The sequence below is a fragment of the Rhodococcus sp. KRD175 genome (assembly GCF_017168275.1).
Classification (GTDB): domain Bacteria; phylum Actinomycetota; class Actinomycetes; order Mycobacteriales; family Mycobacteriaceae; genus Rhodococcoides; species Rhodococcoides fascians.
Map to the genome: position 1 here is coordinate 317,513 of NZ_JABFAQ010000015.1, position 57,671 is coordinate 375,183.

Here is a 57,671-nt window from a genome sequence, read left to right on the forward strand (position 1 = left end):
GGCCGGGTGGGCGGTCCGCCGAGGGTCTGGCCGAGTCAGCTCTCGGGTCGTAGTGTTGGTTCATGCCCAAGCCTCCGTTGCCCGTTGATGCTGTCGAGTTGCTGAAGAAGGCGAATCCCGCTGTCATGGCGGTGGTTCGTACCGATGGAACTCCGATCACCGCGCCCACGTGGTATTTGTGGGAGGACGGGAAGATCGTGCTCAATTTCGATGCCTCGCGTAAGCGGCTGGAGCACATTCGGGCGAATCCGAAGGTCTCGATTTCGGTGATGGACGAGGCCAGTTGGTATACGCATGTGACGGTGCACGGTTCGATCGAGTTGCAGGACGACCCGGATCTGGTGGATATCGATCGCATCGCGACGCATTACACCGGCGAGCGGTATCCGGTTCGCGATCAGCCGCGCGTGACCGGCTACGTGACCGTCGACGCGTATGTGGGCTGGGGCAAGGTCGGTTCGTAGACCTCGCCTTGCCGCTTGCGACGGCCCAATTCAGGTGCAAGACTCCCGCAATGGTCAATCCGCAGGGTGAAGGTAGCGACGCGTTCGAGAAGGACGAGCCGTACGGGGGTCAGCAGTACCCGCCGTATCAGGACCCGAACACGAGCTACCAGAACCCGCAGCACGGACAACCTCAATACCAAAATCCTCAATACCCGAACCCTCAGTACGGACAACCCCAATACGGACAGCCCCAATACGGTCAGGCCCCGTATGTCGGAGCGGGTTTTCGGCCGGCACCCGCGACGAACACGTTGGCGATCGTGTCGCTCGTGTTGGCGGTGTTGGGTCTGACGTTCATCCCGCTGATCGCGTCGGTGTGTGCGGTGGTGTGTGGCCACGTTGCGAAGGGCCAGATCAAGCGCACCGGCGAGGGCGGGTCAGGATTCGCGACGGCAGGTCTGATCGTCGGCTACGTGTCGATCGCCCTGTTCGTCCTCGTCGTGGCTGCTATTTTCATCTTCGCGATAGCCGCCTCGAATTCATCCACGTATTGAGTTCGGTTGCTGCGCCAGTCGGCCGTTCATCGCTGCGGCCCACAGGCCGGCGATGACTGCCAACGCAATGACGAACAGCGCCAAGGCATTCCATCCGAGTGACTGAAAGACCACTCCGCCGAGCCAGCCCACGACGGACGATCCTCCGTAGTAGAACAGGTTGTACAGCGATGTCGCCTGGGCCCGTCCGTGGACGGCTCGCTGGCCGGTCCATCCCGACGCGATGGCGTGGGCGGCGAAGAATCCCATCGTGAAGATCACCAGCCCGGTGAGGATCACGGCCAGGTTCGACGCCATCGTCAGTGCGACTCCGGCGATCATGGTGGCGGTCGATCCGGCGAGGACGATCGACCGGCCGTGCTTCGTCGCCAACTTCCCCGCCACTCGCGAGGACACCGTGCCACTGAGGTAGGCCACGAAGATCAAGCTGATCAGAGACTGTGGAAGACCGAAAGGTGCTGCCTCGAGCCGGAATCCGAGGAAGTTGTAGACCGCGACGAATCCGCCCATCAGCAGGAAACCCTGGCCGTACAGTGCCAGCATCCCCGGCTCTCGGAGATTCACCCACAACCGACCGGGTAGGTCACCGATCTTGCTGTGCACGAGGGTGGTTCGCGGCCGCGGTGCCAACCACACGAACAGTCCCGCTGCCAGCGCCGCGATGACCGACACGGTCAGGGTTCCGATTCGCCAATTGGTCTGTTCTGCAACGGGTCCTGAAACTATCCGCCCCAGTAGCCCACCGAGCGTCGTACCGGACACGTAGGTCGCCGCTGCCAGCGCGGTGTGATTGCGGTGCACCTCCTCGCTGAGATAGGCGATCGCGATGGCCGGGAGTCCGCCCAGCGCAGCACCTTCGAAGAATCGCAGGACCAGCAGCACCTCGAGAGAAGGCGACAGAGGCACCAGCAAACCCAGTGCCGTCGCGACGAGTATCGAGGCGGTCATCGCTCGAACGCGTCCGATTCGGTCGGCCGCTACCGACCACGGAATGACCGACACCGCGACGCCGACGGTCGCCAGGCCGACGGCGAGCGAGGACTGCGACGGGGTGATGTCGAGACTGGACGCGATGAGCGGCAGAATCCCCTGTACCGAGTAGAGCTGCGCGAACGTCGCCACTCCGGCGAACAGCAGCGCCAACACCAGACGCCGGTACTCGGTCGATCCCTTGGGATGCCCCTCCCACTGCAGGACCTCGGGCTGCGTCGTAGTCATGTCAAAGACGTTAGAAGCGCTCACGGTATACGTCCAATGCATGAGACTCCAGCAATCGATACGTCAGCGATATGCTTCGTTCATGCGCCGCGAGACCACCGAGCTGCTGCCGCTTCTGCCGACACTGGTCGCGGTGGCGGACACCGAGCACATCACCGACGCCGCCCACGTCCTGGGAGTCCCGCAACCCACCGTCAGTCGGCAGGTCGCCCGCGCATCGGCGATCCTCGGCGTCGACATCGTGGAACGACGGGGTCGCGGCATCGTGCTGACCAATACCGGCCGCGTCCTCATCCCGTATCTTCAACGAGCCCTGAGCGACATCGACGCCGGTATCGACGCCATGACCGAGCACGACGCCCGAGCGCGTGGCCGAATCGCCGTCGCGTTCCAGAACACACTCGGTGAGGACGTCGTGCCGGCACTGATCCGGCACTTTCGCGTCGACCATCCCGCGGTGACGTTCGATCTCGACCAAGGCGCACGTGCACGCTGTCTGGATCGCCTCGCAGATCGCGCGTCCGACCTGGCGTTCGTGTCTTTGAGCGCCGAACACACCGACACGAATTCCTTCCAGCTGTACGACGAGCGGCTGATGCTGGTGGTCCCCGAACATCACCGTCTCGCGTCGCGGAAGACGGTCGATCTCGCCGATACCGCCGACGAGAACTACATCGCCATGGGCCACGGATACGGAATGCGCTCGATCTGTGACGAGCTGTGGGCCGATGCCGGATTCAGCCCGCGCATCGCGTTCGAGGGACAGGACACCCATACCGTGCGCGGACTCGTCGGCGCCGGCCTCGGCATTGCCATCCTGCCGCGGATCCGTGCACACGGCGCCGAGGGTGGAACGGTCGACGTGGGACTCACCCAACCAGCTGCGCGCAGGCGAATCGGCATGGTGTGGGAGCCGGGGACGGACATGCCCCGCCAGGTGGCGGCCTTCCGCTCGATGGTGGAACGCAGTGGACGCACACTCGTGATTAGGTGAGTCGATGCAACTGGTTCTGGTACGGCACGCCCTTCCGCGACGATCGGAGTCCTCGGCCGATCCCGATCTCGACGAACTGGGCGTCGAGCAATCCTGCCGAGTGCCGGATGCGCTGGCACGCTTCACGGTGTCGCGAGTCGTGTCGAGTTCGCAGCAACGCGCGATCCGGACCGCGCAGCCACTCGCCGAACGGCTCGGTCTCGAGATCACGACCGACGACCGTCTGACCGAGTACGACCGGGACTTCGGCGGCTACGTCCCGATCGAGGCCGCGAAGACCGAATTTCGCGACGCCTACGACCGCATCAAGGCCGGTCACCTACCCGAGCAGGTCGACGAGCAGGCCTTCCGCCGGCGAGTTCTCGACGGAGTGGACGATATCGTCTCGGCCGCCGCGCACTCCGATACCGTCGTCCTCTTCGCTCACGGCGGCGTCGTCAACATGCTGTTGCAAGACATTCTCCAGACCCCGAAAGTGCTCGGATTTCCCATCGACTACTGCTCGGTGACGCGTGTGCTCTTCTCCCGCAGCGGTGCCCGATCGGTCTCGTCGGTCAACGAGACCGCCCATGTGTGGGACCTGTTGCCGCGCAACCGACAATCCACAGAGACCTCTTAAAGTCCCTGGTAGAGGTGCAGAACGGCCGCTGTGGATCGCTCCGAGTGGTCGGTGCGGCCGGCGGTGGCAGTTAGCCTCGAAGTCATCATGGGTGAAATGCGTATCTTCCGACGTCCTGCCGTTGCTCTCGTCGCACTGGCGTTCCCTCTGGTGGCTGTGGGTGCGTTCGCACTCGGCACCGGCTACGACCTGGGCGGAGAATCGACCACGACGACCGCCGTTGTCGCAGACACTCAGCAGGCCCCGGCCGAGGCACAGCAGACGGCCGATCCGCTGTCCAAGGCCAGGAGCAGCCTCAACAGCGCCTCGCTCCCGATCACCTTTCTCTCCAGCGGCATCGGTCAGCTGACCGAAGGCGGAACGCATCTCAACGACGGCGTCGGCCAACTTGCCGACGGCATCACCCAGGCTCACGACGGAACCATCCAGCTCGCCGACGGGTTCGGCCAGTACCGCGACGGCATCGGCCAGCTCGGTGACGGCGCATCGCAGATCAGCGGGGGTGTCGACCAGGTCGTCGACCAGCTCGCCGGATTCGGAGCTCTGCAGGCCGACTTCACGGCAAAGCTCGCCGCCACGGCAGACACGGTCGATCGCTTCCCGCATCCGGGATCCGACGCGATTTCCGGCGAGATCCGCGGAGTGATCGACAACCTCAACACTCAGGCGTTCGGTCCCGATACGCTCGCTCAACTGCAGACCCTCAAGGGTGGTGCTCAGCAGCTGTCGACCGAACTGAACGACCCCAACAGTCAGTTCCTCGGTGCCACCGCGCAGCTCGGCGACGCAACCGTGCAGTTGCGTGACGGACTCGGCCAGCTCGACGACGGCGGGCAGCAACTCAAGGCCGGCACCGATCAGCTCGTGACGTCGGTGAAACCCGTCGAGGGGATCGTCAACGGCATCGCCACCAATGTGCGCGACGCCTCCGCCGCCCTCCCGACAAAGGCGGCCGCCACGACCGATGACGCCACCTCCGACCAGAACATTGCAGCGACGGCGACGAGCACCGGTACCGGTGCCACCCCGTATCTGATCGCCGCCCTCGTGGCACTCGGAGCTCTCGGCTGCGTCAGCCTCGTGCGGGTCCTGGGCAGGGACACCAAGCCGCGGTGGCTCGCCGTCGGAGCGGCCGTCGCCGCAGTGGGTGTCAGCGCGGCCGTCGCATTCGCCTTCGCCACCGACGCCGCCCTCGGACCGGTGATCGGAGCCGGCGCGTTCCTCATCGTGTCGGCCGCGGCTTATCTCGCCACCGCAGGTGCCATTCAACGAGTGCTCGGTGCTGTGGCGGGCCAGATCGTCAACGTCGTCGCCCTCGTGGTGCAGGTCGTCGTCTGCGGCTTCGCGTACGCATCGACGGCACCGATCTGGGGAGACGTCGCAGCCTTCATGCCGATGAGCTACACCGCCGCCGGTGCCCGCATCATCGCGTCGGGAGAGATGAGCGGGACCGGGTGGCTGGCGATCGGTGCCACGGTGGCGCTGCTTGCCGTCTCGGCACTCGTGTACGTCAGCGCGCGGGCAGGCTCAACCGACGGGCCGGAGCGGGTGGATGGCGGGCGGGGCCGCGAGATGGGCACCGAATTCGCTTAGCGCCTGCTGCAGGTGCGGGGTTTGCATGTGGCCGTCGAGGTCCTCCTGCGATTTCCATACCTCGATGGTGATGAAGGTGCCGGGCTCGACCGCCGACTCGAACAACTTGTAGGAGACGTTGCCGCTCTCCTTGCGTGACTCGGCGACCAGAGCCACGAGCCCGTCGCGCACGGTGTCGATTGCGTCCGGCTTGGCGGTGATCGTCGCGACTACCTCGAGATCGTTGATCATGCGGAATCGGTTCCTTCGTTCGGCGAGACACACTCTTCCTCACCGAACGTACTCCCGACCCACCTAAGGTGAGGTGTCCACGCGGGAAGGGAAGAAGCAGTGAATCAGACGGCAACCGAGGATCGCGCCACGAAGAAGGAATGGCTCGGCCTCGCGGTACTGGTGGTGCCGATCCTCGTGGTCTCCATGGACATGTCGGTGCTGTATCTCGCACTGCCCTTCATGACGGCCGATCTCGAACCCACCAGCAACCAGACCCTGTGGATCCTCGACATCTACGGATTTCTGCTGGCCGGTCTGCTGATCACCATGGGCTCGCTCGGCGACCGTATCGGACGGCGGACCCTGCTGATGGTCGGCGCGGTGGTCTTCGGCGCGGCATCGCTCGCCGCGACGTTCTCCACGTCCCCCGAGATGCTGCTCGTCGCACGTGCTCTGCTCGGAGTGGGCGGAGCCACCATCGCGCCGAGCACACTGTCGTTGATCCGCAACATGTTTCACGACCCTGCGCAGCGCAAGGAAGCGATCGGCCTGTGGACCGCCGGTTTCGCAGGCGGCGCAGCCGTGGGCCCGGTTGTCGGAGGCGTTTTGCTGGAACACTTCTGGTGGGGTTCGGTCTTCCTGATCAACATCCCCATCATGGTCGTGCTCTTCGTTGCGGCCCCGCTACTGGTCCCCGAGTTCAAGGACAGCGACCCCGGAAAGTTCGACCCGATCAGCGTGATCCTCGCGATCTCGTCGATGCTCTCGATCGTGTTCGCCATCAAGCACGGGGCCCAGGACGGTATCGACGCCACGACGTTCACCACCGCGATCCTCGGCCTGGCACTCGGCTTCGTGTTCGTCATCCGGCAACGCAAGGCATCGAACCCGCTCATCGACGTGACGCTCTTCGCCGAACGTGCTTTCAGCGCTGCAGTCGTCGTGCAATTTCTGGTCATCTTCTCCATGACCGGCTTCAGCCTGTTCGCCTCCCAGTACCTGCAGCTGGTTCTCGGACTCGGACCACTCCGCGCCGGACTGTGGTTGCTGATTCCCGCTGCCGCAGCGGCGGCCGGTGCCGTCACCGCACCGACGATGAGCAAGGTGATCCCCACCGGCACCATCATTTCGGCGGGCCTGCTGTCCATCGTCTTCGGCTGCGTCGCACTGATATTCGTGCAATCCGACTCCGGCCTGCCGCTGCTGCTGACCGGAATGGCCCTGGTCACGTTCGGGATCGGAGCAGCATCGACTCTGAACTCCGACATCGTGCTGACCGCTGCGGCCCCCGAAAAGGCCGGGGCTGCATCGGCATTGTCGGAAACCGGGGCCGAGCTCGGCGGTGCCGTCGGCATCGCGATTCTCGGCACCATCGGCAGCACCGTCTATCGACACCGCATGGAGGACGCCATCCCGGCGGGCACACCGGCCGAGATCGCCGATCCGGCCCGCGAAACCATCGGCGGCGCAATAGCCGTGGCCGACTATCTGCCGGAGCCGTTCGCATCGCAGTTGACCGATGTCGCGCACTCGTCCTTCATCGACGGCTTCAACCTCGCCGCCGGTACGAGCGCCGTGCTGATGTTCGTCAGTGCCGTGGTCGTGTTCCTGCTGCTCCGTCGGGTTCCTGCTAGTACGTCGTAGTCAGACCGCGTCGGCGAGGTAACGCGCCAACCACCGCGTCGCCGACACTCCGTCTCCGACGTCGTAGGTCTGATATTCCTGGTGGATGCCCGAGCGGTAGAAGGCCTCGATCTCTCGCTGACGCTGGGCATTGGCCTGATCCGACAGCTGCCCCTGCAGTACGGGTAATCCACCGGACGCAGCAAGGTCGGCGATCAACGATTGTGCTTCCTGGGTGTACTGATCTGCGACGTCGGGCGCAGGGTTGGACGACACGGCGAGGAAGCCCGCGAGTCGCGCCACGTAGTCGTCCTTGGGCGTCGAGCAATACAGATCGCCGACGGCGCAGAACGTGCGCACCACCGGACTGACGTAGCCGAATCCGCCGACCCTGGGTCCACCGACGCCGGTACCCACAACAGGGGGACCGACCAGGGCGTCGGTATCCGACCGCTTCGGGTCGGAGACGAGCCCGACCGCCACCACCTTGTCGGCCGGAACCACCCCGAGACCGGTTCCGATGGACGCGGCGAGATCACCGGCCGCGTCCGCTCCCTGGCTGTAGCCGATGATGCCCAGTTTCGTTGCGCCGCAGCGATCCGCCATCGCCTTCAGCATGCCGCCTGCGTTGGTGACGGCAGCAGCACGAGACTGCCCGTACACCTCGCCCTCCCACGGGAACGCGGTGGCGGGATACGAGACGTACTCGGTGCGGATGTCCCCGCCGAGACGATCGGTGACGTCGGTCAGCATCCCCGGCTTCGGCGCAGCACCGGAGCTGGTCTCCCACGTTCCCGGAATCGCGACGACGTACATCGAGGGACAACCGCCGGGATCGGCGACGGCGGGTGACGCCCCGACGATTAGACCGGACGCAACAGCTGCAGCGACGCCGACACCGGCGCAGAATTTCTTGACACTCATGGGGAGGGGGCCTCACTGGGTGATCGAACGCTTCTTGTGTTCGATCACCACAATGACAGCGGCCTGTGACCATCCGATGCCCACATGGTTAACGGACGTAACCGTGCGTCACACAGTTCGCCGCCACCCGTCGGGATCGGTCGCCGCCCGTCGGGATCAATGCGGCTTTCAGTCGCTCAGAGTGCAACAAAGGGACATTGATCCCGACGGGACGGGCGGAAAACTACCTACCGCTGCGGCGCCTGGGTGGGCACGATCGGCGACGGCAGCGCGGTTGCTCCCTGCAGGAAGGTGTCGACGGCGGCCGCGCAGGAGCGGCCCTCGGCAATGGCCCACACGATGAGCGACTGGCCGCGGCCCATGTCTCCGGCGACGAAGACGCCGGGGACGTTGGTGACCCACTCGTTGGTGCGCTCGACGTTTCCGCGCTGGTTGAAGTCGACGCCCAGGTCGGTCAGCAGACCGCCCTTGTCGGGTCCGACGAAGCCCATGGCGAGGAGCACCAGATCGGCTTCGAGGGTGAACTCGCTGCCCTCGATCTTCTCGAACTTGCCGGCCTTGAATTCGACCTCGCAGGCTTCGAGTGCGGTGACCTTGCCGTTCTCACCGACGAAACGCTCGGTGTTGACGGAGAAGACGCGCTCGCCGCCTTCCTCGTGTGCGGACGCGACGCGGTACATCAGCGGGTACGTCGGCCACGGGGTGGAGGTGGCACGCTCCTCGGGCGGACGGGCCATGATCTCGAACTGGTGGACGCTCGCCGCGCCCTGACGGTGCGAGGTGCCCAGGCAGTCTGCCCCGGTGTCACCGCCGCCGATGATGACGACCTTCTTGCCCTCGGCACTGACCGGCGGCTGCTCGAAGTCGCCCTGCTGGACGCGGTTGGCGTGCGGCAGGAACTCCATGGCCTGGTAGATGCCGTCGAGTTCGCGGCCCTCGATGGGCAGGTCGCGCCAGGCGGTGGCACCGCCGGAGAGGACGACGGCGTCGAACTGCTCACGCAGTTCGTCGGCCGAGATGTCCACGCCCACATCGACACCCGTGCGGAAGACGGTGCCCTCGGCCTCCATCTGCGCGAGCCGACGATCGATGTGGCGCTTCTCCATCTTGAACTCGGGAATGCCGTAGCGCAGCAATCCGCCGATGCGATCGGCACGCTCGAACACCGTGACGGTGTGGCCGGCGCGGGTGAGCTGCTGCGCTGCAGCAAGTCCCGCCGGTCCGGAGCCGACGACGGCGACGGTCTTGCCGGTCAGGTGCGTCGGGTAGACCGGCGTGACCCAGCCTTCCTCGAAGGCCTTGTCGATGATCTCGACCTCGACCTGCTTGATGGTCACCGGATCCTGGTTGATACCCAGGACACACGCCGCCTCGCACGGAGCGGGGCACAACCGTCCGGTGAATTCCGGAAAGTTGTTGGTGGCGTGCAGGCGATCGATGCTGTCGCGCCAGCGATCCTTGAACACCAGGTCGTTCCACTCGGGAATCAAGTTCCCGAGGGGACAACCGTTGTGGCAGAACGGAATGCCGCAGTCCATGCATCGGCTGGCCTGGGTGCGCAGAGTGTCCTTCGAGAAGTCCTCGTAGACCTCTTTCCAGTCCATCAGGCGCAGATCGACGGGCCGCCGCTTGGGTACCTCGCGAACCGTGTTCTTCAAAAATCCCTGTGGGTCACCCACGAGCTGCCTCCATGATCGCTTCGTCCACGTCCGCGCCGTTCTTCTCGGCTTCGGAAATGGCCAGCAGTACCTTCTTGTAGTCGCGAGGCATGACCTTCACGAAATGGTTCACCTGCTGTGACCAATCCGCGAGGATCCGCTCGGCCACCTCGGAGCCGGTCTGCTCCTGGTGACGAGTGACGATGTCCTTCAACCAGGTGAATTCGTCGCCCTCGAGCTCGTCGATGTCGACCAGCTCGGTGTTGAGGTTGGCCTCGAACGTCTTGTTCGGATCGAAGATGAACGCGACGCCGCCGGACATGCCGGCACCGAAGTTTCGTCCCGTCGTGCCGAGGATGACGACCTTGCCGCCGGTCATGTACTCGCAGCCGTGATCGCCGACGCCTTCGACGACAGCAACGGCACCGGAGTTACGAACCGCGAACCGTTCGCCGACGACGCCGCGGATCAGGGCTTCACCGCTGGTGGCACCGAACAGGAATACGTTGCCGCCGATGATGTTGTCCTCGGCCACGAATCCCTTCGGAGCGTTCAGCGACGGCCGCAGCACGAGATGTCCACCGGACAGGCCCTTGCCGACGAAGTCGTTGGCGTCTCCGTTGAGGCGCAACGTCATACCGGAGGGCACGAACGCACCGAAACTGTTGCCGGCCGAGCCGGTGAACGTGATCTCGATGGTGTCGTCCGGCAGGCCGACGCCGCCGTAGGCCTTGGTCACCTCGTGTCCGAGCATCGTGCCGACGGTGCGGTTGACGTTGGTGATCTTGGACTCGAACGCGACCTTCTCGCCCTTGTCCAACGCATTGCGGCTGGCCGAGATGAGCTGCTGATCGAGGGCCTTGTCGAGACCGTGATCCTGAACGCCTGTGTTGTACAGGTTCTGGTTCATGAACGCCGACTCGACCTCTTCGAGGATCGGCGACAGATCGAGCTTCGACGCCTTCCAGTGCTCCTTGGCCGCGGTCGTGTCGAGCAGACCGACCTGGCCGACGGCTTCGTCGAGCGTGCGGAAGCCGAGCTCGGCCATGAGCTCACGCACCTCTTCGGCGATGAACATGAAGAAGTTCTCGACGAACTCGGGCTTGCCCGTAAAACGCTTGCGCAGCAACGGGTTCTGTGTCGCAACACCGACGGGGCAGGTATCGAGGTGGCAGACGCGCATCATGATGCAGCCCGAGACGACGAGCGGAGCGGTGGCGAAACCGAACTCCTCGCCGCCGAGCAGAGCAGCGACCATGACGTCGCGGCCGGTCTTGAGCTGGCCGTCCACCTGCACGACGATGCGATCGCGAAGACCGTTGAGCAGCAACGTCTGCTGGGTTTCGGCCAAGCCGAGCTCCCACGGTCCACCTGCGTGCTTGACCGACGTCAACGGCGTCGCGCCGGTGCCGCCGTCATGGCCCGAGATGAGCACCACGTCGGCGTGTGCCTTGGACACACCCGCCGCAACGGTGCCGACTCCGACCTCGGAGACGAGCTTGACGTGGATACGAGCCGACGGGTTCGCGTTCTTCAGGTCGTGGATCAGCTGCGCGAGATCCTCGATCGAGTAGATGTCGTGGTGCGGCGGCGGCGAGATCAGACCGACACCCGGCGTGGAGTGCCGAACCTCGGCGACCCACGGGTACACCTTGTGAGCCGGAAGCTGGCCGCCCTCACCGGGCTTGGCTCCCTGCGCCATCTTGATCTGGATGTCGGTGCAGTTCGTCAGGTAGTGCGAGGTGACGCCGAAACGTCCCGACGCGACCTGCTTGATGGCACTGCGCCGCCAATCGCCGTTCTCGTCCGGCTCGAAGCGCGAGACGTCCTCGCCGCCCTCACCGGAGTTCGACCGCCCGCCGAGACGGTTCATGGCAATGGCGAGGGTCTCGTGCGCCTCGGCCGAGATGGAGCCGTAGCTCATCGCACCCGTGGAGAAACGCTTGACGATCTCGCTGGCCGGCTCGACCTCGTCGATCGAAATCGCCTGTCGCTCTTCGGTCTTGAAGCGGAACAGACCGCGCAGCGACGCGAGCCGCTCGGACTGGTCGTCGACCATCTTGGTGTATTCCTTGAAGATGTCGTACTGACCGGTGCGGGTGGAGTGCTGCAGCTTGAAGACGGTGTCAGGGTTGAAGAGGTGGTACTCCCCTTCCCGACGCCACTGGTACTCGCCGCCCGTCTCGAGCTCACGGTGTGCGCGTTCCTGACGGTTGTCGAGGTACGCCACGCCATGTCGCGCTGCGACGTCGTCGGCGACCTGATCGAGGTCGATGCCACCGAGATGGCTGTTGAGCCCGGTGAAGTACTCGTCGACCAGTTCCTGCGACAGGCCGATGACCTGGAACAGCTGGGCTCCGGTGTACGACGCGAGGGTCGAGATGCCCATCTTGGACATCACCTTCAGCACGCCCTTGCCTGCAGCCTTGATGTAGTTGCCGACGGCCTTGTCGAAGTCGATGCCGGTGAGGGCACCGCGCTCGATCATGTCCTCGATCGACTCGAAGGCCATGTACGGATTGACCGCTGCTGCACCGAATCCGATGAGCAGTGCCATGTGATGCACCTCGCGGGCGTCACCGGCCTCGATGATCAGACCGACCTTGGTGCGGGTCTTCTCCCGAACGAGGTGGTGGTGCACTGCGGAGGTGAGCAGCAGCGACGGGATCGGGGCGAGCTTCTCACTGGACTCTCGATCCGAGAGAACGATGATGCGCGCGCCGCCCGAGATCGCAGCCGAAACCTGAGCGCGGATGGCCTCCAACGACTTTCGCAGGCCCTCACCGCCCTCGGCAACGGGGTACAGGCCACGAACGACCACCGAGCGAAGCTCTTCCTGCGTGCCCTCGTCGTTGATGTGCACGAGCTTGGAGAGATCGTCGTTGTGCAGAATCGGCTGCGGCAACACGATCTGCTTGCAGCCGTCCGCACCCGGGTTGAGCAGGTCGCCCTCGGGTCCGATGGTGCCACCCAGGCTGGTGACGATCTCTTCGCGGATCGCGTCCAGCGGCGGGTTGGTGACCTGAGCGAACAGCTGCGAGAAGTAGTCGAACAGCATCCGCGGACGGGCCGACAGGATCGCGATCGGAGTGTCGGTTCCCATCGAACCGATTGCCTCGGCACCGGACTTCGCCATCGGCGAGACGAGCACGTTCAGTTCTTCGGTGGTGTATCCGAAGATCTGCTGGCGGATGAGCACGCGATCGTGCGGCATGTGCACGTGCGGCCGATCGGGAAGATCGTCGATGGACGTCAGACCCTCGTCCAGCCACTGCTGGTACGGATGCTCGGCGGCGAGCTCGTCCTTGATCTCGTCGTCGGAGACGATTCGGCCCTGCGCGGTGTCCACGAGGAACATGCGGCCCGGCTGCAGACGCACCTTGCGCACGACCTTCGACGGGTCGATGTCCAGTACGCCGACCTCGGAAGCCATGACGACCAAGCCGTCGTCGGTGACCCACAGGCGGCTCGGGCGAAGTCCGTTGCGGTCCAGCACTGCGCCGATGACGGTGCCGTCGGTGAAGCACACCGAGGCAGGTCCGTCCCAGGGCTCCATCAGCGAGGAGTGGTACTTGTAGAACGCCCGACGCGCGGGGTCCATGGATTCGTGCCGCTCCCAGGCCTCGGGAATCATCATCAGCACGGCATGCGGCAGGCTGCGGCCGCCGAGGTGCAGCAGTTCGAGCACCTCGTCGAAACGTGCTGTGTCACTGGCTCCGTGGGTGACGACGGGGAAGATCTTCTCGAGCGCTTCCGAGCCACCGAATACGTCGGAGGTGATGAGGGCCTCGCGGGCGCGCATCCAGTTCTCGTTGCCGGTCGCGGTGTTGATCTCACCGTTGTGTGCGACCCGGCGGAACGGGTGGGCCAACGGCCACGACGGGAACGTGTTGGTCGAGAAACGCGAATGCACAAGGCCGAGTGCACTTTCGACGCGCTCGTCCTGTAGGTCGAGGTAGAAGCCCTTGAGCTGGGGCGTGGTCAGCATGCCCTTGTAGACGAACGTCTGCGAGGACAGTGACGGGAAGTACACGGTCTCGCGACCGGGGCCGTCCTTGCCTGCGCCCTCTTCACCCAACTCGTGTTCGACGCGCTTGCGAATGACGAAGGCACGACGCTCGAGTTCGAGGTCGGTGATCGCCGCGTCGGGAGCGGAGAAGAACAATTGACGGAACGTCGGCATCGCGTCGCGCGCCAACGCGCCCAAGGAGGAGTCGTCGGTGGGGACCTCACGCCATCCGAGGACGGTCATGCCTTCGCTCTCGACGATGCGCTCGACACCCTCGCACGCGCGTGCTGCGTCGCTGCGGCCCTGCGGCAGGAATGCGACACCGGTTGCGTAGGCACCGGGTGCGGGGAGCTCGAAATCTACGACGGCGCGGAAGAACGCGTCCGGTACCTGGATCAGAATGCCCGCACCGTCGCCGGTGTTCGGTTCGGAGCCCGCGGCACCGCGGTGCTCGAGGTTGACCAGTGCGGTGATCGCCTTCTCGACGATGTCGCGACTGCGGCGACCGTGCATGTCCACCACGAATGCGACACCACAGGAGTCGTGTTCGTTGACGGGATCGTAGAGGCCTTGCGGGCCCGGAGTGTGCTTCATACCTAGCCTTCGGATAAGTCCAGCCTTGAAACTCGTCGGCGACGGTGTGGTGTAACCGGCTGCTCGAACGGCCTGCGGTGCGTCCTCGCCGTTGAAGCAGCACCTGTCGATCTTCCACGCTTTCCTCTGCACGGGCGGGTGGGCTCGTGGTAGAAAAGTGAAGGTCTCGACGGATCAGGCCGTGGTGAGGCCGATCCAATTACGAACGATAAGTCAGTACCAGGGTGCTCTCGCAAATAAGGTAAGCCTACTTCGGGCTCTCACCTGCGATTTACCACCGAATCGACGGGGTCCGGAATCCGGCTCTGCATCGACACGTCGACATCGTTGTCGAACTACACGAATGTAAGGCATCACCCGCGCTCACACGCCGGGGTTCGAAGAAACTACTGGCCGCAGCGATCGAGATCAGCTGCGGCCAGTGTGGTGGGCGGAGGGGGACTTGAACCCCCACGTCCCGAAGGACACTGGCACCTGAAGCCAGCGCGTCTGCCATTCCGCCACCCGCCCGGGTGACGGCGAGAACACTAACACGCACCCCGCCGTGCTCGAAAATCGCCGTCTCGAGCTGCCCCGAGCAACCGGCGGCACAGCGTTGCTGTCGGCCGCACCGTATATCATGCTTGCAGCGCGACTTCGTGATGACACGCGGCCGTCGCACCGTTATAGGCAACAGGCACCACAGGGTGGAAGAACACAGTGAGAGGAGGGGTCACGATGGGCATCGTTCAGCGTTTCGAACGCAAGCTGCAGAGCGCTGTCGGCGACGTCTTCGCCCGCGTGTTCGGCGGCGGCGTCGTACCGGCCGAAGTCGAGGCGGCGTTGCAACAGGAGGCGTCCGATCTCGTTCGCCCCTTGGACGGCGGTCATTACCTGGCACCCAACAACTACGTGATCACGATCAACAGCGCGGATCACGAGGAACTTGCCGGTGATCGCGATCTCACGGTCAAGGCTTTCTCGCGTCACCTGGACGATTACATCCGTGATCAGGGGTGGCAGACCTACGGTGACGTGGTGGTTCGCTTCGAACCGTCGCCCACCCTTCACACCGGACAGTTCCGGGCCAGTGGCTCGGTCGATCCCGATGTGGGACGATCGGCGATTGCTGCGCAGAACAGCTCTGTTCAGCAGAACGCGTCGGCACAGCCAGCCCGTCCCGTCCCTTCAGCCACGCAGCGACCGACTGCCCCACCGATGTCGATACCAGGAGCCGGCCACATGACGCAGAACCCAGGCTACGACCCGCAGCGCGACCCCGCGGACGGACATCGTCCGGATCCGCGCGCGCGCAACGGATACGCCGGTGGCCAGGATCCCCGCTACGCGGCGCGTGAGCAGAACGGATACGACGCGCAGGGTTACGCGCCCGCCGATCGAGATCAGCGCTACGACCAGCAGCCGTACAACGCCCAGGGCTACGAGAACCAGGGCTACGACGAGCAGCCGTACGCCCAGCACGGCCAGGCCTACAGCGCCGCCGGCGGCCCGGAGCAGGGATACGACCAGGCCTACGGAGCACCCAACGGTCAGGAGCAGGGTTACGACGCCCAGGGCTACGACCGAGCGGGCTACAACGCGCAGGGTTACGACGCTCAGGGCTACAACGGTGCCGGTTACGACTACAACGGTGGCGAGCAGGGCGGTGCCTACAGCGAGGCTCCCTATCAGGAGCAGGCGTACGGCGAGCCCGCCGGCCGCTATGCCGAGCCGCAGGGTGCCGGTTACCCACAGCAGGGCTACCAGCAGCCCGCCTACGACTACCCGCCTGCCCAAGCGCCCTACGGCCGCGGCTACCCCCAGGGTGCCGGTGATCGCGGGGACGGCTACGGCTACGACCAGCCGGCGTCCTACGCAGGTCAGTCCCAGGCGCTCGCCGCGACCCTTCAGCTCGAGGACGGCAGCGGCCGCTACTTCCAGCTCCGGGACGGACAGAACATCATCGGGCGCGGCCAGGACGCCCAGTTCCGCCTCCCCGACACCGGAGTGTCACGCCGACACATCGAGATTCGCTGGGACGGCCGAGTGGCCATGCTGTCCGATCTGGGATCCACCAACGGAACCACCGTCAACGGTGCACCCGTCCAGGATTGGCAACTGGCCGACGGCGACGTGATCCGCGCCGGTCACTCCGAGATTCTGGTCCGGATCGTCTGATCACCGGAGTGGCCCGGCCGACCGAGATGTTCGTCTCCTCGACTCGCAGGTTCGCCCACCCGTATGTCGTCCACACGAGCGACTGCACCCTATGATGCTGCGAGACAACCATGTCTGTCGCGCCGCCGCGTCGGATTGTGGGGGATGCAGGTCCGATCGCGAAGGAGGAGGTGAATCGTCGTGCAGGGATTGATTCTGCAACTGACCAGGGCAGGTTTTCTGCTTCTGTTGTGGTTCTTCGTCTGGGCCGTTCTTCGGACGCTGCGCAGTGACATCTATGCCGCAGCCGGTATGCGTGTGCCCGCCCGCTACTCCGGTGGCTCGAAGGTGCTCCCGTCGTTCAACAAGCAGAAGGTGGCGAAGTACCTCGTGGTGACCCAGGGCGGCCTCGCCGGCACGCGCATCTCGCTCGGCACTCAGCCGGTTCTGATCGGACGCGCAGACGATTCGACTCTCGTTCTGACAGACGACTATTCGTCCACCAGGCACGCTCGCCTCTCGCCTCGCGGCGGAGATTGGTACGTCGAAGACTTGGGCTCGACCAACGGCACCTACCTCGATCGAGCCAAGGTCACCACCGCTGTACGCGTTCCACTGGGAACTCCGGTTCGCGTCGGCAAGACCGTGATCGAGTTGCGCCCGTGACCCTTGTTCTCCGCTACGCCGCCCGCAGCGATCGCGGTCTCGTTCGCTCCAACAACGAGGACTCCGTCTACGCAGGTGCGCGACTGTTGGCTCTGGCCGACGGCATGGGCGGTCACGCCGCAGGCGAAGTGGCCTCGCAGTTGATGATCGCCGCGCTGGCGCACCTGGACGACGACGAACCGGGCGAGGATCTGCTCGGCAAACTCGAAGCCGCCACCCGCGAGGGCAACGCCTCCATCGCCGACCAGGTGGAAGACGAGCCCGAACTCGACGGCATGGGAACCACGCTGACCGCAATCCTGTTCGCGGGCAAGCGAATGGGTCTGGTGCACATCGGTGACTCGCGGGCCTACATGCTGCGCGACGGCTCGCTCACTCAGATCACCCGCGACGATACGTTCGTCCAGTCACTGGTCGACGAAGGCCGCATCACCGCCGAACAGGCGCACACGCACCCGCAACGCTCACTGATCATGAGGGCACTGACCGGTAACGAGATCGAGCCGACGCTCACCGTCCGCGAGGTCCGTGCCGGCGACCGCTACCTGTTGTGCTCCGACGGTCTGTCGGACGTCGTGAGCGACGAAACAATCGAGAACACCCTCGCCGAGGGCGAGACGGGGCCGTGTGCCGACCGCCTCATCGAACTAGCCCTGCGCAGCGGTGGCCCGGACAACGTCACCGTCGTCGTCGCCGACGTCATCGACCTCGACTACGGCCAGAGCCACCCGATTCTCGGCGGCGCGGCCAGCACCGAGGACGAAGAAGACGCTCCGCCGCCGAACACTGCAGCGGGCCGCGCCGCCGCCATGCGTCCCCCGCGCACGACGCCCAAGCGCGTGACCGCTCCTGTGGTGACACCGGAGAAGAAGTCGCACAAGCTGCGGTGGTCGCTGATCGCGCTGACCCTGATCGTGTTGGCCGGAATCGGTGTAGTGGTTGCCAATTCGGTGATCAAGGGTAATTACTACGTCGGTGCGGACAACAGCAAGGTCACCGTGCTGCGCGGTCTCCCCGGTTCCGTTCTCGGGTACTCGTTGCAGAGCGTGGAATTGATCGGCTGCCTCGACGACAACGGTGGCGTCACATTGACTGCACCCGACGCCGCGCCGGCCGATTGCGTCCCGTTCGAGATCGACGACCTGTTGCCGGCCGCGCGCGAGCAGGTGACCGCAGGACTCCCGTCGGGCTCTCTCGACGACGCCCGCGGTCAGGTGCAACGGTTGGCCTCGGGAGACCTACTGGAGGTCTGCGAGACCGAGCCGGCAGTGACCACCACGGCCGCACCCGCCCCGACGACGCCGATCATCGCGCCACCCGGAGTGCCGTTGCCTCCGCCCGCGCCGGAGCCCGTTCCGGAAGCTGCCCCGACCACTACCGCCGTGCCGACACCGACCGTCGCGCAGATCCCAGGCCAGAACTGCAGGACCGGTACTCGATGAGTTCCAATCCGTCCGCAGGAGGCTCCTTTCCGAGTCCTCCCGGTGGGTTCGCTCCCGCACCGATCCAGTCGAATCGTCGCAATGTCGAATTGCTGCTGCTCGGTGCCGCGGTCCTGATCACCACCATCTCGTTGATCCTCGTCGAAGCCAGCCAGGAACAGACGATCACCTGGGACCTGGCCAAGTACGCGCTGGCCTACCTCGCACTGGTGACGGTGGCGCACTTGGCCGTACGACGGTTCGCCCCCTATGCGGATCCGCTGCTGCTGCCGATCGTCGCGCTGCTCAACGGTCTCGGCCTGGTGCTGATCCATCGACTGGACCTGGCCGATCAGCAACAGGCGCAGTACCTCGGCAACCCCATTCCCTCGCCCGACGCCAACCAGCAGGTGCTGTGGACGACGCTGGCCATCGCCGGCTTCGTGGCACTGCTGGTGCTGCTGCGCGACTACCGCACCCTGGCTCGCTACGGGTACACCCTCGGCCTGGCCGGCTTGATCCTTCTCGCCATTCCCGCGCTGCTGCCGTCGGCGTTCTCCGAGGTCAACGGATCCAAGATCTGGATTCGGTTGCCCGGCTTCAGTTTGCAGCCCGGTGAATTCGCCAAGATTCTGCTGCTGATCTTCTTCGCGTCACTGCTGGTGTCCAAGCGCGAACTGTTCACCACGGCAGGCAAACACTGGCTCGGCATGGACTTCCCGCGCGCTCGCGATCTCGGGCCCATCATCGTCGTGTGGATCGTCTCGGTCGCGGTGCTCGTGTTCGAGAAGGACCTGGGCACGTCGCTGCTGATCTTCAGCACCGTTCTGGTGATGATCTACATCGCCACCGAACGTGTCGGCTGGATCATCATCGGCAGCGGTCTGCTGATGGTCGGATTCTTCTTCGCCTACCAGGCGTTCAGCCACGTGCGCGTGCGGACACTGACCTGGCTGGACCCGTTCGCGGACTACAACGACACCGGCTACCAGATTTCCCAGTCGCTGTTCGGTCTGGCCACCGGTGGGCTCGCCGGCACCGGCCTCGGCAGCGGTCGCCCGTCGCAGGTTCCGTTCCCCAAGACCGACTTCATCATCGCCACCGTCGGCGAGGAACTCGGCCTCATCGGTTTGGCCGCAGTGCTGATCCTGTATCTGCTGTTCGTCATTCGCGGAATGCGTACTGCGCTCGCCGTCCGAGACAGCTTCGGCAAGTTGCTCGCCGCCGGGCTCTCGTTCACTGTCGCCGTCCAGCTGTTCGTCGTCGTCGGCGGCGTCACCAAACTCATCCCGCTGACCGGTCTGACCACCCCGTACATGTCGTACGGAGGATCCTCGTTGCTGGCGAACTACCTGTTGGTGGCCTTGCTGATCAAGATCTCCGACGCAGCGCGTGAGCCTGCGACCCCCAAGAAGAAGCCCGCTGTGGCCGCCCCGATCGCCGAGGCGCCGACCGAAATGGTGAAGCGCGCATGAACACTCCCCTACGCCGCGTCTCCATCGCCATCATGGTGATGGTGGTCGCCCTGCTCGCCAACGCGACCTACGTTCAGGTCATCAAGGCCGACGACCTGCGCACCGACCCGCGGAACTCCCGCGTTCTGCTCGACGAGTACTCACGTCAGCGCGGTCAGATCTCGGCCGGTGGCCAGGTTCTCGCATCGTCGGTTGCCACCGACGATCGCTACAAATACCTGCGCACGTACCCGCAGAACTCGATCTCCCCCGCGAGCCCGCAGGCCAACGCCCCGATCACCGGCTTCTATTCGATGCTGTACTCGAGCACCGGTCTCGAACGCGCCGAGGACCCGGTACTCAACGGATCCGACGACCGGTTGTTCGGCGGACGCCTGTTCGACCTCATCTCCGGCCGGGATCCCCGCGGCGGCAACGTCGTCACCACCATCGACCCGGTCGTCCAACAGGTGGCGTACGACCAGCTGACCGCCAAGGGATACACCGGCTCCGTCGTGGCCCTCGACCCCGCCACCGGCAACATTCTCGCCATGGCCAGCACGCCGAGCTACGACCCCAACCTGCTGGCCAGCCACGACGGCAGCACCACGTCGACCGCGTGGGAGAACCTGAGCGACGATCCGGGCAAGCCGCTGGTGAACCGCGCGATCTCGCAGACCTACCCACCGGGATCGACGTTCAAGGTGATCACGACCGCCGCTGCGCTCCAAGCAGGCGCCACCCCGGACGATCAACTCACGGCCGCGTCGAACATCACCCTTCCTGGAACGTCGACGACGCTCGAGAACTACAACGGTTCGACGTGCGGAGGCGGTCAGACCGCCTCGCTACGTGAGGCGTTCGCACGGTCGTGCAACACCGCCTTCGTCGAACTCGGCATCGACACCGGCGCCGACAAGATGCGCGAAACCGCCGCCAAGTTCGGTATCGGAGAGGACACCAGCATCCCGCTCACCGTTGCCGACAGCACCATCGGATCCATCGACGACGACGCGGCTCTAGGCCAGTCCAGCATCGGTCAGCGCGACGTGGCGCTCACCCCGCTGCAGGACGCCGTCATCGCCGCGACCGTCGCCAACGGCGGTGTACGGATGGCCCCGAACCTGGTGCAGCAGTTGCAGTCTCCCGACCTGTCGGACCTGTCCAGTTACCAACCCCAATCGATGGGTGAGGCGATCAGCCCCGATACGGCCTCGACCCTGACCGATCTGATGATCGGTTCCGAGAACAACACCAGCGGGGAAGGCAAGATCCCCGGGGTGCAGATCGCGTCGAAAACCGGTACCGCAGAGCATGGTTCGGATCCTCGCAACACCCCGCCCCACGCGTGGTACATCGGATTCGCACCGGCGAAGGACCCCAAGGTCGCCATCGCCGTCATCGTCGAGGACGGCGGAGATCGAGCCCTCGCCGCCACCGGCGGTTCGGTGGCAGCACCCATCGGCCGCGCCGTCATCGCCGCCGCATTGCAGGGGAGGTGAGCATCGGTGCCACTGAGTAACGGAGCCGTCATCGCGCAGCGCTACAGACTGCTGCGCCTCATCGCCACCGGCGGCATGGGACAGGTCTGGGAGGCGATGGACAATCGCCTCGACCGCCGTGTCGCCGTGAAGGTACTCAAAGCCGAGTTCTCCGAGGACCCGGAGTTCTTGCAGCGCTTCAGGTTCGAGGCCCGTACCACCGCTCAGCTGAACTACCCCGGAATCGCCGGGGTGTACGACTACGGCGAGACCCGCGACGGTGCAGGCGAATCGCTCGCCTACCTGGTGATGGAACTGGTCAACGGCGAACCCCTCAACGCAGTGCTGGGTCGCATGTCGCGCCTGCCGCTCGGCCATGCCCTCGACATGCTCGAACAAACCGGGCGCGCACTGCAGATCGCGCACACGGCAGGGGTCGTCCACCGCGACGTCAAGCCCGGCAACATCCTGATCACCCCCACCGGGCAGGTCAAGATCACCGACTTCGGCATCGCCAAGGCCGTCGACGCCTCCCCGGTCACCAAGACCGGAATGGTCATGGGCACCGCCCAGTACATCGCTCCCGAGCAAGCCCTCGGCGAAGAGGCAACCTCGGCATCCGACGTCTACTCACTCGGCGTCGTCGGATACGAAGTACTGGCGGGCACACGGCCTTTCGTGGGCGACGGCGCCTTGACCGTCGCCATGAAGCACGTCCGCGAAGCACCGGCACCCATGCCGGTCGACCTACCCCCTGCCGTCCGTGAGCTCATCGAGATCACGATGGTCAAGGATCCGGCCGCCCGGTACGCCAACGGCGGTGAATTCGCCGACGCCGTCGCCGCAGTTCGGGCCGGCCGCCGCCCGCCTGCACCCGGCAACTCGCGCGGTACCGGAACCGGGAGAGTCATGATGCCCGGCGTCGTGCCCAGCCCGCAGCCGCCTCCGCCGTCGAGCACCCAGATGATGCCGACCTCGCAACGGGATTACCGGGGCCCGGCTACCGGCACTGCAGCTGCAGCGGTTCCCGAGCAGACCGGCATGTCCTCGGCACAGAAGGCGTTGGCCTGGGGCGGCGGCGCGCTCCTGCTGTTGGCCATCCTGATCGGCGGTTACGTACTGCTGACCGGTGGCAGGGACGACTCGCCGACACCGTTCGTGCAGCCCACGACCACCACGCAGCCGACGACCACGACCACAACGACCACCGAGCCGACGACCACCACCGAAGAAACCACGACCACCGAAGAAACGACAACCACCACCACGACGACCACGACCACCTCGGAGGAGCCGACGACCACCGAAGAGAGCACGACGACCTCGGCGCAGCCCACCCAGACGACGACTCGCAGGCCGCTGATCGAGATTCCGTTCCCGCAAGCACCACAAGGACAACGATGACGACTCCCCGTACGCTCTCCTCTCGCTACGAGCTGGGCGAGATACTCGGTTTCGGCGGTATGTCCGAGGTTCACCTCGCTCGGGACACACGACTCGATCGTGACGTCGCCATCAAGGTTCTGCGCGCCGACCTCGCTCGCGACCCCACGTTCTACCTCAGGTTCCGACGTGAGGCACAGAACGCTGCTGCGCTCAATCACCCCGCCATCGTCGCCGTCTACGACACCGGTGAAGCGGAGACCGAAGCCGGTCCGCTCCCGTTCATCGTCATGGAATACGTCGACGGCGACACGCTGCGCGACATCGTGCGCGCCGAAGGACCCATGGAGCCGCGTCGGGCCATGGAGGTCATCGCCGACGTCTGTGCTGCGCTCGATTTCAGCCACCGCAACGGCATCGTGCACCGCGACGTCAAACCCGCCAACATCATGATCAACAACGCCGGCGCGGTGAAGGTGATGGACTTCGGCATCGCCCGTGCCATCGCCGACTCGTCCTCGCCGATGACTCAGACTGCCGCCGTCATCGGAACCGCGCAGTACCTCTCGCCCGAGCAGGCCCGCGGGGAACAGGTCGATGCGCGTTCGGACGTCTACTCGCTCGGCTGCGTGCTGTTCGAGATCCTGACCGGCGAGCCGCCGTTCAAGGGGGATTCGCCGGTCGCCGTCGCCTACCAGCACGTCCGTGAAGACCCCCAGCTGCCGTCGCTGGTCAACGACACCGTCCCGCGCGAACTCGACTCGATCATCCTCAAGGCAATGGCCAAGAACCCGGCCAATCGCTACCAGAGCGCCGCCGAGATGCGTACCGACCTGGTCCGCGTTCTGGGTGGACAGCGTCCGAGTGCGCCCATGGTGATGAACGACGAGGATCGAACCACCATCCTCGGCTCCGTCGATTCCCGTCAGGCCGATTTCTCCGGCAAGGACAAGCCCGCGGCTACCGCGGCACCTCGGTCGTCACGCCACACGGAGGACTACGACGAACCGAAGAACCGCCGCGGCCTCAAGATCGCGTTGATCTCGGCGGCCGCGATCATCGTCGTCGCTATCGTCGGCGCCTTCCTGTGGTCGCTCGGTCCCGGTGCCGACCCCAAGACCGTCGCCGTGCCCACCGTCGTCGGACTGTCCGCAGACGAGGCGCAGCGTCAACTCGAAGAAGCCGGCCTGCGAGTGAGCATCCAGGAGAAGCCCGACGCGGCGATTCCGGAAGGCTCGGCCATCGGCACCAATCCGGCGGCCGGATCACAGACCGAATCGCCGGGGAACATCCAGCTCGACGTGTCCTCCGGACCGCAGCAGGTGCAGGTTCCGCGACTGACCGGCCTCACCCAGCAGCAAGCGTCGGATGCACTGAACGAGGTGGGCCTCCAGCTCGATGCCACCGTCGCCCGTGCTCCGTCGTCACCCGAGAACCTCGACAAGGTCGTCGAGCAGAATCCGTCCTCGGGCGTGAGCATGAACGCGAACTCGCAGGTTCGCATCACGCTGGGCACCGGGCCCGCGCAGGTGCGGATGCCCGACGTCGTGGGGCAACTCGTGAACGTGGCGCAGCCGAACGTCGAGGGAGCCGGGCTGCGCGTCCAGGTGCAGAACATCGACTCGGGACAGCCGACGGGTCAGGTCGTCTCCACAGACCCCGTGGGCGGCACCAATGTCACCGAGAACACCGTCGTCACGCTGCGCGTGTCGAACGGCGACAAGATCCCCATGCCCGACCTCGCCGGTCTGACCGAGGCACAGGCGTTGGCCGCGCTGCAGTCGGCCGGCTGGACGGGCACGGCAGCGGAACTGACGGCGACAAGGGAAGCGACGCTGGATCCGTTGATGGTCGGGCGAGTGGTGAATCAGACGCAGCCGGCAGGGTCCGAGATCAGCAAGTCCGACACCGTTACGATCAGCATCGGTGCCCTGGGTATCCCCGGGCGTTAGCGATCGACGATCAGGCGAAGGCCTCGGCGACCTGCGCCTCCAGGGTTCCCACCAAACCGGAATCGGTGGGCATACCGCACACCGCGAGCCAGTTGGCGAGCATCCGGTGCCCGCCCTCGGTGAGGATGGACTCCGGATGGAACTGCACGCCGTGAATGGGTAGCTCGGTGTGCCTCATGGCCATCACCAGACCGGATTCGGTACGGCCGATGATCTCGAGCTCCGCGGGGATGGTGTCCTCGCGGACGGTCAGCGAGTGATAGCGGGTGGCCGTGAACGGCTCGGCCATCCCTTCCAGGACGCCGACACCGGTGTGATGGACGAGGCTGGTCTTGCCGTGCAGCAACTCCGGGGCCTTCTCGACCGTGGCACCGAACGCGGCTCCGATGGCCTGATGGCCCAGACAGACACCGAGCAGTGGGGTTTTGGCCCGCGCGCTCGCCGAGACCAGGTCCATCGTGGCCCCGGCGCGCTGCGGGGTTCCCGGGCCCGGGCTGAGCAGAATGCCGTCGAACTCCGCGGCGACAGCGTCGCGATCGGCGAGTCGCTCGTCGTCGTTGCGCCACACCTCGACCTCGGCGTTCAACTGGCCCAGGTACTGGACGAGGTTGAAGACGAAGCTGTCGTAGTTGTCGACGACGAGAATGCGCATGTCGACAGCGTACTCAGCGCGGCTCCGCGAAACGCATGCGCACCGATTCGGTGTACGCCGGAACCGAGAGGTTCTGATAGGCCGCGACCTCGTAGCGGAGGCCATAGCGCAGCGCATACTGCTCGTACAGCCGCACCCCGGGCTCGTTGTCCAGCGCCGCCCGCAGTCGATCCGGGTCGCCGAGAGCCGTCATCACGTACGGCGGACTGTACGTCCGGCCGCCCAGTAGCAGCGTGTTCCCGATACACCGCGGTGCCGACGACGCCACCAGACGCTGATCCTGCATCGCCATCGCCGACGCACCGCCGGCCCACAGGGCGTTGAGGACACTCTGCACGTCGACCTGATGAACCACCAGGTCGTCCGGAGACGCGTCGGACGCATAGGACCCGTCGGGACCGCGTGGAGCGTCGGCCATCGTCACCGTCAACCCCGTGCCGGACGCCTCCTCCCGACCCGCCGCGTCCGAGAGGGCGTCGACCCGGGCCAACGCGTCGGCCACCTCGGAGTCGCCCGCCGCCGTACGCTGCTGCAGGAGATCGACCTGCTGCTCCAGCGCATCTCTACTGCGCAGCGCATCGTCGCTGCTTCGCTGGGCCGAATCGACCAGATCGGCGAGCCGTGTCGTGTCACCGCCCCGCAACTCGTTGCCGTCCGAGGCATGTCGCGTGGTTCCGAGCAGCAGACCGACCACAGCGCACACCGCCACAGCGAGCACCCACCATCGGGTCTCGGAGGAATCGGTCGATCGTCGTCTCACAGAGTGCTCGCCACTGTTCGGTAGGTCGGTGCTGCGCTGATCTGAGTTAGCGTGTACTACAAACCGGGTGGATGACCGCCACGGCTCTCCGGGAGACAATAACCTGGGGATGCACGCAACTCGATCGATCCACAGGTTGTCACCGTCAGTTGTCCACAGGCACGGCGCACGCCGATGACCGTCAAGAACACGAAGAGGACGCAATGCCGAAGTCGAAGGTACGGAAGAAGAACGACTACACGATCAACCCGGCCAACCGCACGCCGGTAAAGGTCAACGCCGGCCCGTCGCCGGTCTGGTACGTGGTCCTGATGCTCGGATTCATGCTGGTAGGGCTGCTGTGGCTGATCGTGTACTACCTGGCCCAGGAAGACATCTCGTTCATCGGCAACCTCGGTGCGTACAACTTCCTCATCGGATTCGGCTTCATGGTCGTCGGCCTCGTCATGACCATGCGATGGCGCTGAGAGCCGGCCGAGTTACACCCATGTCATTCATCCCCAATGTGGATAAACCCTGTGGATAACTTTCCCAACCATCCACAGGGTGTGTACGAACACCGATGGGCGACGCCGGCCGTAGCCGTCGGCGCGCTGGTGGCAGGCGGTATCGCACTCGCCATCGGTGCCGTCCTCGCCTCCTCGGACGCCGCCGGAACCTTCCTCGTCGGACTCGCCGCCGTCGGAACCTGGGTGATGGCAGCCCTCGCGGCCGCACAACGCCCCCGACTCGCCATCACACCCGACGGCTCCCTGGTGATGAAACGACTCACCGGCACGCGCACGTACTCGCGCGCCGACATCGTCCAAATCAAAGTGGTCCGCTACCCGAGACTGGGACGACGAGTCCCGATGCTCGAAGTGGACGTCCGCTCACCCGACGAAGACGACGATCGACTCATCATCTTCGGTCGATGGGACCTGGGAGCCGACCCACGCGACGTGTTCGAGGTACTCGACACCTACGGCCTGGTGCCGCCGAACAACTGACCGCCCACCGTCCCGGACCCCCTCCGGGGTACTCAATGTGACGTTCAGTGGACTTTTGGGGGGTCAATGGCACATCTAGTGGACCAGTGAGCCGTCGCAAAGCCGCCGGGCAGCCCATGGTGATTGCCGAGCACACGTATCGGCGTCGTCGGGAGTCAATGTGACGTCCGGTGGCCTTTTCGGGGGTCAATGGCACATTTAGTGGACTTCAGAGGCCCATCTGCGCGCGCAGGTCGAGGACTCGGACCGCGATGGTGCCCAGGGCTATCAGGGCTACTGCGGCCACGGAGAGCCAGGCGAGGGATATCCCGGCACGAGGCTGCGCGCCGTTGCGGTTGGGTAGGAACACCAATCCGGCGGTGGCTGCCGCTCCGGCGACCAGTCCGCCCATGTGGCCCCACAGCGAGATGCTGGGGATCGAGATGCTGATGAAGATGTTCAACGCGATCACGATCAGGACCGGGGTCGGGGAGCGCTTGAGTCGCAGCAGAATGACGGCCTGCGCACCGAGCAATCCGAATACTGCACCCGACGCGCCGGCGGTGGCGGCGAGGGGGTTCTCGAACAGCATGACCGATGCGCTGCCGCCGAGCAGCGACAGGAAGTAGACGGCAAGGTAGCGGCTGCGGCCCAGCACCAGTTCGACGTCTCGGCCGATGATGTACAGGGCGAACATGTTCACCAGCAGGTGGATGGGTCCTATGTGGATGAACCCACTGCTGAGGAGGCGCCACACATCGCCGTCCGCGACCAGCAGGCTGTTCAGTGCCCAGGCGTCCGCCAGCGAGGATCCGCGGAAATTGCTCATGAGGTCGCCGGATTGAGCGGCGGTGATACCGAAGATCACGACGTTGATCGCGATCAGCGCGAAGGTCAGGGGTGTCTTGGCCGAGCGTGTCATCGGCGCGCCGGCGACCGTACGTGCGGTCCGGACGTTCTTATTGCCGTCGCGAATACAGTCGACACAGTGTTGCCCGACGGCCGCGGGCTGCAGGCACTGTGGGCACGCGGGCCGGCCGCATCGAGAGCAGGCCAGGCCGGTCGGGCGATCGGGATGTCTGACGCACACCGACTGGGGTGGGTTGGGCTGGTCGCCGTACGCGCCACCCCAGCCGGGGTTTGTCATCGTGTAATTCCTTCTACAACCGAATCAGGCGATGGTGATGCTGTTGATGACGACCTCTTCCACCGGGCGATCGCCGCGGCCGACCTGCGTGCTCGAGATGGCGTCGACGACCTTCTTGGACGCCTCGTCCGTGACCTCACCGAAGATGCTGTGCTTGCGGTTGAGGTGCGGGGTCTTGCCGGTGGTGATGAAGAACTGCGAGCCGTTGGTGCCGGGGCCTGCGTTGGCCATGGCCAGCAGGTACGGGCGGTCGAAGGAGAGCTCCGGGTGGAACTCGTCCTCGAACTTGTAGCCCGGTCCGCCGGTGCCGGTTCCGGTCGGGTCGCCGCCCTGGATCATGAAACCGTCGATGACGCGGTGGAAGACTGCGCCGTCGTAGAACGGTCCGGTCTTGGCACCCGACGCGTTCTGCGTCGTGTATTCCTTCGACCCGTCCGCGAGACCGACGAAGTTCGCGACGGTCTTGGGGGCGTGATTGCCGAACAGTTCGATGACGATGTCGCCGCGGTTGGTGTGCAGCGTTGCCGTTTGGGTCTTGTTTGGTGAAGTCACGCTCACCATCGTGCCATCTCGAGCGACCGGGTAGTTCACAGGTGGTGTATCGGGAGGGTCGATCGGGGCGCTGTTGTGGAACAGTGAGGGCATGACGAGCACAACGAAAACCGAGCGGGTTCACTCCTCCACCGGTACGGCGGCGTCGACGCTGCTCGGTGCCGCTTCCGTCGTGAGCAAGGGCCCTGCCGGAGTGGGCCTGTTGCTCGCCAAGCGCGGCTACGGTCTGGCGCGTAAGCAGGCTGCGCAGCGTCGCGCGGCAACTGCCGAGCGCATTGCCCGGGCCGATCTGACCAAGGCAGCTCTCACGACTGATCGGACACCGGGAAACAAGCGTCGCGTCCTGGCGCTCGGAGCTGCCGCTGTCGTCGTCGGAGGTGTCGTGTTCTACCTCAGCCGTCGCCGCCACGAGGTGCCGCCGCCCGCAGATACGCCGCCCAGCCTGGTCGATTACGAAGACGAGTCGACGTCACAGGTATAGAAGCTTCTGTAGTAGATCGAACAGGCCCGGCCGGGGCCTGGTTTCTGCATCGTCACCCCGGCCGGCGACGACCAGCGCGACGTTGTGTTCGACGCTCGAACCGTCCGTGAGGTAGTCGCCGTGACCTGTCGTGCCCGGACGCCCGTCGCCCTCGTCGGTCGCCAGTTGGGTCACTCCATCGAGTGTGCCGGGATCGCGACCGAAGGCACCGATGTCGGCAACGATGTCCCCGCGCGCCTCCGCCGCGAAAACGTGACCGTCGGGAACCTGTAGGTCGGTCACACTGTCGGTGCCGAGGCCAGGTGATCCGAGGGCCACGAACTCGTCGACGCCGGTGCTTTCGTGCAGGGCAGCGGCTGCGGTCAATGATCCGTACGAGTGCGCGAGCACCGACAGATGTGGATTGTTCGACCGGGCCACGTCGAGGCCCTCCAGAAAGGGCACCAATCGCGTCGCCCCCGCGTGCGCTGCTGCGTCGGATACGACTGTTCGATCGGGATCGAGTAGGCCCCACCCCAGCTGTGGAGCCTGGTAGTTCATCCACGTCACGGCTGCGACGGTGGGCGGCGGATCCTCCGAAAATGTCTGCTCCACAGTAGCTTTGAGATTTTCCAGGTCGCCGTCGTAACGTACCGCGTCGCCGTGGACGGTCGAGCCGAGGCCGGGTACGAACACCGCCACGTGTGTTGCCGTGTCGACGTCACCTACCGCGATCGCGGCAGTGGTCTCCGCATACGTCGAATTGTCGAGCGCCAACAGTTGCCTGTCACCCTGCGCCAGAGTGCTCTCGATCGCGTCGAGCGAACTCAACCGCGTTCGCGTCTGTTCCAAGCCGGCGTCAGCATCACTGAATAGTCCTCCGAAAATGTTGTCCTGCAATTGGTTTCCGAGTTCACCCGCCACAGCCTGCAGTCGGAGGCGCTCACTGGCAAGTACCCGACGGTTCGCTGAATCCCGAATTCGGCCCGGCACGCCGTCCAGATTACCGATGAGAGCCGGGTGCTCGACGAGCAGCCGAGTGCGCTCGGCGGGCGAGAGTGCGCTCCAGAACGCCGCATTCGTGGCCGGGCTCCCGTCGACCGGCACTACCGATACCCCTGCCGTGGCCAGTTTTCCCGGTGAGATGTCGCCGGCGAGGCGTCGGGCAAGGTCGTCGTCGAACGCGGTCGCGGCTCGCATCAGTTGGGTGATGCGTTCGGCCAACTCGGTGCAACGGCGACGCCGATCGCGAATGGTCGACGACAGGTCCTGCTGCGCAACCGAATACGACGTCAGCACGTCGGTCACCGAACCGTCGCGTCGGATATCGAAGTGCTCGCACGCGGCGTTCGATTCCAGAGCGGTCAGCGCCGAGACGAGTCCCGCCATGTCGATGGCCGCCGGAGCGGTGCACAGCGCTACCCGCAGTAGCTCCGTCGCACAGTCCCCCACCTGCGCACTTAGAGCTCCGATGGCATCCCGGTATGCCGTTGCCGCGGGGCCCTGCCATCCGTCGTCGACGACGGTCTCCAGCAGTGAACTGTGCACGGCGGTCAATTCACGCCAACTGTGCATGAACCGATTCGAGACGGCGGTCAACGCCTGACTGTCCCATGATCTGACGTCATCGAGCGTGACCATCGCAATCCCCCCGCAGCGTTGTCGTCGTACTCGACGAGTCAACGTCAGCGAGACGGTGCAGCGAGGAATCTATCCCCAGGCTGTGGATGAAATCTGGGGATGACGGGCATATCGGTGTATCGCTACACGATTCTGCGTACCGGCCCGCGATGTCCGTCGCCGGGCTCGGTGGGGCGAGACGCCTTCGGGGGACGACTCCGCTTGGCGCGGTACAGGTCTGCGTCTGCAGCGCGGTAGATTTCACCCCACCGGCGGCCGGCAGGCATACACGCCAGACCGACGCTCCACTCGGCTCGATGGGATCGCCGCAAGCCGTCGATGACCTGCCAGGCTTCGGCCTCGAGAACCCCTGGCATGAACAGGACGAATTCGTCTCCGCCGAGCCGGCCCAGAACATCCCGTTTCGTCAGTTGCCCCTTCCACGCCTTCGAGACGCGAGTGAGCAACACGTCTCCGGCAATGTGGCCGTACTCGTCGTTGATCTCCTTGAAGTTGTCGAGATCGAGCACCGCCAGACTGACCGTCAGACCACGAGCGGCGCACGCGGGCAACATCTTCTCGATCTTCGACTCGAAACCGAATCGATTGAGCAGGCCCGTCAACGCGTCATGAGTGGCCGAATACCGCATTCGACGCGCGAACACGCCGAACACTTCCGTTGCGCCGACGATGCCCAGGGCGACGAGAATGTAGCTGATGAAGGGCGTGCCGTAGGGGGCGACAGCGGCACCCACGACCGCAGACACGGCCAGCACCGCAACCCATATTCCAGCGTCGCGCTCGGACCAGAACGCACCGATGTGCATGCCGAGGAACATCGCCGCTTGCACACAGATCAAGAACGCGGGCATCGTGTTGCTACTGCCCAATGCACAGGCAAGCGCGCCCACCGACAGAGCGGTGGCGGTACCGACCGCATGCTTGGGACTCGGCGCTCCTGCCCGGGCGAGAACAACGATCGCCGCCGGCCCCAGAACCACTGCGAGCGCGGCGAAAAGCTGCTGCGGACCGGACAGGTCCGACCACGATGCGATGCCGTTCGCGATGTAGAGAACCGTGGTCACCGCGGCGAATACCGCCAGCATCCGGCCGGACTCGTCGAACCTGAATCTGCTCACCAGCAAACACCGTCGACTACGCGTGACGCCTCACCGAGGCACGCAACGAACCGGACACCACCGCTCACGCGATTCCCCCCAGGCACCATCGGCCCTCCCCACGCACTACGACCATCGCCTCATCGGGCCCACCCGTGACCGGACTCTAACACCTCCGAGCTTCGATCACGACCCGCAGCAGCGATTCCGTAGCAGGTCAGGACGCTTTCTCGGCCCGCGCTGCCTCCCGCGCCAACAGGCGATCGCGTGATTCCTCGAACTTCGTCGCCTTCGCCTCGAGATCCTGGACGAATGCGGCCAGAGGATCGCGATCGCGTTCGCCCTCTCCACTGAAGTCGTTGCGCTCGAAGATGTTCCATTTCCGCAGCACCGGCATCAGCACCTCGTCCAGATGCTGGCGGAGATCGTAGATCCCGTGCTTCGCCAGGATCATGGCGTTCTTGCGGAAGTTCGGCATGTTCAGTCCCGGCATCTGAAAGTCCGTCGCGACATCGGCGATGGCACGCACCATCTGGTCCGGGACCAGGTCGAGCGACGCCTCGCCGAGGTTGCGGTAGAAGATCATGTGCAAATTCTCGTCGGCGGCCACCCGGGCCAGCATTCGATCGGCGATCGGGTCACCACAGGCCAGCCCCGTGTTGCGGTGGGACACGCGTGTTGCGAGCTCCTGGAACGTCACGTACGCCACCGAATGCAAAAAATTGGAGCCGTCCATCGGGGCATCGACACCGACCGTCATGTGGTGCATCCGAGCCCGCTCCAGCTCGACCGGGTCGACGGCGCGTGTGACGACCAGATAGTCGCGCATCACGATCCCGTGACGGTTCTCCTCCGCGGTCCAACGGCCCACCCAGGTGCCCCAGGCTCCGTCCAACGAGAAGTTGTCGGCCAGACCGCGGTGGTACGACGGCAGATTGTCTTCGGTCAACAGATTGGTGATCATCGCTGTGCGAGCCAACACCGACAACGACGACTGCTCCAGCGACCAGTCCTCTCCGCCCATCGCTGCAAAATTGCGACCCAGATCCCACGGCACGTAATCATGCGGATGCCATTCTTTCGCCATGGACAGATGGCGATTCAGGTTGGCTTCCAACGTGCCGTCGAGTTCGGTCAACAGCTCTTCATGATCGAGAACACGCGTCATCTGTGGGGCTCCTCCGAGAAATATGAGACGCCCGAACCGAAGACCGATCCGAGACGCCGAGATCGAACGACGGCACACCCCCCTGCGGTGCGCCGTCGCGACCTGTCCCGTCGATCCGAGAACCGACGCTGCTGTACCCGAAGAACGCTAGGGACCGCGGACGTGATGCGAAACGAATCCAACAATGATCTGGATATCTGGGCACCGATCTCGACAGCGGTTGGTCCGAGTCACAACAGTGGTCGACGCATCCCTGCCACTCGGCCGGGACTCAATGTCACGTTCGGTGGACTTTTCGGGGGTCAATGTCACATCTAGTGGACTTGGGGTGAGCGGCAGTCGGGTGCAGACACGAAAAAGGACGCCCATCGGAATGGACGTCCTTTTGATTGTGGAGCCTAGGAGATTCGAACTCCTGACATCTGCCTTGCAAAGGCAGCGCTCTACCAACTGAGCTAAGGCCCCGGGTGTTGCTGTCGAACGTGCACGAACTTTACACGTTCTCTCCGAGCGATTGTCACCCGGTGGAGATGCTGTGCCAGACGCCTTCCGAGCTGCGCGTGGAGCGCACCTTCGATACTGTCAGCACTGCGATCACCACCGAAGCAACAAGAAGAAGGATTTTCACGTCCTGCCTCTTTTCGTTCGTTCGGTGTGGGCCTAGGAGGACTTGAACCTCCGACCTCTTCCTTATCAGGGAAGCGCTCTAACCGCCTGAGCTATAGGCCCTCGATACTGCTTCGGGCCGAAGAATTGCTCTCCTCGAACCGAGGGATGAGATTACCGTATCGGGCCGCTGTCTTCCAAAACGGCCCGATACGGCAGTCGTTCGTGCTGGTCAGTCGCGATCTGCCAGCGTCACTTCGAGGCCGCCGACCAGGTCCGACGACAGGTTGTAGATGAAGGCACCGATCGTGGTGAGTGCGGTGAACAGTACGACATTGATCACACCGATCACTGCCGCGTAGCCGAACACCTGACCGGCGCTGACGAGTCCGCCGTCGCCGGATTCATTGACGATCTCGGTGAAGGCACTGTTGAGTCGGTCCCACACACCCATGCCGTCGAGCACGGCGTACAGCAGGCCGACGGCCACCATCCACACGAAGAACAGCGACACAGCGATGACCAGTGCGATCTTGAGCGTCGACCAAGGATCGATCTTACGAATCTGGATCGTCGCCCGCAGAGGATCGCCGTCCGCGCTGGGTACCGCCGTGATGGCGGTGGGGGCTGCTCGATCGGCTGCCGTCGGCTCGGGATGCCGGGTGGCGGACAGATCCGGCATGTCCTTCGCCAGATCCTTGCGCTCGATGTGCCGAGTCGGTCCGTCGATCACGGCCGCTTTCGACCGCGCTGCCTCGCGTCGTTCGGTCTTGTCCCCACCCGATTCACGCTCGCCCGATTCACGCTCGCCCGATTCACGCTGGCCCGATTCACGCTGGCCCGGCGCTGCCGAGGCGGCTGCAGCTGCCGCTGTCGAACGATCGAACTCACCTGTTGCCGGCAGTGCGGTGCCGCGCCCGGACAGGTTCGTCTGAGGTTGGTTCTGGGGCTGCTGACGGTCGTCGGGCCCCTGCTGTGCCGGACGCTGGCCGGGGCCGCGCTGCCAGGGCGGAGTGCCGGAACCGCCCTGCGGGCCGTCTCCGCGTTGAGTCGGTATCGCCTGGGTCGGTGCCGGAGCCTTCGACTCGGCTGACCCCTCGGCGGCCGGAGCAGCGTCATTGGCGGGACGCGGCGGCGATGCGGGACCGGACGGTCCCTGACCCTGCGGCGGCTGGCCGTTGGCGGGGCGACCGCCGTCGGCGTTTGCGGTACCCGGCTCACCGGGCCGACCGTTGGCCGCCTGTGGCGGGCGAGACTGAGCCGGACCCTGCGGTGCCGGGCCCTGCTGAGGTGCTCGCGGCGGCGGTCCCTGAGGTGCCGGCTGACCCTGAGAACCCGGCTGACCCTGCGGTGCCGGTGGGCGCTGCGGCGGCGGTCCCTGCGTCGGACGAGGCGGGCCGGCCGGACCACCCTGTGTCGGGCGTGCCGGTGGCCGAGCACCCTGCTGCGGTGCCGGTCCTCGCCCTGCCGCCGGTGCCGGACGCGTCGCCGGCTGGGGGCGACTTCCCGGTCGGGCACCTTCTGGAGGTGCCGGACGCGATGGCTGCTCGGTCTGCGCAGCGTCCCTGCTGTCCGGTCCACCCGTGGGGCCGGGCCTGCTGCCAGGCCGGTTGGGAGTGCTCACTTACGACTCCTTCGGTGCATCGTCTTCGGGACCTGCTGCGTCCGGTTCGATCTCGTCGGCGTTGCGCGCTATCGCGAGCAGTGTGTCGCCTTCACCGAGATTCATCAACCGCACGCCCTTGGTCTGTCGGCCGGCTTTCCGAACCTGCTTGGCAGCGGTCCGGATGACGCCACCACTGGACGTGATGGCGTACAGCTCGTCCTCGTCGTCGACGATGAGAGCTCCCACCAGCGTGCCACGCTTGGGGTCGTACTGGATTGTCAGTACTCCCTTTCCGCCGCGGCCCTGCTGCGGGTAGTCCTCCATCGCGGTGCGCTTGGAATAACCGCCCGACGTCGCGACCAGCAGGAACTTGTTCTCGCTGACCACGTTGAGCGAGAGCAGCTCGTCTTCGCCGTTGAAGCGCATGCCCTGGACACCGGAGGTGGCGCGGCCCATGGGTCGCAGGACCTCGTCGGTAGCCGAGAATCGGATCGATTGGCCTTGAGCCGAGACGAGCAGCAGGTCGTCGTCGGACGACGCCAGAACTGCCCCGACCAACTCGTCCTCGCCGCGGAGGTTGACGGCCACGATGCCGCCGCTGCGGTTGGAGTCGAAGTCGGTCAGACGCGACTTCTTGACCAGACCGCCCTTGGTGGCGAGCACCAGGTAGGGAGCATCTTCGTAGGTCTTGATCTGGATGACCTGCGCGATGCGTTCGTCGGGCTGGAACGCCAGCAGGTTCGCGACGTGCTGTCCGCGCGCCGTGCGGTTGGCCTCGGGCAGCTCGTACGCCTTGGCCCGGTAGACGCGTCCCTTGGTGGTGAAGAACAGGATCCAGTCGTGCGTCGAGCAGACGAAGAACTTGCTGACGATGTCGTCCTGCTTGAGGCCTGCTCCCTGCACGCCCTTGCCGCCGCGCTTCTGCGACCGGTACAGATCGGTTCTGGTGCGCTTGGCGTATCCGGTCTCGGTGATCGTGACGACCACGTTCTCCCGGGCGATCAGATCTTCGTCGTTGACGTCGCCGTCGGCAGCGATGATGCGCGTGCGACGGTCGTCGCCGAACTTCTCGACGATCTCGGCCAGTTCGTCTCGCACGATCTGACGCTGACGCTCCGGCTTGGCCAGAATGTCCTGCAAGTCGGCGATGGTGCGTTCGAGTTCGGCCAACTCGTCGATGATCTTCTGGCGCTCGAGGGCTGCGAGGCGCCGCAGCTGCATGTCGAGAATTGCCTGCGCCTGGATCTCGTCGATGTCGAGCAGATCGATCAAGCCCTGCTTGGCGAGATCGACCGTCTGCGACGCACGGATGAGGGCGATGACCTCGTCCAACGCGTCGAGCGCCTTCACGAGGCCGCGCAGGATGTGGGCCCGCTCCTCGGCTCTGCGCAGGCGGTACCGAGTACGACGAACGATCACGTCGAGTTGGTGAGTGACGTAGTACCGGATCATCTGATCGAGCCGCAGGGTGCGCGGCACGCCGTCGACGATCGAGAGCATGTTGGCACCGAAGCTGGTCTGCAGCTGCGAGTGCTTGTACAGGTTGTTGAGCACGACCTTGGCGACGGCGTCGCGCTTGATCGTCACGACGATGCGCATACCGACGCGGTCCGAGGACTCGTCGTCGATCTTCGAGATACCGGACAACTTGCCGTCGCGGACCTGCTCGGCGATCGAGGTGATCAGGTTGTCGGGGTTGACCTGGAAAGGCAGTTCGGTGATGACGATCGTCGTGCGACCGTTGGAGTCTTCCTCGATCTCGACGACGCCGCGCATACGGATCGAACCGCGGCCGGTCGAGTACGCATCCTGAATTCCCTGGCCGCCGACGATGAGTCCGTGGGTGGGGAAGTCCGGACCCTTGACGCGTTCCATGCAGGCCGCGAGAGTCGCTTCCTCGTCGGCCTCGAAGTTGTCGAGGGCCCAGAACACCGCGTCGCCGAGTTCACGCAGGTTGTGCGGCGGAATGTTGGTGGCCATACCGACGGCGATACCGTTGGAGCCGTTCATCAACAGGTTCGGCACACGCGACGGAAGTACCGTCGGCTCTTGGGTTTTGCCGTCGTAGTTGGGGATGAAGTCGACGGTTTCCTCGTCGATGTCGCGCAGCATCTCCATGGCGAGCGGAGTCAGGCGCGCTTCGGTGTAACGCATGGCGGCGGCGCCGTCGTTGCCGCGGGAGCCGAAGTTGCCCTGGCCGTCGACCAGTGGGTACCGCATCGACCACGGCTGAGCCAGACGCACGAGTGCGTCGTAGATCGAGGTGTCGCCGTGGGGGTGGTAGTTACCCATCGTTTCGGCAACGGGCCGTGCGGATTTCACGTAACTACGGTCGGGACGGAAGCCCGAGTCGTACATCGCGTACAGCACACGTCGGTGCACCGGCTTGAGACCGTCGCGGACCTCGGGAAGCGCGCGGCCGACGATGACGCTCATCGCGTAATCGATGTAGCTGCGCTGCATTTCCTGCTGGATGTCGACCGGATCGATCCGGTCGCCGCCCTCGGCGTTGGTGGTCGAGCCCGGCGGGGGCCCGACCGGCGGTTCGGTGATGTCAGACATAGAAGATCTCCTCGAAAACGGTCGTCGGACGCACCGACACTGAGTGTGGTGCGTCCGAGAAACGACTAAACGTCAAGAAAGCGAACATCTTTCGCGTTACGCGCGATGAAGCTTCGGCGGGCGGACACGTCCTCGCCCATCAGGACGCTGAACAGTTCGTCCGCGGCCGCGGCATCGTCGAGAGTGACCAGACGAAGAACTCGCACTGCCGGGTCCATCGTGGTTTCCCACAGTTCCTTGGCGTTCATCTCGCCGAGGCCTTTGTAGCGCTGGACGCCGTCCTCGACGTTGATCTTGCGCTTGTTGGCGATACCGGCCTCGAGCAGACCGTCGCGCTCGCGGTCGGAGTACGCGAAGTCCGGTTCGCCGCGGCTCCACTTGAGCTTGTACAGCGGCGGCATGGCCAGGTAGACGTGGCCGTTCTCGATCAGCGGTCGCATGAACCGGAACAACAGGGTCATCAGCAGGGTGGAGATGTGCTGGCCGTCGACGTCGGCGTCGGCCATCAGCACGATCTTGTGATAGCGCAGTTTGGCGATGTCGAACTCGTCGTGAATGCCGGTGCCGAACGCGGTGATGATCGACTGGACCTCGTTGTTCTTGAGGACGCGGTCGATGCGGGCCTTCTCGACGTTGATGATCTTTCCGCGCAGCGGCAGGATCGCCTGGAACATCGAGTCACGTCCGGACTTGGCCGAGCCGCCGGCGGAGTCGCCCTCCACGATGTAGATCTCGGACTTGCTCGGATCGTTCGAGCGGCAGTCTGCGAGCTTGCCGGGCAGACCACCGATATCGGTTGCGCTCTTGCGCCGCACCAACTCTCGCGCCTTACGTGCGGCCATGCGGGCCTGCGCGGACGAGACCGCCTTGTTGATGATGGTCTTGGCATCGGCCGGGTTGGACTCGAACCAGTGCGAGAGGTGCTCGTTGCACGCCTTCTGCACGAACGACCGAATCTCGGTGTTGCCGAGCTTGGTCTTGGTCTGTCCCTCGAACTGGGGCTCCCCGACTCGCACCGAGATGACGGCGGCGAGGCCTTCACGGATGTCGTCGCCGGTGAGCTTGACGTCCTTTTCCTTGACCAGTTTCTTCTCGATGGCGTACTTGTTGACCGTCGACGTCAGCGCGGTACGGAAACCCTCTTCGTGGGTACCGCCCTCGTGCGTGTTGATCGTGTTGGCGAAGGTGTGCACCGATTCGGAGTAACCGGCGTTCCACTGCATGGCGATCTCGACCTCGTGGCCCTCACCCTTGCCGGTGAAGCCGACGACCGAGTTGTGAATCGCGGTCTTGGTGCGGTTGATGTGCTTGACGAAGTCCACGAGACCGTCGGGGTAGTGGTACGTCCGCTTGCGCACCTTGGCCGGCTTCGCCGCTGCGGCGTCGGCCTGCTCTTCCTCGGCGGTTTTCGGTGCCTCGGCGGTCTCGCCGAGTTCTTCCTCGGTCGCGTCCGTAGCCGCCACTCGCTCGTCGGTGAAGTTGATGGTCAGTCCCTTGTTGAGGAACGCCATCTCCTGCAGGCGACGGTGCACGGTCTCGAAGCTGTAATCGAGGGTCTCGAAGATCTTGCCGTCGGCCCAGAACCGCACCGTGGTGCCGGTCTCCGTGGTGTCGCCGACGGTCTCGAGTGGGCCGGGCTTGGCGTAATCGTACGTCTGCTTGTAGCGGTGACCGTCACGCGCGATCTGCAGTTCGACCTTGGTCGAGAGTGCGTTCACGACGGAGATACCGACGCCGTGCAGACCGCCGGAGACGGCGTAGGAGTCGGAGTCGAACTTGCCACCGGCGTGCAGCTGGGTCATTACGACCTCGACGGTGGGAACACCGGAGGAGTGCATGGCGACGGGGATGCCGCGGCCGTCGTCCTTGACCTCGACGCTGCCGTCTTCGTGGATGGTGACGTCGACGGTGGAGGCGTAGCCGGCCATGGCCTCGTCGACGGAGTTGTCGACGACCTCCCAGATCAGGTGGTGCAGGCCTCGTTCACCGGTGGAACCGATGTACATACCGGGCCTCTTACGGACTGCTTCCAGGCCCTCGAGGACCGTGATGGACGAAGCGCCGTAATCCTTGCTGTTCTCACTGTTACCTGACTTCTGGGCAGCCACGGTTAGCTGGTTCTCCTTCTACGCGTCCACTACCCCGCTCACACCTGATGTAGGTGCTACCGCAGGGTCGGCACGGTCGTTTCCGCCGTGCTCGGTCCATGCGTTTGTTCCGGGCTTGATGTCGTACCGGTCCATAGTACTGGGTGGCTGCGACAGCATGGGGACGATGACACCCCTAAAAGGCCCCTGATTGCTTCACAGGCGCATTTTCTCGACATCGGACGACAAAGATGAAGGGTAAAACCGGCGATTCGGCTACAGATCGAGGACGATCCGTTCTCCGTCCGACCGCGAGACACAGATCAACATCTCGTGCCGCTGCTCCTCGGTCGTCAACCGATTCTCTCGATGCTGCGGTGTTCCGCTGAGCACTCGCACCCGACACGTGCCGCAGAAACCCTGCTGACACGAGTACGCGACATCCGGCCTGATGCGTCGAATGGCATGCAGCGCAGTCTCTTCCGCACCGACCGACAGAATCTCGCCGGAATCGACGAGCTGCACTTCGAATTCCGTCCCGTTCTTCACCGGCGGCGGTGAGAAGCGCTCGAAGTGCAGATGCGTGGCCGGGAGGGCGTCGAACGAGGCGCGAACGAGGTCGATCATCGGCGGCGGACCACATACGTAGACCGAACCGCCGGGGGCCGTCGAGCCCAACAGATCCATGCTCGACGGCATGCCGTCCACGTCGTCGGTGCGCACGGTGACCCTGGCGGGATCCCAGCCCTCGATCTCGTCGAGAAACGGCATCGACTCGCGGGAGCGGCCGCAGTAGACGAGGTGCCAGTCCATGCCCAGATCGCGGGCACGGCGCACCATCGAGATGATCGCGGTGATGCCGATTCCACCGGCGACGAATACTGCCTGTTCGGACGGTACGAACGGAAACCCGTTGCGCGGCCCCCTGATCGACACCGCAGTGCCGACCGTCAGCGCGTGCATCTCCGGAGATCCGCCGCCGCCGTCCGGCACGAGTCGTACTGCGATCGAGTACGTGTCGTCGCTGGGCAATCCGCACAGGGAGTACTGCCGACGCCGACCGGAGGGAAGGTAGAAATCCAAGTGCATTCCCGGTGCCCACGCCGGCAGAGCCGACCCGTCGGCGGCGGCGAAGGTCAGCTGGGCGACCTGTTCGTCGATGCACAGAACGTCACGGGAGACCAGTGTCAGTTCTCGGGTACGCGCGACGGGAGGCGCCGCGAACGAGGCGTCGTACTCACCGTTGTCGAGGAGGGCGAACCACTTGTCCAGTGCATCGGTGGCCAGCGACACCGTCTGATCCGGCTCGTCACGCCCGTACAGATTCTGTGGAATCGTGCGGCCTACTCGGAACGAGTCGACCTTTCGAGCCATCGCGTCGAGTCTGCTCCGAAACGTGCGTTTGGTCATCGATCAGCGGACCGCGCCGCCGGCGAGGTGGCGAGATACTGCACGGCCTGGGCCGTCGAGCCTTCCTGAGACGGGTGATATGTGCTCTTGAAGTACCGCAGGGACGCCTTGACCATGGACATCGGCGTCGGAAACAGACCGGACTTGGCGACCCGTCGGAATTCACGGAACGACGGCGTGCGCTCCTTCGGCGACAGATGCGCCAACGTCGGATCCTGGCTCATGAGGTAGCGCACGCCGCGCGTCCAGAACCAGACGAGAGTGGGTGCAATGACCACGTAGGTACGGATACGCCGGGCCGGCCGAACGTCGAAGTAGCGCATCACCTCGTACGCCACCGAACGATGCTCCACTTCTTCGGCGCCGTGCCACCGCAACAGATCGAGCATGACCGGATCGACATCGGCTTCGTCGAGCTTCCGCGCGTTGAGGACCCAGTCGCCCAGGAACGCGGTCAGATGCTCGGCGGCTGCGATCAAGGCCAGCCGCTCCACCAGGCTGTTCTGACCGTGGCCCGAGCGATTGCCGAGTGCGCGTCCGAACAGGAACTTCATCTGGTCGACGTACGGATCGACATCGATGCCGTGGGCCCGAAGCTGGTCGTGGACCTCGGTGTGGGCCTGTGCATGCATGGCTTCCTGGCCGATGAAGCCGATCACGTCGTCGCGCAACTGATCGTCGTGGATCAGCGGCAACGCCTCTTTGAACGTGCGCACGAACCACTCCTCGCCCTCGGGCAGAAGCAGGTGCATCACGTTGATCAGATGGGTGGCCAGGGGATTGCCGTCCATATAGTGCAGCGGCAGAGTTTCCCAATCGAATTCAACGTTCCGAGCGTGCAGAACCACTCTGTCTTCGGGGGTCCCATCGACGTCGACCGCCGTTGTCGACGCCTTCTTCGTAGGTGCAGACACAACTTCTCCTCGTCCGATGGCCGCATGGAACAGTATTCGGTCCCCCGACCGTTGCGTGTCCCGAATCACGCTACGCATACCAACTGTCTCACAGCAACACTGCCCCCAACATCTGTTGAGGATCACCTGGACCAGGGGCTACGTCGAACGCGCATTGGGAACAGTCACTATCCGTAGGTGTCCCGCGGACCGCGACCTTTGACATGGCGCTCGCCTTTTCGCCAGCTCTGCGTCGTCGGCCCGGTGATCCGAAGCGACGTCACCACACCGTGGCCCACCGCCGCCGCGATCTTCGCCAGAATCTGCGACTGCATCAATCGAAGCTGCGTCGCCCACGCAGTCGACTCGGCGGAGATACTGAGCACTCCGTCCTTGAGGCCGGTGGGGTCGGCGTGCGCCGAGATGTCCTCACCGACGACGCTGGGCCAGCGCCCCAGCACGGCACCCTCCGATACCTTGGCCGACCACCCACGCTTGGACGCGATGCTGTTGGCCAATGCACCGAATGCCTGCGGATCCCGATCGTCGGGGCCCGCTCCCGACCAACCCCGTCGTCGACGCCCCCGCAGTGCCCGGACACCCCCGGTCGGTGACGAACGACCTTGACCGACCGACTTGCCGCTCGCCTTGGCCGCAGCCCGGGCATCTTCGAGGGCCCGCCGAGCAAGGTCGACGCCCTTCAACTCCGGCTGCTCATCCGGTGCCGGTGAGTTCGTGTCGTCGCTCATGACACCTCATTCTCCGACGTCGACAGCTCGGTGATGGTCGAAATACGCCCTGCCGCACCGGAATCGGATTCCTGACGAGCCTCGACACCATAGCGTCGTGCATCGAGTTCGGGTGGCACGTCCTCGGGAACCGCGGCGGTGATCAGTACCTGTTCCGCGTCGGCCGCCACTGCCGCCAGGGCCGTGCGCCGCTTGCGGTCGAGCTCGGCGAACACGTCGTCGAGCATCAGGACGGGGTCGGTCCCGTCCTCGCGCAGCAACGAAAAGGAACCGAGCCGAAGAGAGAGTGCGTACGACCACGATTCACCGTGGCTGGCAAAGCCCTTGGTGGGTCGGTCGCCGAGCATCAATTCCAGATCGTCTCGATGGGGACCGACCAGACACACCCCACGTTCGATCTCTCGCTGCCTCATCACCGAAAGTTGGTGCAGGAAAGCAGCTTCCAGCACGTCGACGTCGTCGGACTCCGGTGCTCGGCCGGCATCGGAGAATTCCGGCGGCAGTGCCTCGGCGAGGCTGCATCGATAGGACAACGTGGCGAGCCGCGATTCCGGCGCGATCGACTCGTAGGCCTGCTGCACGAAGGGCATCAGCTCGTGTACCAAAGATATTCTGGCCGACAGCAATCGGGCACCGTGGGCAGCAAGATGGCCATCCCAGACATCGAGCGTGGCCAGAGCGCTCGAGCCGTCGGTGGACGACGAGCCTCGGCGCAACGCCCCGCTGGCGGTCTTCAGCAGTGCCGACCGCTGACGCAGCACCTTGTCGTAATCTGCACGCACAGCGGCCATTCGAGGAATTCTGGTGGTGAGCAGCTCGTCCAGATACCGACGGCGCTCACTCGGGTCGCCGCGCACCAGCGAGAGGTCCTCGGGTGCGAACAACACACTCTGCAGTACACCCAGAATTTCTCGTGGTCGACGCAGCGGAGACCTGTTCATCCTCGCCTTGTTCGCCTTGCCCTCGAGCAGTTCGACGTCGATGATCAACTCGCGTCCGTGGTTGACCACGGCGCTGCCGACGAACGCGGTGGACGCACCTGCCCTGATCATGGGCGCATCGGTCGAGACCCGGTGCGAGGACAGCGTCGACAGATAACCGAGTGATTCCAGCAGGTTGGTCTTACCGTGGCCGTTGGGCCCGACGAACACGGTCGATCCCGGGCCCAGGTCGACGATGACGTCGTCCCAAGACCGGAAATCGTGAAGTTGCAAAGACCGGACGAACACTTACTCGGTGTTCTTCGGCGCGGGTGCGCGCAGTGTCTCGTCCGCATCCGCCTTCTTGACGGCATGCCCGCCGAACTGGTTCCGCAACGCCGACACTGCCTTCATTGCAGGCGAATCTTCTTGTCGCGAAGCGAATCTCGCGAACAGAGCTGCGGAGATGACCGGGGCTGGTACGGCATGCCGAATGGCCTCCTCGACGGTCCATCGACCCTCGCCGGAGTCCTCGGTGTACCCCGAGATCTCACTGAACTCCGGATCCTGACCGAGTGCCTCGACCAACAGATCGAGCAGCCACGACCGCACGACGGTGCCCTTGCTCCAGGCCCGCAGTACGCCCTGCACGTCCTGCACCAATTCTTCGGCCTCGAGGATCTCGTAGCCCTCGGCGTACGCCTGCATCAGACCGTATTCGATGCCGTTGTGCACCATCTTCGAGTAATGCCCGGCACCGACAGGGCCGGCGTGGACGAATCCGTCCGCGCGTTCCCCTTCCGGACGCAGGGCGTCGAAGATCGGCATAGCGCGTGCAACGTGCTCGTCGTCGCCGCCGACCATCAGGCCGTAGCCGTTCTTCAATCCCCAGACACCGCCCGAAACTCCGGCATCGATGTACCCGATTCCCTTGGCGTCCAACAGTTCTGCGTTGGGCTTGTCATCGGTGAAACGCGAGTTTCCACCGTCGATCACCAGGTCGCCCGGTTCGAGAACATCCCCGAGCCCGGTGATGGTGTCCCGGGTGATCTGGCCGGAGGGCACCATCACCCACACCACCCGGGGGGCGGTGAGGGATTCCGCGAGACCGGCGAGTGACGGAGTGTCCGTCACCTCGGGCCTCGGGTCGTAACCGATGACCTCGTGGCCGTGCTCGCGCAGCCGCTCGCGCATGTTGAAGCCCATTTTTCCGAGACCGACCAAGCCCAGCTGCATGAGGAAGCGTCCTTGTCTGTGTCAGGTGTAATTCCGGTCGAGCGGGAGTGGAGCCGGCGGAACGACTCGTACGATCCCGCAACTTCAACAGTAACCAGGCAGGATCAGCCCGGCAGCCTGACCGGCATCAACAGATAGGTGTATTGGGACTGAGGCGCCGCGAACTTGCCGGAATCGTCGGGCACCAGCTCCTCGTCCGACGTCGGACGCAGCACTGCAGGCCGACTCGGGGTCGTGAAACCGAACGTGACCTTCTCGCTGTGCAAGGAGGACAGGCCGTCGATGAGGTACCCCGGGTTGAACGCGATGGTGAGCGCCTCGCCCTGGAAGTCGGCCGGCAGAGCTTCCTCGGCGCGGCCGGCATCGTCGCCGCCTGCCGACAGCAGCACACCTTCGGCGTTGAATTCCAGACGCACCTGCGCACCGCGTTCGGCGACGAGTGCCACGCGCTTGATGGCCTCGACCAGCGGCGCGATCTCGAGTGTTGCGACGGCAGTGTGTTCTGCCGGCAGCAACTGACGGAACTTCGGGAATTCCGCATCGAGCAGACGAGTGGTCGTGCGGCGCCCGTCACTGACGATTCCGAGCAAACCGTCGCTCCCGATGGAGGAACCCGAACCGAGAGCCAGCTCGACGGGCGAACCCGCGTTGCCGCCGAGAGTCTTGGCCGACTCGGACAGAGTCTTCGCCGGAATCAGCACTGCGGTGGTGGTGTCGGCGCCGGCGGGAGTCCAGTCCACCTCACGAACCGCCAACCGGAATCGGTCGGTCGCAGCCAGCACGACGTTGGTGCCGTCGATCTCGACACGGATACCGGTCAGCATGGGAAGCGTGTCGTCCTTGCCCGCCGCAATGGCGACCTGGGCAATGGCCTCGGAGAAGACATCACCGGCCAGCGAACCGGTGTTGCTGGGCAACTCGGGTAGCTGAGGATAGTCCTCGACCGGCATCGTCGGCAGCGAGAATTTTGCGCTTCCGCAGTTGACGAGAACGCGAGTCCCGTCGACGGTGACGTCGACGGGCTTGTTCGGCAACGACTTGGTGATATCGGCAAGTAGCTTGCCCGACACCAGAACTCGTCCTGCGGTGGCCACTTCGGCCGACACCTTCACCTGGGCGGAGACCTCGTAATCGAAGCCCGAGACCGTCAGACCCTGTTCGTCGGCGGCGAGCAGAACGCCACCGAGAACGGGAACGGGCGGCCGGGACGGCAGGCTGCGGGCCACCCACGCCACGGAATCGGAAAAATCTTCACGAGCAACGCGAAACTTCAAACTTCCAAGCTCCATCGCTCGGCATTTCCTCTCGTTCGGGGCATTCGTGTGCACAGTCGAGCGGTGCGACCACGATCGTCGCGGCTCCAACCGATGCAACGACGAGTCTGGCACATCCAGCGCAAGCACACCGTATGCCCTTCGAGACGAAGTTGAAAGCTCGGGCGAGGCCGCGAAGGGCACCGATGCGGTCGTCGGAAGGGGGCTGTGAACGGATCGTTCCCCAACACCTGTTTTCAAAGAAGTTCTTTCAAGGAGAAAACAGAAGTATTAATAGGTCCTGTGCAATCTGTGCATGGAGCCCTCGCGATGCTGGTGGCTCGGCGTGGTGTCGTGGGGATGAACTCGGGACCAATCTGCGGTTGACGGACGGCTGCCTGTGGACCAATCGCATCGGTGCACAGGCGCCCACATTCCATCCCCAGAAGTCGACGGTTGTCCACATGGTTATCCACAGGTGTGAATCAATGGTCGTCGGCTCCGAAATGTCATCCGATTCGGCCCAGAATCGGCGCGGAATCGACCCAGATTCGATCCGGAATCGACTGGAGATCGTGTTCGATCGACGCCCGAGTCGAACCGAGGCGGCACCGATCACCGACGAAAACGGCGACGGCGCCGACCCCCGCGATGGGAATCGGCGCCGTCGCCGTCGTTGCCGAAGGACTGTGGAGCTATCGCTTCGAGCGCTGCTTGATGCGCGCCGTCAACTCCTGGACCTGGTCGTAGACCTTGCGACGCTCGGTCATTTCCTTGCGAATCTTCTTGTCCGCGTACATCACCGTCGTGTGATCTCGGCCGAACGTCTGACCGATCTTCGGTAGCGACAGGTCGGTGAGCTCTCTGCAGAGATACATCGCGATCTGCCGGGCCATGGCCAACGCTCGGGCCTTACCCGGTCCGCACAGGTCCTCGATGGAGGTGTCGAAGTACTCCGCGGTGACGGCCATGATCGTGGCCGCGTTGATCTCCAAGCTGGACGAATCGGGAATCAGGTCACGTAGGACGACCTCGGCGAGGGTGAGGTCGAGGGCCTGTCCGTTCAACGAGGCGAATGCCGTCACGCGAATGAGGGCGCCTTCGAGCTCGCGGATGTTGCGCTCGATGCGGCTGGCGATCAGCTCCAGGACGTCGTGCGGCACGTCGAGTCGATCCATCCGAGCCTTCTTGCTCAGAATGGCGATCCGCGTCTCGAGCTCCGGTGGCTGGACGTCGGTGATCAGGCCCCACTCGAAGCGGGTACGCAGCCGCTCCTCGAGGGTCGCCAACTGTTTGGGTGGTCGGTCGGACGAGACGACGATCTGCTTGTTGGCGTTGTGCAGCGTGTTGAAGGTGTGGAAGAACTCTTCCTGGATACCTTCCTTGCCCTCGATGAACTGAATGTCGTCGACCAGCAGCACGTCGGTCTCCCGGTAGCGGCGCTTGAACGCCACCTTGCGGTCGTCACGGAGACTGTTGATGAAGTCGTTGGTGAATTCTTCGGTGGAGACGTACTTGACGCGCATGCCCGGGAACAGGCGCTGCGCGTAGTGACCGGCCGCGTGCAGCAGGTGCGTCTTGCCCAGGCCCGATGCCCCCCACACGAACAACGGGTTGTACGCCCGGGCGGGTGCTTCGGCGATGGCGACCGCGGCGGCGTGCGCGAACCGGTTGGAGGCGCCGATCACGAACGTGTCGAAGGTGTACTTCGAGTTGAGGCTGTTGGCACCCGACGATGGTGGCGTCGACTCCGGTGGTTTGGTGAAGTACGTCGGCCACGAGTTCTGGACACTGGCGAGGGCTTCCCGCTCGTCGTCCACTTCCTCGTAATCGGCGGTCTCGGAGTCCGACGGCTCGTCGTCTCTGCTGGTCAGGACGCGGCGCCGGTACGTCGGGGAACTGACGGCATCGGGATACGTCGAGCGCTCGGTTTCGAGCTTCTCGTCCTCGGGGGCGGAGATCCGAACGCCGAGACCTTCGACACCCTGTCCCAGATGACGCCCCAGGGCTCCCAGGATGGGTTCGCGCAGGTCACGTTCGATCGCTTCCTGAGCGAAGGTCGACGGGACGGCGAGCAGAGCGAAGCCCTGAGTCAACGTGAGCGGTTTGACCAGCGCGAGCCAGGCCTTCTGGCCCTTGGTCAGCGGCGACCCACTGTGTCGGTCGGACGTCAGCTCCGCGACTACCTCGGGCCAGATGCGCGCAAGCGCATCCGGATCGTCGTTCACGTCGATCCCTCCGTCGTCGAGCTTGTAGGTCTCGCCGGACTCCGACAACCGATTCGGTGCGGCGTTTCGAACCCGCGCAACCGCGTCGTCGGATAGCGTCGTCGATCGTGCGCCTCCGCGGCCGAGACAAGGGTCCTTCGGTGGACCCCGCAAGGTACGAATATGCCACCTGAACTGTGTTTCCACACAATTATCCACAGGTGTGGATAAACGACACCGATGTGAGCCCAACCGTCACCGAGTGGCGTGGTAGTACGTATACGACAGTCTGACCTGCGGCGATAGCCATTGTCAGTCGTTCGATCGCAGCAACGACCAGTTGCGCGGCGCGGCGGAACGACAGATATTGTCGACTCTTCGGCCCGTCCGAGGTCTCGTCGTCGGTGGCCTGTGTATGAATCGACGGATCGGTCGATGTCGAGCGAGTTTGACCACCGGTGACTCGATCAGTACTCTCGAACAGTCACCCAATAGCGAGGTGGCCGATGCTTGCTGGCTGCTCACAGTCTGTCTTCACTCGGATTTCTCGCTCGGGAGGCTAGCGAGTTCATCCGAACTCGCTGAGAACCTTTACAGCAGGCGCCGACAGATCGGCGTCTTCGAATCTCGAGGAGTGTTGACCGTGGCCAAGGGCAAGCGGACGTTCCAGCCGAACAATCGCCGCCGCGCGCGCGTTCATGGCTTCCGTCTTCGTATGCGTACCCGTGCGGGTCGTGCAATCGTTTCCGCACGTCGCGGCAAGGGCCGCAAAGAACTCACAGCCTGATAACCGTTCGTCCGAAGCTTGGAGCTCGGGATGCTTCCTGAGCCGAATCGGCTGCATCGCGCACGTGACTTCACCGTGGTGATGCGTCGAGGACGCCGAATGGGTAGATCGGACCTGGTCGTACACGCAGTTGCGCGTCACGAGCAGGGCATCGCATCCACCGTTCATAGGCCACGTTTCGGATTGATCGTCAGCAAGGCAGTCGGGCCGGCCGTAACTCGTCATCGAGTTGCGCGCCGGCTTCGGCATATCTGTGCCGAGGTGATCGACGGGCTCGCGGTGAACACCGACGTGGTCATTCGAGCACTTCCAGGTGCTGCGCACGCATCCTCGGCAGATCTACACGTTCAACTGCGTTCAGGTTTGAAGAAGCTCGGTCTACTCGAAGCTCCGAAGGGTCCGCCGTCATGACATTCATGGGCAACCTTCGTTCCATTCCTGCTCGAACTCTCGTCTACTGCATCGTGTTGTACCGGACCTATGTGTCCCCGATGCGGCCCCCTACCTGTCGCTTCTCCCCCACCTGCAGTGAATACGCCATCGAGGCGCTCCAGGTGCACGGGATGCCGAAGGGCTCGCTCCTGGCAGTCGTCCGCCTCCTCAAATGTGCTCCCTGGCACTCTGGAGGCTGGGACCCGGTGCCCGAACCCGGTAGGTGGCGCGCAACCGTCACCGAGCTGACCGAAACCGAAGAACACCACGATCTCCTGCGAGTGGAAGAACAGAGGAGTACATAGAGCCGTGCTCGACTTCATTTACTACCCGGTTGCCTGGATTCTCTGGGTGTGGCACAAGGTGTTCGGCTTTGTGTTCCAGGATCCCAGCAATGGCTTCGCCTGGGCATTGTCCGTCGTCTTCCTCGTCTTCACCCTCCGGCTGATCCTGTACAAGCCCTTCGTCAAGCAGGTCCGCACGACGCGGCAGATGCAGGAACTGCAGCCGCAGATCAAGGCGCTGCAGAAGAAGTACGGCAAAGACAAGCAAAAAATGGCCGTCGAGATGCAGAAGCTGCAGAAGGAACACGGCTTCAACCCGCTGATGGGTTGCCTCCCCGTGTTGGCACAGGCACCGGTGTTCATCGGCCTGTTCCACGTGCTTCGCTCGTTCAACCGCACCGGCACCGGTTTCGGTCAGCTCGGGCTGACGCCCGAAGAGAATCGTGAGCTGTCGAACTACGCGTTCAACGTGTCCGATGTGCAGTCGTTCCTCGATGCTCGTCTGTTCGGTGCACCGATCTCGGCGTGGATCACGATGCCGCAGGATCAGCTCAACGCCTTCGCTGTGGGTCCGGGAGCAACAATTCCGTCCACATGGGTCATCGCGGCCGTATCCATCCCACTGATGATCATCGCGGCGATCATGACGCACCTGAACTCACGTGCGTCGGTCGCACGTCAGAGCGCTGCCGCAGCAGCAAACCCGCAGTCCGCGATCATGAACAAGCTTGCGCTGTACGTGTTCCCGCTCGGTGTCCTCGTCTTCGGCGCATTGCTTCCGATCGCCATCCTGCTGTACTGGGTCAGCAACAACACCTGGACCTACGCGCAGCAGCACCTGGTGTTCGGCAAGATCGACAAGGAGGAGGCCGCCAAGGTAGCGGCCGCCGTCGAGAAGCGCTCGGAGAATGCGCCCAAGCCAGGAGTGAAGCCGGTCTCGACCACCAAGCCCAAGCCCGGTGCTCGGCCGAAGCTCTCGAAGATGGCACCGACGGATGACGAATCCACTACCGATACTGCAAGTACCGGGACGGAATCTTCATCAGGGTCTGCCACGCCGAACAAACCGCGACCGCAGGCGAACAGGAACAAGTCGACCAAGCGCAAGCGGCGCTGACCGACACGTCGAGAGAAGGACGAACATGGCAGCGCACGCCGAAGAAGCACAGAACGACGAAGTACGGAACGCAGCAGCTGGGGATGGAGTGGGTGACGTGATGGTCGAGACCGATCAGGTGAGTGCCGTCGAGACGGAGTCCGACGACGAAGCAACCGTCGGCGACGCCGTACAGAAGACGCCGTCGGTTCCCACGAACGCCGATGACGTTGCGGACTCGAATGACGACGATTCGGATGAGGACGACGAAGACGACGAGGACTACTTGGTCGAGGAAGGCGAAATCGCCGGCGACTACCTCGAGCAGCTTCTGGACGTGCTCGATTTCGACGGAGACATCGACCTCGACGTGGAGGGTGATCGCGCGATCGTCAGCATCGACGGCGGAGACGATCTCGCCAAGCTCGTCGGTCGCAAGGGCGAGGTACTCGACGCTCTGCAGGAACTGACCCGTCTGGCTGTGCAGCAGTCGACGGGCGAGCGCAGCAAGCTGATGCTCGACGTTGCCGGGTGGCGCGCCAAGCGACGCACCGAGCTCGGGAACCTGGGTGCCGAAGCAGCACGTCGAGTACTCGAATCCGGAGAGCGTGAGGAACTGACTCCGATGACTCCGTTCGAGCGCAAGATCGTGCACGACGCAGTCGCCAAGATCGACGGCGTTGCGAGCGAAAGCACCGGCGTCGAACCCGCTCGACGGGTAGTCGTCGTCAAGGCATAGCGACACTTTCGACAAGCGATGGCCCCCACTTCGGTGGGGGCCATCGTCGTTTGTGTTGAAAGCTCGGGCTTGAATTGCATGGATGTAATTTGCCTTGGGTGTTAGCGATCGGACGGGCTCCGAGAACGAAAAATGCAGGGCCCAGCGGTATCGGACGCTTTCGTCACTGTGACGGGTGGTTGCAGGGCGGCTCTGTCCGTGATTCCACGTGACGGACGATGTTTCACGTGAAACGAACGCTGAGACAGATGTCGATCGATAGGTCGAGGCGGCTCTCCCTTCCGGCGGTCATACGCAGATCACGCGACCGGATCGCGGCCCCGTTTCGTCGACAGCCGATGATCGAGGAATGCTTCACAGCTTGGCGGGGTGAAGGTGTCAACCAACTCGTGGACCCCAGCCGATTGCGAGTAGTCGAGACCGCCCATCGTGCAAGCGCTCGGAAGCGCCTGCATAGTTCTTTCGGCATCAACGCACGTGGTTGCTCAGTTCCAAGTCCGAGGAAGGAACCAGTCGCGGTGGTACAGCGCACTATCCGACCCTTGGTTCGCTTGCCGCGACACGCGCCGGCAGCGGGCACGTCGTCACCGTGGCCCATTGCGCGACGACATGGCAGGCGGGCCTCCATATATCGGGCTGGTGCAGGGGGCTAGTTCATGACCTCGAACTCTGTTGTCGTGTCTGGATAAGGTGTACTCCTCACTTGCCGAGTCGGTGTCGGATGACGACGTGAGCCGATCGACGGACGGTGGGTTGTCACCGTGCTGTGCGTGCTGCGCGAACATCTAGAGGCATGAGGCGTAGCAGGATCCGCCTGGGCGGTGATGACCTCGCTCTGGGATGCGACGGCGGAGTGTCCGGGAGCGGTGACGTCGCAGGTTGGGTCAGATGAGCATGGTTGGTTCACCATGGCGTGACGTGTGGCGGCCGGCAGTGCGTAGTCATCGTCGGTCGCTTCACGCTCAGCTGGACTCGATACACCAGCATCGGATCTCGAATGTCTGCGAACGCAGGATCACTTATCGTGGGTGCTCCCCGGCATCGCGTGATGGACACGACGGGCGCATAGGGAAAATCACCTCCCCCCGGACGACTTGCGAGGGGTACGGACGCGTGTGCGTGTTTCACGTGAAACAGTCGGGCTTCTGGCCGGCTGTCACTTATCTCGACTGGGCTCGATTGGCCTGATGCCGACTGTCTCTATGTGTCCGACCCCCTTGCTCGAGGAGGATCGACGTTGCCGCCCTCGATCGACGTGCAACTGTCGTCCTCGAATTGCGTCTGCGGGTGAAGTGATCCAACCGATGGGAGGCATCCAGGGTCGCCTGCGAATCTGACGTCCAGACTGATCGTCAGCAGGACCCGTTGTAGAACTTGGCGCCGAGGGCGACTAACGGTCATCGAGACTACGGCGACGTCGACGGCGAACGTGACCCGCAGAGACTTGGATCGTGTTTCACGTGAAACACGATCTAAAGCACGATCCTGCTTTCGAGGCGTCCGACGCTTTTGAATACGCTCCGGCCGATGCTCACGACATTCGGCGGGCCCGGCCCGAGGAGCAGTCCGAGCCGCGCGACATTTCGCGACAGGACAAACGATGCCCGAAGCTGTTCGGTTGTATCCGACAGCGTGGGTGCCAATCGCCCGACGATCCCACGACGGGGGCTCGCAACAGCCGGTCCCAACGAGTGGCGCATGGAGTCGGCTCGCGATGGGTGGTGTGGGGCGACGCCACGGTCAACCACGAGGTCGACGTGTGGTGGGCTCAGTCGAGTCCGAGATCAAGTCTCAGAAGCTGCCGGACGAAGAATCCGCCGACGCGTCCGGCCAGAGTGTTAGCTGTCCGGTTTCACGTGAAACAGCGGAGGGCGACGTCCGACAGCACGGAGACGGCCATCAGAGAACGACTCGTCTCGACGAATTGGTTGCTCAAAACCTGGGCGGGGATGGCGGATGCCTTTCACTGAACGCTGTCCCCCACGCCGTCCTTGGGGTGGCCTTATCGGATCGCCGGATTCTGTGGGACCCGTGATGGTGGTCGGGTCAATGTATCGGTGGGGTGCTTCCCTTGGCGGATGCGCCGAGTGTCCATGAAGCAACGGTCATAGGCGGCCCGGCTGAGGACCTACGACGGCGGTGGGCATAGGACAGCGACTCACTTCGACTCCCCAGTCTGACGCTCTCCATCGGAGGGGAGAAGGGAAGGGCTCTCGTACCGGATGGCTCTGGCCGTACGGGCATCTCGTTGACCATCGCCGGGCCGAGAAGTCCAACGCGATATCTATCAATACGTGGGTTCGTTGGAGTGCGCTGCGGACATCGGGTTGGTCTGTTCCTACGCACGCAACCGTCGCCTCCCAGCCGTCGGACCGTGGCGCGGTTTCACGTGAAACACCCGCGTACGCGGCAACGGAGAAGTGTTGGGAAAGACGAACCGTCGAATCGGGAGCGGGCGCGCGGACGGCGGTCCGGCTGTGCTCGACCCAGCGAATCGGGACTCCAACTCGCGGAAACTCGCGATCTCGTTGACTTACAGAGGTGTCGTTTGGCGATCCGTGCCCAAGCACGGGATGATGTTTCACGTGGAACAAGAAGCGTCGGATAGCACCGAGTTGATGGCCGTCGCCGAGCAGATGTTCGGAGATCGACTGGATCTCGCTCGGAGATATCACGAGTCCTTGGCTACCGCCGGAGTCGAACGGGGGCTGATCGGTCCACGCGAAGTTCCGCGACTCTGGAAGCGGCATATCCTCAATTGCGCTGCGATCGGCGAGCTCATCGACGAGGGCGAGACTGTGGTCGACATCGGCAGCGGTGCTGGCCTTCCCGGCATCCCTCTTGCCATCGCTCGACCGGATCTTCGGGTGACGCTCGTCGAGCCTCTTCTTCGGAGAACCGTCTATCTGGCCGAGTTCATCGACGAGCACGATCTGAACGTGTTGGTCGTACGTGGGCGGGCCGAGCAGCCCGGCGTGAAGAAGGAAGCCGGCGGCGCGGATGTCGTCACGTCGAGGGCTGTGGCCCCGCTGGAGAAGCTCGCCAAATGGTCTCTCCCCCTCGTTCACGAACGCGGCCGGATGCTCGCGCTGAAGGGTTCCAGCGCGAGTGAGGAGATCGAACGCGACAGGACTTCCCTCACCCGTATGGGTGCTGGCAAGCTGGAGGTCGTGGAGTGCGGTGTCGGTCTTCTCCCGACACCCACCATCGTCGTCAGGGCAGTCCGTGAGCCGCGGCGGCTCAGTCGCCACTGATGATCGATTGCGGGAATCGCCCCGCGCCGTTTGTATCGAACGTAGAACACATTCAGTTCCGCACTAAGGAGCACATATGTCGGGTGGGTCGGATCCCGCTGTTTCACGTGAAACAGAGTCCAAGAAGAAGTCGTCGAACGCAGCCGCCAACAAGGCGGGGGTGACGAGTGGCTTCGAGTACACCAACTCGATTTCGACCGACGACACCCCGATCGGGGCCGCCGCGCACCGGGCCAGTCAGGTCCTTCACCCGGGATCGGTGACGCTGCCCAAGCCGGCGAAGCGCCGCATGCTGACGATTGCGAATCAGAAGGGCGGCGTCGGCAAGACCACGACGGCGGTCAACCTCGCAGCCGCACTCGCGCTCCAGGGCCTGACGGTCTTGGTGGTGGATCTGGACCCTCAGGGCAACGCCAGCACCGCACTGGGCGTCGAACATCATTCCGGTGTGCCGTCGAGCTACGAGGTGCTCATCGGCGAAGTGAAGGCCAAAGACGCGATCCAGCAGAGTCCGCACAGTGAGCGGTTGTTCTGCATCCCGGCAACGATCGACCTCGCGGGCGCGGAGATCGAATTGGTCTCGATGGTGGCCCGGGAAGGACGCCTCAAGACGGCGTTGTCGGTCGAGGAGTTGGCCGGACTCGACGCCGATTTCATCCTCATCGACTGCCCACCGTCACTCGGTCTGTTGACTGTCAACGCGCTTGTGGCGGCCACCGAGGTGCTGATTCCCATTCAATGCGAGTACTACGCACTGGAGGGTGTGGGGCAGCTGCTTCGGAATATCGAGCTGGTTCAGTCCCATCTCAATCCTGAATTGCACGTCTCGACCGTCATCCTCACGATGTACGACGGCCGCACCAAACTGGCCGATCAGGTCGCCGAGGAAGTGCGGAAGCACTTCGGCGATGCCGTGCTGCGTGCCGTGATTCCGCGCAGTGTGAAGGTCTCCGAAGCACCCGGGTACGGCATGACGGTGTTGGATTACGACCCCGGTTCGCGTGGAGCAATGAGTTACCTGGACGCCGGACGAGAGCTCGCTGCTCGCTCGGCCGGCATCGACGCACGAAAGAAGTAGGACATGAGTCAAGCACGTAAGGGCGGTCTGGGGCGCGGACTCGCGTCGCTCATCCCCACGGGCCCCGATGCCGGACCGCGCCTCGGTAATGCAGCAGCCGACGTCATCATCGGTGCCGACCGCAACGCCAAGGACAAGCCGGACACGTCGACGAAGCCCAAGCGGGCAACGGCGTCCGACGACACCACAGAGACCGCAACGGCGCCTACTCCGACGCCGCCGATGCTGAACGGGGACGACCTCTCCCCTGTCGGTGCCGTGTATCGGGAGATCTCGCCGGACCGAATCGAGGCGAATCCCAAGCAGCCGCGGCACGTCTTCGACGACGAATCCCTTGCCGAATTGGTGCACTCGATTCGCGAATTCGGCCTCATGCAGCCGATCGTGGTGCGTCTCGTATCCGGTTCTGCAGCTGCAGGAGATGCCAAGTATCAACTCGTCATGGGCGAGCGGCGGTGGCGCGCGAGCCAGGAAGCGGGCCTGGAGAAGATCCCCGCGATCGTCCGGGAAACCGCAGACGACGCAATGCTGCGCGACGCACTGCTCGAAAACATCCATCGCGTACAGCTCAATCCTCTCGAAGAGGCGGCCGCATATCAGCAGCTGCTCGAGGAATTCGATGTCACGCACGAGGAGCTCGCGGCAAAGATCGGTCGCTCACGCCCCGTGGTGACCAACATGATCCGTCTGCTGAAGTTGCCGATTCCGGTACAGAGACGTGTCGCAGCCGGTGTCCTGTCGGCGGGACATGCACGCGCACTGCTGTCGTTGGACGCGGGATCGGATGCACAGGAATCGTTGGCTGCGCGCATCGTGGCCGAGGGTCTCTCGGTTCGAGCGACGGAAGAAGCCGTCACTCTGGCCAATCGCGAGGACGGTAAGTCGCCCGAACCGGCGGCGAAGCGCAAGCCGATCCAGATGCCGGGCCTTCAGGATGTGGCCGATCGCCTCTCGGATTCGTTCGATACGAGGGTGACAGTGAGTCTGGGTAAGCGAAAGGGCAAGATCGTCGTCGAATTCGGGTCGGTCGACGACCTTCAGAGAATCGTCGAGATGATGGAAGCTCAGAAGAAAAAGTAGCCGCGTTTT

The 57,671-nt window shown here is 64.3% G+C and carries 46 protein-coding genes and 3 tRNA genes; 24 read left to right on the forward strand and 25 right to left on the reverse strand.

Annotated features, from left to right (window positions below; translation table 11 throughout):
• Window positions 1-62: 62 nt before the first annotated feature.
• Both J1M81_RS21860 and J1M81_RS21865 read left to right on the forward strand, forming a co-directional pair.
• A complete protein-coding gene (locus J1M81_RS21860) occupies window positions 63-464 on the forward strand; it encodes a TIGR03618 family F420-dependent PPOX class oxidoreductase (protein ID WP_206498831.1) in 402 nt (133 codons plus the stop codon).
• A gap of 50 nt (window positions 465-514) precedes the next feature.
• A complete protein-coding gene (locus J1M81_RS21865; protein ID WP_052062922.1) occupies window positions 515-1,000 on the forward strand; it encodes a DUF4190 domain-containing protein in 486 nt (161 codons plus the stop codon).
• Here the strand turns inward: J1M81_RS21865 and J1M81_RS21870 are convergent.
• Window positions 986-2,218, reverse strand: a complete 1,233-nt coding sequence (locus J1M81_RS21870; RefSeq protein ID WP_032373389.1) for an MFS transporter — start codon at window positions 2,216-2,218, stop codon at window positions 986-988. The genes J1M81_RS21865 and J1M81_RS21870 overlap by 15 nt on opposite strands.
• Before the next feature lie 82 nt (window positions 2,219-2,300).
• On the opposite strand from J1M81_RS21870, the gene J1M81_RS21875 reads away from it, so the two are divergent.
• The 3 genes from J1M81_RS21875 to J1M81_RS21885 all read left to right on the forward strand — a co-directional run bounded on the left by J1M81_RS21875 (window position 2,301) and on the right by J1M81_RS21885 (window position 5,424).
• Entirely contained in the window at window positions 2,301-3,212 is a 912-nt protein-coding gene (locus J1M81_RS21875; protein WP_155288498.1) for a LysR family transcriptional regulator, read from the forward strand.
• A gap of 4 nt (window positions 3,213-3,216) precedes the next feature.
• Window positions 3,217-3,831, forward strand: a complete 615-nt coding sequence (locus tag J1M81_RS21880) for a histidine phosphatase family protein (RefSeq protein ID WP_032373390.1) — start codon at window positions 3,217-3,219, stop codon at window positions 3,829-3,831.
• 96 nt (window positions 3,832-3,927) lie between these two features.
• On the forward strand, window positions 3,928-5,424 hold the full coding sequence (locus tag J1M81_RS21885) for a phage infection protein (RefSeq protein ID WP_241258327.1): 1,497 nt from the start codon (window positions 3,928-3,930) through the stop codon (window positions 5,422-5,424).
• On the opposite strand, the gene J1M81_RS21890 is transcribed toward J1M81_RS21885, so the two are convergent.
• Window positions 5,359-5,652: a putative quinol monooxygenase gene (locus J1M81_RS21890; RefSeq protein WP_032367959.1), complete on the reverse strand. Its 294-nt coding sequence runs from the start codon at window positions 5,650-5,652 to the stop codon at window positions 5,359-5,361. The genes J1M81_RS21885 and J1M81_RS21890 overlap by 66 nt on opposite strands.
• Window positions 5,653-5,754: 102 nt before the next feature.
• Between J1M81_RS21890 and J1M81_RS21895 the strand changes: the two genes are divergently transcribed.
• Complete coding sequence (locus J1M81_RS21895; RefSeq protein WP_206498833.1) at window positions 5,755-7,281, forward strand: MFS transporter; 1,527 nt, start codon at window positions 5,755-5,757, stop codon at window positions 7,279-7,281.
• Here J1M81_RS21895 and J1M81_RS21900 read toward each other — a convergent pair whose 3' ends face one another.
• From J1M81_RS21900 to J1M81_RS21915, 4 genes are all read right to left on the reverse strand, one after another.
• On the reverse strand, window positions 7,282-8,184 hold the full coding sequence (locus tag J1M81_RS21900; RefSeq protein ID WP_032385265.1) for a cutinase family protein: 903 nt from the start codon (window positions 8,182-8,184) through the stop codon (window positions 7,282-7,284).
• Window positions 8,185-8,411: 227 nt separating this feature from the next.
• Window positions 8,412-9,863 (reverse strand): glutamate synthase subunit beta, encoded by a 1,452-nt coding sequence (locus J1M81_RS21905; RefSeq protein ID WP_032367609.1) that lies wholly within the window; start codon window positions 9,861-9,863, stop codon window positions 8,412-8,414.
• The gene (gene gltB, locus J1M81_RS21910; RefSeq protein ID WP_206498834.1) at window positions 9,856-14,445 is read right to left on the reverse strand and encodes a glutamate synthase large subunit; all 4,590 of its coding nucleotides are present in this window, start codon (window positions 14,443-14,445) and stop codon (window positions 9,856-9,858) included. Before gltB ends, J1M81_RS21905 begins: the two co-directional genes overlap by 8 nt.
• Before the next feature lie 424 nt (window positions 14,446-14,869).
• Window positions 14,870-14,955: transfer RNA gene (locus J1M81_RS21915), tRNA-Leu, on the reverse strand.
• A gap of 207 nt (window positions 14,956-15,162) precedes the next feature.
• On the opposite strand from J1M81_RS21915, the gene J1M81_RS21920 reads away from it, so the two are divergent.
• From J1M81_RS21920 to pknB, 7 genes are all read left to right on the forward strand, one after another.
• A complete protein-coding gene (locus J1M81_RS21920; RefSeq protein WP_206498835.1) occupies window positions 15,163-16,602 on the forward strand; it encodes a DUF3662 and FHA domain-containing protein in 1,440 nt (479 codons plus the stop codon).
• A 180-nt stretch (window positions 16,603-16,782) separates the two neighbouring features.
• A complete protein-coding gene (locus J1M81_RS21925; RefSeq protein ID WP_027494977.1) occupies window positions 16,783-17,247 on the forward strand; it encodes an FHA domain-containing protein in 465 nt (154 codons plus the stop codon).
• Window positions 17,244-18,689, forward strand: a complete 1,446-nt coding sequence (locus J1M81_RS21930) for a PP2C family serine/threonine-protein phosphatase (RefSeq protein WP_032385262.1) — start codon at window positions 17,244-17,246, stop codon at window positions 18,687-18,689. The genes J1M81_RS21925 and J1M81_RS21930 overlap by 4 nt, the downstream gene beginning before the upstream one ends.
• Window positions 18,686-20,143, forward strand: a complete 1,458-nt coding sequence (locus J1M81_RS21935; RefSeq protein WP_027494979.1) for an FtsW/RodA/SpoVE family cell cycle protein — start codon at window positions 18,686-18,688, stop codon at window positions 20,141-20,143. The genes J1M81_RS21930 and J1M81_RS21935 overlap by 4 nt, the downstream gene beginning before the upstream one ends.
• Window positions 20,140-21,624 carry a penicillin-binding protein 2 gene (locus J1M81_RS21940; RefSeq protein WP_032373395.1) on the forward strand — a complete coding sequence of 495 codons (1,485 nt, stop codon included), beginning with the start codon at window positions 20,140-20,142 and terminating at the stop codon, window positions 21,622-21,624. Before J1M81_RS21935 ends, J1M81_RS21940 begins: the two co-directional genes overlap by 4 nt.
• Window positions 21,625-21,630: 6 nt before the next feature.
• Complete coding sequence (locus tag J1M81_RS21945) at window positions 21,631-23,007, forward strand: serine/threonine-protein kinase (protein ID WP_032373396.1); 1,377 nt, start codon at window positions 21,631-21,633, stop codon at window positions 23,005-23,007.
• The gene (gene pknB / locus J1M81_RS21950) at window positions 23,004-24,938 is read left to right on the forward strand and encodes a Stk1 family PASTA domain-containing Ser/Thr kinase (protein WP_032371410.1); all 1,935 of its coding nucleotides are present in this window, start codon (window positions 23,004-23,006) and stop codon (window positions 24,936-24,938) included. Before J1M81_RS21945 ends, pknB begins: the two co-directional genes overlap by 4 nt.
• A gap of 10 nt (window positions 24,939-24,948) precedes the next feature.
• Here pknB and J1M81_RS21955 read toward each other — a convergent pair whose 3' ends face one another.
• Both J1M81_RS21955 and J1M81_RS21960 read right to left on the reverse strand, forming a co-directional pair.
• The gene (locus J1M81_RS21955) at window positions 24,949-25,590 is read right to left on the reverse strand and encodes an aminodeoxychorismate/anthranilate synthase component II (RefSeq protein WP_206498836.1); all 642 of its coding nucleotides are present in this window, start codon (window positions 25,588-25,590) and stop codon (window positions 24,949-24,951) included.
• Between the two features lie 13 nt (window positions 25,591-25,603).
• Window positions 25,604-26,350 carry a DUF881 domain-containing protein gene (locus tag J1M81_RS21960; RefSeq protein ID WP_032367617.1) on the reverse strand — a complete coding sequence of 249 codons (747 nt, stop codon included), beginning with the start codon at window positions 26,348-26,350 and terminating at the stop codon, window positions 25,604-25,606.
• Between the two features lie 203 nt (window positions 26,351-26,553).
• Here J1M81_RS21960 and crgA point away from each other — a divergent pair, with 203 nt between their 5' ends.
• Both crgA and J1M81_RS21970 read left to right on the forward strand, forming a co-directional pair.
• The gene (gene crgA, locus J1M81_RS21965; RefSeq protein ID WP_027494985.1) at window positions 26,554-26,817 is read left to right on the forward strand and encodes a cell division protein CrgA; all 264 of its coding nucleotides are present in this window, start codon (window positions 26,554-26,556) and stop codon (window positions 26,815-26,817) included.
• Between the two features lie 36 nt (window positions 26,818-26,853).
• On the forward strand, window positions 26,854-27,339 hold the full coding sequence (locus tag J1M81_RS21970; protein WP_052061608.1) for a PH domain-containing protein: 486 nt from the start codon (window positions 26,854-26,856) through the stop codon (window positions 27,337-27,339).
• Between the two features lie 208 nt (window positions 27,340-27,547).
• On the opposite strand, the gene J1M81_RS21975 is transcribed toward J1M81_RS21970, so the two are convergent.
• Window positions 27,548-28,465 carry a rhomboid family intramembrane serine protease gene (locus tag J1M81_RS21975; RefSeq protein WP_206498837.1) on the reverse strand — a complete coding sequence of 306 codons (918 nt, stop codon included), beginning with the start codon at window positions 28,463-28,465 and terminating at the stop codon, window positions 27,548-27,550.
• Between the two features lie 24 nt (window positions 28,466-28,489).
• Complete coding sequence (locus J1M81_RS21980; protein WP_094621787.1) at window positions 28,490-29,026, reverse strand: peptidylprolyl isomerase; 537 nt, start codon at window positions 29,024-29,026, stop codon at window positions 28,490-28,492.
• A gap of 82 nt (window positions 29,027-29,108) precedes the next feature.
• Between J1M81_RS21980 and J1M81_RS21985 the strand changes: the two genes are divergently transcribed.
• Complete coding sequence (locus J1M81_RS21985) at window positions 29,109-29,498, forward strand: hypothetical protein (RefSeq protein WP_032400889.1); 390 nt, start codon at window positions 29,109-29,111, stop codon at window positions 29,496-29,498.
• Here the strand turns inward: J1M81_RS21985 and J1M81_RS21990 are convergent.
• The 15 genes from J1M81_RS21990 to dnaA form a co-directional block, all read right to left on the reverse strand.
• Complete coding sequence (locus J1M81_RS21990) at window positions 29,487-31,118, reverse strand: alpha/beta hydrolase (RefSeq protein ID WP_206498838.1); 1,632 nt, start codon at window positions 31,116-31,118, stop codon at window positions 29,487-29,489. The two genes, J1M81_RS21985 and J1M81_RS21990, sit on opposite strands and share 12 nt — an antisense overlap.
• Window positions 31,119-31,240: 122 nt before the next feature.
• Entirely contained in the window at window positions 31,241-32,236 is a 996-nt protein-coding gene (locus J1M81_RS21995) for a diguanylate cyclase (protein ID WP_230591612.1), read from the reverse strand.
• A gap of 196 nt (window positions 32,237-32,432) precedes the next feature.
• Window positions 32,433-33,383, reverse strand: a complete 951-nt coding sequence (locus tag J1M81_RS22000) for an acyl-ACP desaturase (RefSeq protein ID WP_206498839.1) — start codon at window positions 33,381-33,383, stop codon at window positions 32,433-32,435.
• Window positions 33,384-33,775: 392 nt separating this feature from the next.
• A tRNA-Ala gene (locus tag J1M81_RS22005) sits at window positions 33,776-33,848 on the reverse strand.
• Between the two features lie 190 nt (window positions 33,849-34,038).
• Window positions 34,039-34,112: transfer RNA gene (locus J1M81_RS22010), tRNA-Ile, on the reverse strand.
• 109 nt (window positions 34,113-34,221) lie between these two features.
• On the reverse strand, window positions 34,222-35,613 hold the full coding sequence (locus tag J1M81_RS26910; RefSeq protein WP_080733232.1) for a DUF3566 domain-containing protein: 1,392 nt from the start codon (window positions 35,611-35,613) through the stop codon (window positions 34,222-34,224).
• Window positions 35,614-38,157 carry a DNA gyrase subunit A gene (gene gyrA, locus J1M81_RS22020; protein WP_027494992.1) on the reverse strand — a complete coding sequence of 848 codons (2,544 nt, stop codon included), beginning with the start codon at window positions 38,155-38,157 and terminating at the stop codon, window positions 35,614-35,616.
• A 65-nt stretch (window positions 38,158-38,222) separates the two neighbouring features.
• The gene (gyrB, locus tag J1M81_RS22025; protein ID WP_032371406.1) at window positions 38,223-40,265 is read right to left on the reverse strand and encodes a DNA topoisomerase (ATP-hydrolyzing) subunit B; all 2,043 of its coding nucleotides are present in this window, start codon (window positions 40,263-40,265) and stop codon (window positions 38,223-38,225) included.
• A 255-nt stretch (window positions 40,266-40,520) separates the two neighbouring features.
• Window positions 40,521-41,618 (reverse strand): 2Fe-2S iron-sulfur cluster-binding protein, encoded by a 1,098-nt coding sequence (locus J1M81_RS22030; RefSeq protein WP_371831423.1) that lies wholly within the window; start codon window positions 41,616-41,618, stop codon window positions 40,521-40,523.
• Between the two features lie 32 nt (window positions 41,619-41,650).
• Entirely contained in the window at window positions 41,651-42,568 is a 918-nt protein-coding gene (locus J1M81_RS22035; protein WP_032373401.1) for a metal-dependent hydrolase, read from the reverse strand.
• Between the two features lie 167 nt (window positions 42,569-42,735).
• Window positions 42,736-43,296, reverse strand: a complete 561-nt coding sequence (locus J1M81_RS22040; RefSeq protein ID WP_027494996.1) for a DUF721 family protein — start codon at window positions 43,294-43,296, stop codon at window positions 42,736-42,738.
• A complete protein-coding gene (gene recF, locus J1M81_RS22045; RefSeq protein WP_027494997.1) occupies window positions 43,293-44,525 on the reverse strand; it encodes a DNA replication/repair protein RecF in 1,233 nt (410 codons plus the stop codon). The genes J1M81_RS22040 and recF overlap by 4 nt, the downstream gene beginning before the upstream one ends.
• Window positions 44,526-45,452 carry a phosphogluconate dehydrogenase (NAD(+)-dependent, decarboxylating) gene (gnd, locus tag J1M81_RS22050; protein ID WP_027494998.1) on the reverse strand — a complete coding sequence of 309 codons (927 nt, stop codon included), beginning with the start codon at window positions 45,450-45,452 and terminating at the stop codon, window positions 44,526-44,528.
• A 104-nt stretch (window positions 45,453-45,556) separates the two neighbouring features.
• A complete protein-coding gene (dnaN, locus tag J1M81_RS22055) occupies window positions 45,557-46,741 on the reverse strand; it encodes a DNA polymerase III subunit beta (protein ID WP_027494999.1) in 1,185 nt (394 codons plus the stop codon).
• 659 nt (window positions 46,742-47,400) lie between these two features.
• Window positions 47,401-48,933, reverse strand: coding sequence for a chromosomal replication initiator protein DnaA (gene dnaA, locus J1M81_RS22060; protein ID WP_027495001.1), 1,533 nt, complete (start codon window positions 48,931-48,933; stop codon window positions 47,401-47,403).
• A gap of 622 nt (window positions 48,934-49,555) precedes the next feature.
• Here dnaA and rpmH point away from each other — a divergent pair.
• The 8 genes from rpmH to J1M81_RS22100 all read left to right on the forward strand — a co-directional run bounded on the left by rpmH (window position 49,556) and on the right by J1M81_RS22100 (window position 57,662).
• Window positions 49,556-49,699, forward strand: coding sequence for a 50S ribosomal protein L34 (gene rpmH / locus J1M81_RS22065; RefSeq protein WP_026347786.1), 144 nt, complete (start codon window positions 49,556-49,558; stop codon window positions 49,697-49,699).
• A gap of 30 nt (window positions 49,700-49,729) precedes the next feature.
• The gene (rnpA, locus tag J1M81_RS22070) at window positions 49,730-50,110 is read left to right on the forward strand and encodes a ribonuclease P protein component (RefSeq protein WP_206498841.1); all 381 of its coding nucleotides are present in this window, start codon (window positions 49,730-49,732) and stop codon (window positions 50,108-50,110) included.
• Complete coding sequence (yidD, locus tag J1M81_RS22075) at window positions 50,107-50,436, forward strand: membrane protein insertion efficiency factor YidD (RefSeq protein ID WP_027495003.1); 330 nt, start codon at window positions 50,107-50,109, stop codon at window positions 50,434-50,436. The genes rnpA and yidD overlap by 4 nt, the downstream gene beginning before the upstream one ends.
• A 4-nt stretch (window positions 50,437-50,440) precedes the next feature.
• The gene (gene yidC, locus J1M81_RS22080) at window positions 50,441-51,532 is read left to right on the forward strand and encodes a membrane protein insertase YidC (RefSeq protein ID WP_206498842.1); all 1,092 of its coding nucleotides are present in this window, start codon (window positions 50,441-50,443) and stop codon (window positions 51,530-51,532) included.
• Window positions 51,533-51,629: 97 nt separating this feature from the next.
• Complete coding sequence (locus J1M81_RS22085; RefSeq protein ID WP_371831425.1) at window positions 51,630-52,250, forward strand: protein jag; 621 nt, start codon at window positions 51,630-51,632, stop codon at window positions 52,248-52,250.
• Window positions 52,251-54,826: 2,576 nt separating this feature from the next.
• Window positions 54,827-55,504 (forward strand): 16S rRNA (guanine(527)-N(7))-methyltransferase RsmG, encoded by a 678-nt coding sequence (gene rsmG, locus J1M81_RS22090; protein WP_027495007.1) that lies wholly within the window; start codon window positions 54,827-54,829, stop codon window positions 55,502-55,504.
• 76 nt (window positions 55,505-55,580) lie between these two features.
• Window positions 55,581-56,582 (forward strand): ParA family protein, encoded by a 1,002-nt coding sequence (locus J1M81_RS22095; protein WP_027495008.1) that lies wholly within the window; start codon window positions 55,581-55,583, stop codon window positions 56,580-56,582.
• 3 nt (window positions 56,583-56,585) lie between these two features.
• On the forward strand, window positions 56,586-57,662 hold the full coding sequence (locus tag J1M81_RS22100; protein ID WP_206498844.1) for a ParB/RepB/Spo0J family partition protein: 1,077 nt from the start codon (window positions 56,586-56,588) through the stop codon (window positions 57,660-57,662).
• Window positions 57,663-57,671: the final 9 nt, after the last annotated feature.

Bases quoted from the DNA above. Each gene is read 5' to 3' on its own strand.
- J1M81_RS21885 (WP_241258327.1), top strand. From the start codon at position 3,928: ATGCGTATCTTCCGACGTCCTGCCGTTGCTCTCGTCGCACTGGCGTTC.
- J1M81_RS21975 (WP_206498837.1), bottom strand. From the start codon at position 28,465: ATGACAAACCCCGGCTGGGGTGGCGCGTACGGCGACCAGCCCAACCCA.
- J1M81_RS22100 (WP_206498844.1), top strand. From the start codon at position 56,586: ATGAGTCAAGCACGTAAGGGCGGTCTGGGGCGCGGACTCGCGTCGCTC.
- J1M81_RS21990 (WP_206498838.1), bottom strand. From the start codon at position 31,118: ATGGTCACGCTCGATGACGTCAGATCATGGGACAGTCAGGCGTTGACC.
- J1M81_RS21985 (WP_032400889.1), top strand. From the start codon at position 29,109: ATGACGAGCACAACGAAAACCGAGCGGGTTCACTCCTCCACCGGTACG.
- pknB (WP_032371410.1), top strand. From the start codon at position 23,004: ATGACGACTCCCCGTACGCTCTCCTCTCGCTACGAGCTGGGCGAGATA.
- rsmG (WP_027495007.1), top strand. From the start codon at position 54,827: ATGTTTCACGTGGAACAAGAAGCGTCGGATAGCACCGAGTTGATGGCC.
- J1M81_RS21860 (WP_206498831.1), top strand. From the start codon at position 63: ATGCCCAAGCCTCCGTTGCCCGTTGATGCTGTCGAGTTGCTGAAGAAG.
- J1M81_RS21955 (WP_206498836.1), bottom strand. From the start codon at position 25,590: ATGCGCATTCTCGTCGTCGACAACTACGACAGCTTCGTCTTCAACCTC.
- gltB (WP_206498834.1), bottom strand. From the start codon at position 14,445: ATGAAGCACACTCCGGGCCCGCAAGGCCTCTACGATCCCGTCAACGAA.
- rnpA (WP_206498841.1), top strand. From the start codon at position 49,730: ATGCTTCCTGAGCCGAATCGGCTGCATCGCGCACGTGACTTCACCGTG.
- J1M81_RS21970 (WP_052061608.1), top strand. From the start codon at position 26,854: ATGTGGATAAACCCTGTGGATAACTTTCCCAACCATCCACAGGGTGTG.
- J1M81_RS22030 (WP_371831423.1), bottom strand. From the start codon at position 41,618: ATGGCTCGAAAGGTCGACTCGTTCCGAGTAGGCCGCACGATTCCACAG.
- crgA (WP_027494985.1), top strand. From the start codon at position 26,554: ATGCCGAAGTCGAAGGTACGGAAGAAGAACGACTACACGATCAACCCG.
- yidD (WP_027495003.1), top strand. From the start codon at position 50,107: ATGACATTCATGGGCAACCTTCGTTCCATTCCTGCTCGAACTCTCGTC.
- J1M81_RS21875 (WP_155288498.1), top strand. From the start codon at position 2,301: ATGCGCCGCGAGACCACCGAGCTGCTGCCGCTTCTGCCGACACTGGTC.
- J1M81_RS21900 (WP_032385265.1), bottom strand. From the start codon at position 8,184: ATGAGTGTCAAGAAATTCTGCGCCGGTGTCGGCGTCGCTGCAGCTGTT.
- J1M81_RS21935 (WP_027494979.1), top strand. From the start codon at position 18,686: ATGAGTTCCAATCCGTCCGCAGGAGGCTCCTTTCCGAGTCCTCCCGGT.
- J1M81_RS21870 (WP_032373389.1), bottom strand. From the start codon at position 2,218: ATGACTACGACGCAGCCCGAGGTCCTGCAGTGGGAGGGGCATCCCAAG.
- gyrA (WP_027494992.1), bottom strand. From the start codon at position 38,157: ATGTCTGACATCACCGAACCGCCGGTCGGGCCCCCGCCGGGCTCGACC.
- J1M81_RS21865 (WP_052062922.1), top strand. From the start codon at position 515: ATGGTCAATCCGCAGGGTGAAGGTAGCGACGCGTTCGAGAAGGACGAG.
- J1M81_RS22095 (WP_027495008.1), top strand. From the start codon at position 55,581: ATGTCGGGTGGGTCGGATCCCGCTGTTTCACGTGAAACAGAGTCCAAG.
- gnd (WP_027494998.1), bottom strand. From the start codon at position 45,452: ATGCAGCTGGGCTTGGTCGGTCTCGGAAAAATGGGCTTCAACATGCGC.
- J1M81_RS21980 (WP_094621787.1), bottom strand. From the start codon at position 29,026: ATGGTGAGCGTGACTTCACCAAACAAGACCCAAACGGCAACGCTGCAC.
- J1M81_RS22040 (WP_027494996.1), bottom strand. From the start codon at position 43,296: ATGAGCGACGACACGAACTCACCGGCACCGGATGAGCAGCCGGAGTTG.
- J1M81_RS22000 (WP_206498839.1), bottom strand. From the start codon at position 33,383: ATGACGCGTGTTCTCGATCATGAAGAGCTGTTGACCGAACTCGACGGC.
- J1M81_RS21920 (WP_206498835.1), top strand. From the start codon at position 15,163: ATGGGCATCGTTCAGCGTTTCGAACGCAAGCTGCAGAGCGCTGTCGGC.
- dnaN (WP_027494999.1), bottom strand. From the start codon at position 46,741: ATGGAGCTTGGAAGTTTGAAGTTTCGCGTTGCTCGTGAAGATTTTTCC.
- J1M81_RS21940 (WP_032373395.1), top strand. From the start codon at position 20,140: ATGAACACTCCCCTACGCCGCGTCTCCATCGCCATCATGGTGATGGTG.
- J1M81_RS21880 (WP_032373390.1), top strand. From the start codon at position 3,217: ATGCAACTGGTTCTGGTACGGCACGCCCTTCCGCGACGATCGGAGTCC.